The organism is Oceanobacillus sp. CFH 90083 (assembly GCF_009389585.1).
In the GTDB taxonomy this organism is placed as follows: Bacteria; Bacillota; Bacilli; order Bacillales; family Amphibacillaceae; genus Oceanobacillus.
This window is the reverse complement of sequence record NZ_VIYG01000001.1, coordinates 173,014-230,684: the sequence shown is the minus strand read 5'-3', so window position 1 is coordinate 230,684 and position 57,671 is coordinate 173,014. Positions and strand designations below refer to the sequence as shown.

Here is a 57,671-nt window from a genome sequence, read left to right as displayed (position 1 = left end):
CAGTTCCCATCGCGGAAAGAATTTATAGACTATTATAGCTTGATTAAACAGCATAAGCAGTTTCGGGTTGCAGAAATGCAGAAGGCGATTGAACAGCATCGAGGCTGGAATGAAGCAAAAGTGATGTTTATGTCAGATGTGTTTGTAGATTTAGGTTTTGCAGTGAAAAAGGATGGCTGGCTTCGTTATGAAGCAGCAACGAACAAACAAGATTTATCCGAATCAATCGTTTATCAAACATGTATGAAACAAAAAGAAGCCGAGAATATACTTATCTATTCTAATTATCAAGATTTGAAAAAGTGGTTTGAATCTTGTATGGATACGTCCCTAAATGTGAAGGAGGAAGCAGTATATGGATTATAAAGAGTATATCGAGATTGTTGAGAACTGGCCAAAAGAAGGAGTTCGTTTTAAAGATATTACGCCATTGATGGCCAATGGACCAGCTTATAAATCAGCTGTGGATGAAATTGTAGCATATGCAAAAGAAAAAGAAATTGATGTTATTGTTGGCCCGGAGGCAAGAGGTTTTATTGTTGGCTGCCCTGTTTCCTATGCCTTGGGGATTGGTTTTGCCCCCGTCCGCAAAGAAGGAAAATTACCACGGGAAGTCATTAAAGTGGAGTATGGACTGGAGTATGGAAAGAATGTCTTAACCATTCATAAGGATGCTATTAAGCCTGGACAGCGTGTCCTTATTACAGATGATCTCCTGGCAACAGGCGGTACCATTGAAGCAACCATTCATTTAGTAGAACAGCTTGGAGGAATCGTTGCCGGCTGTGCTTTCCTGGTGGAATTAAGCTATCTGGATGGAAAGGATAAATTGGAAGGCTACGATGTGCTTACGATAATGACTTATTAATAAACATACAAAAAAGAGTCAAACGGAGCTAAATCCTGTGTTGACTCTTTTTTGTATAAATTAATTTATCCGTATATAATATGTTTTAGTTGGACAGACATATAAAAAAAGTCTTATAATAGTAATTATTATCGAATAATGTTTTTAAACCGGAGAAAATGAAGAGATTTTAATGGAAGAAATGGCTTCAAGCTTTTAGATACTTGTTGCTATTTTTATTTTAGTATAATTTATTGAATATTGAGGGTAAATAAAGGTGATTACATGGCAAAAGATGAAAATGTCAACATTACAGATATTGTAGAAAAAGCAAAAGAATATTTATCTGATCAAGATGTTGCTTTGATTGAACGCGCTTATGAATTTGCGAAAGAAGCTCATAAAGATCAATTTCGTAAATCTGGTGAACCATATATTATTCATCCAGTACAGGTTGCCGGAATACTTGCTGATTTGTTAATGGACGCAGAAACCATTTCAGCAGGCTTTCTTCATGATGTTATCGAGGATACAGATGTAACTTTTGAACAAATAGAAGAAGAATTTAATCATGAAATAGCTGCACTTGTTGATGGTGTAACAAAGCTTGGGAAAATTCGCTATGAAACAAAAGAAGCGCAGCAGGCTGAAAATCATCGGAAAATGTTTGTTGCAATGGCAAGAGATATCCGTGTTATTATGATTAAGCTTGCTGACAGATTGCATAATATGCGGACATTAAAGCATCTGCCGCCAGAAAAGCAAAGACGTATTTCCAATGAAACGCTGGAAATTTTTGCTCCGCTTGCCCATCGGCTGGGAATATCCACGATAAAGTGGGAGCTCGAGGATACGGCATTACGCTATCTTAATCCGCAGCAATATTATCGTATTGTTCAGTTAATGAAGCAAAAAAGAGAAGAAAGAGAATCTTATATCCAGGAAGTGATTACTGATCTTTCACAAGAATTTGAGGCTGTAAATATTAAAGCAGAGATGTCAGGCCGCCCGAAGCATCTATATAGCATTTATCAAAAGATGGTCAATCAGAAAAAACAGTTTAATGAAATATATGATCTTCTTGCTGTCCGGATTTTGGTTGATAATATTAAGGATTGCTATGCTGTCTTAGGGATTATTCATACAAATTGGAAGCCAATGCCGGGCAGGTTTAAGGATTATATTGCGATGCCGAAGCAAAACCTGTACCAATCGCTGCACACGACGGTGATCGGACCTAAAGGTGATCCGCTTGAGGTACAAATACGTACGAAGGAAATGCATGATATTGCAGAGTATGGGATTGCAGCGCATTGGGCATATAAAGAAGGAAAGCAGGCAAAAGGAAAAAGCTCCTTTGAAGAGAAATTATCATGGTTCCGGGAGATTTTGGAGTGGCAAAGTGAAACACATGATGCGGAAGAATTTATGGAGTCGCTGAAAATTGATCTTTTTTCAGATATGGTTTACGTTTTCACACCAAAAGGAGAGGTAATCGAATTGCCGTCAGGCTCGATACCAATCGATTTTGCCTACAAGATTCATACAGAAATCGGTAATAAAACGATTGGAGCGAAAATTAATGGCAAGATGGAGCCTCTGGACTATCAATTGCAAAACGGAGATATTGTGGATGTAATGACCTCAAAGCATTCGTATGGACCATCAAAGGATTGGCTGAAAATGGTTCAAACCTCGCAAGCGAAAAGTAAGATAAAGCAATTTTTCAAAAAACAGCAGCGTGATGAGAATATTGGTAAAGGGAAAGAAGCTGTAGAAAGAGAAATTCGTGCCTTTGATATCGATCCTAAAGAAGTATTAACGCAGGATAATTTACAGCGTGTATTTGACAAATTCAATTTTACAAATGAAGATGATATGTATGCGGCTGTTGGTTATCAAGGAATTACGGCAGCACTTATAGCTACTCGATTAACGGAAAAGATTCGTCATTCAAGAGAAGCTGATCAAGATTTGGAGACAAAGATAGAAGAGGTAAAAACAGATAAGGTAAGACCATCCTCAAAGAAAGATTCAGGCATTGAAGTGGCTGGTGTCAACAATTTGCTTGTCCGGATAGCAAAATGCTGTAATCCGGTACCCGGTGATGAAATCTTAGGCTATATTACAAAAGGCAGAGGCGTATCTGTTCACCGTGCGGATTGTCCCAATGTACAAACAGAGGAAGCAAAGCAGCGTTATATAGATGTGAAATGGAAAAATCAATATGCGGAAAGAAAACAATATCATGTTGACTTAGAAATTACAGGCTATGATCGCCGTGGTTTGCTCAATGAGGTATTGCAGGCTGTCAATGAAACAAAAACGAATATTACGCATGTTAATGGCAGGTCAGACCGCAATAAAATGGCTGTTATTCAATTAACCATTTTAATCCATAACACGAACCACCTGCGCAAAGTAGTGGATCGAATAAAGCAGATTCGGGAAGTGTACACTGTGACAAGAACAGTGCAGTAAGGAGCGTTTGTTTTATGAAGGTAGTATTGCAGCGGGTGAAGGAAGCTTCTGTCACGACCCGTGGAGAAAAAATTAGTAAAATAAAAAAAGGATTTCTTTTACTTGTTGGTGTTACCCATGAGGATACAGATGAGGATTTAAAGTATCTTGTCAATAAGATTGTCCATTTACGTATTTTTGAAGATGAGAATGACAAAATGAACCTTTCCATTAAGGATGTAGAAGGAAGCATTTTATCTGTATCCCAATTTACACTGTATGGAGATACAAAAAAAGGGAGGCGTCCAAGCTTTACCAAAGCAGCCAAGCCTGATAAAGCAGAAGCCTTATACGATGCCTTTAATGAAGCATTGCGTGTGGAGGGAATAGAGACAAAGACAGGGAAGTTTGGGGCGATGATGGATGTCCAGCTGGTAAATGATGGGCCTGTAACACTGATTATTGATAGTAAAGACAGATAGGGAAAAAGGTAAGAATAAGGTTAACATTTTGTGGAGATGCTATAAGAACTTCATTTTAAAGGAGAACTTAAGCGATGCATCGAGAGACAAAACAAAGAAATGCCAATAATTATTCTGAACTGTTGATGGTGGATTTTCATCATTTTCTGCAAATGGAAAAGACGTTAACCTATTTAGAAATAGCAACAGAGCTTGGAATTTCCATGCAGGAAGTAAAACAATTGAAAAAAAAGAGCAATCGTTCTTGACATTGTACGAAACTAACCTTATCATTATAATCATTCCACATCCACTGGATGTCTTCCACTGGATGTGGTGGACTTCTACGTTACTCAGCACGAGTGGACGGTCTTAGCAGAAGTTCCTTAAAATTAAATGAATGAAACCGTTGAAGGAAAAAGTAATATAGGCACAGGTAGGAAGAGAGTAGTTGTCATTGGCTGGGAGCAACTATCTATCCGGTTTATATGAAAGACATTCTGGAGGATTTATATCGAAATAGATGGAGTAGATATAAACGTGTTGCAGGCGTTAACTGGTAAAGGTGGGTATCTTTTTTGATATCAACTAGGGTGGCAACGCGGGAAAAATCCCGTCCCTTATTTTTTAATAAGGGACGGGATTTTTGTATTGTCAAAAAATGAAATCATCCGCATTAAAAACTACCTGCTACCATTTTCTGCTGGTCAGAAAGCAAAGTTCGCCAGTTATTTTGGATATGAGTGAAGGAGGCAATAAAATGGCTATGAAAGCGCCAAGAGGAACCGTAGATATTTTGCCGGAGGATACAGTAAAATGGCAATATGTTGAAAAACAAATAAAAAACATTTGTGATGCATATCGTTATCACGAAATACGCACACCAATCTTTGAGCATACGGAAGTATTCCAGCGCGGGGTTGGAGATTCTACAGATATTGTGCAAAAGGAAATGTATACTTTCGAGGATCGAGGAGGCAGGAGTATTACGCTTCGTCCAGAAGGAACAGCTGGTGTTGCCCGTGCCTTTGTTGAAAATAAATTATACGGCAGCCCTAATTTACCGGAGAAGCTCTATTATTTCGGCTCGATGTTTCGTTATGAACGTCCGCAAAAAGGCAGAATGCGCCAATTAAATCAATTCGGGGTTGAAGCGATGGGAAGTGAGGATCCTGCAATTGATGCAGAAGTCATTGATTTGGCAATGCAGATTTATCAAAGGTTAGGTTTGAAATCATTAAAGCTGGTAATTAACTCATTAGGCGATAAAGAAAGCCGCAGGGCACATCGTGATGCACTTGTAGCTCACTTTGATCCATATCGTGAGGAGCTCTGCTCAGATTGCCAATCACGGCTGGATAAAAATCCATTACGTGTGCTGGATTGTAAAAAAGATCGTGATCATCCAGCAATGAAGACTGCACCATCCATTTTGGATTATTTAAATGAAAAATCTCAAGCATATTTTGAACAGGTTCAAGCATATTTAGATGCTATGGGAATTTCATATACAGTGGATTCCAATTTAGTCCGCGGCTTAGACTACTATAATCACACAGCGTTTGAAATTATGAGTGAAGCTGAAGGCTTTGGTGCTATTACGACATTAGCCGGCGGCGGCAGATACGATGGATTAATTAATGAATTTGGCGGTCCGGATACACCGGGAATTGGTTTTGGAATGGGCTTAGAACGCTTGTTAATGGCTCTTCAGGTAGAAAATATTGCTATACCTGTTGATACAAAGCTGGACTGTTTTGTAGCAGGCTTTGGTTCTGAAAAAGTACGGACGGAGACGGTAAAGCTCGTTCATCAGTTGCGTACGAACGGGATTCAGGCAGATACGGATTACCAGCATCGCAAAATGAAAGGACAGCTTAAAGCGGCAGACCGGTTAAAAGCAAGATTTGTTATTTTTATAGGTGATGATGAGCTGGAAAAGCAAGTGGTAGCCGTTAAAAATATGGAAACCGGAAATCAAACAGAGATTTCAATTGATTATATTGTTTCTGGAATGAAAGAGTTGTTATTGGAGGAGAGTTAAAAAATGACAGAACGTGTTTTATCAGGACACTTAACCGAAAATGAAATAGAACAGGAAGTCAGACTAAAAGGCTGGGTTCAAAAGCGCCGGGATCTTGGCGGGCTGATTTTCATTGATTTACGGGACAAATCAGGAATTATGCAAATTGTTTTTAATCCGGATTTTTCTCAGGAAGCGCTGGAAATAGCGGAAAGTATCCGCTCTGAATATGTGATTGATGTAGTCGGCAAGCTTGTTTTACGTGATGAAGCAACCGTAAATCCTTCCATTCCGACTGGCAAATTGGAAGTACTGGCACATGAAATTACAGTGTTAAATAAAGCGAAAAATCCTCCATTTATGATTCAGGATGATATCAATATCGCAGAGGATATCCGCTTAAAGTACCGTTATTTAGATTTACGCCGGCCAGGCTTGCAGGAAACGTTTAAATTACGGCATCAAACCACACAGGCAATTCGCAACTATTTAAATAAAAATGAATTCTTAGAAATGGAAACACCAATTTTAACCAAAAGTACACCGGAAGGAGCTCGTGATTACCTTGTACCGAGCCGTGTTCATCCGGGTGAATTTTATGCTTTACCACAATCTCCGCAGTTATTTAAACAGCTAATTATGATGAGCGGATTCGAACGTTATTACCAAATCGCACGCTGCTTCCGTGATGAAGACCTACGTGCGGATCGTCAGCCGGAATTTACCCAGGTGGATATCGAAACATCCTTTTTAACAAGCGATGAGATTATGACCATGACAGAAGAAATGATGAAAGAGGTTGTTAAAGAGGTGAAAGGTGTCGATATTCACTTACCTTTACAACGGATGCCTTATGATGAAGCCATGAACCGTTTTGGCTCTGATAAACCAGATACACGCTTTGGATTAGAATTAATTCATGTATCAGATATCGTGGCTGCTTCTGGATTCAAAGTATTTAAGCAAGCAGTAGAAAATGGCGGAAAAGTAGCTTTATTAAATGTAGAAGGTGCTGCCGGCAATTATTCCAGAAAGGATATTGATAAGTTAACAGAGTTTGTAAATGTATATGGTGCAAAAGGCTTGGCCTGGTTAAAAGTAGAGGAAGACGAAGTGAAAGGTCCGATCAGTAAATTTTTATCCGATGAGGAAAAAGCAGCTATCATGGATAAGGCAAATGCAAGCAGTGGAGACTTGCTATTATTTGTAGCTGACAAATCATCTGTCGTCTACGATAGTTTAGGAGCGTTGCGCTTGAAGCTTGGGAAAGACTTAGGGTTGATTGATGAAGAAGCGTTTCATTTCTTATGGGTAACAGACTGGCCGCTATTTGAATATGATGAGGAATTAGGCCGTTATTTTGCAGCTCACCATCCGTTTACATCACCGGTGGAAGCCGATAAAGATAAACTGTTAACCGATCCGGTAAATGTCCGTGCGAATGCATATGATTTAGTTTTAAATGGCTATGAGCTTGGCGGCGGATCGATCCGTATTCACCAGACAGAACTGCAAAATCAAATGTTCAAAGCGCTCGGATTTACAGAAGAAGAAGCAAGAGAGCAATTTGGTTTCTTATTGGACGCATTAGAATATGGAGCACCGCCTCATGGTGGGGTTGCATTAGGGTTAGATCGCATTATTATGCTGCTGGCAGGGCGCTCTAACCTGCGTGATACAATTCTTTTCCCTAAAACAGCATCTGCTTCTGATTTAATGACAGCAGCTCCTGGTGAAGTGAGTGGAGACCAGCTGCAGGAATTGTCGATTGCATTAGCGGAAAGAAATAATAAAGAATAAGGTTGTAGAATATGCACGATATCTCTGCATATCGTGCATATCATTTCTGCAATAAATACAGAAAAATGTGAAATAAAAACAAACAGAACTTTAAGATTCTTGTATTTATTTGTTTTTTCATATAAAATAAAAAAACCTTTTCAATAAGGAATCGGTTGAAAATATAAAGGAGATGAATGATGAGAGCCATGGAAAATAATTTACAGCATAGTCATCGAACAGCAAAAGAATACGTACAAGGTGTTTACGAAGAACTAAAGCAGAGAAATAGCCATGAGACAGAATTTTTGCAAGCAGTTGAAGAAATTGTCGAATCTTTAGAAGTTGTTTTTGCAAAGCATCCAATTTACATGGAGTTAGGGATCTTAGAAAGAATCTTAGAACCAGAACGCTTAATTACTTTTCGTGTTCCTTGGATAGATGATGAAGGACGTGTTCAGGTGAACCGCGGTTACCGTGTTCAATTTAACAGCGCTATTGGACCATATAAAGGCGGCCTTCGTTTTCATCCAACAGTAAATGCAAGTATTATTAAATTTTTAGGCTTTGAACAAATCTTTAAAAACTCTTTAACCGGTCAACCTATTGGTGGAGGAAAAGGCGGATCTGATTTTGATCCAAAAGGAAAGTCAGACTTAGAAATTATGAGATTTTGTCAAAGCTTTATGTCAGAATTATCTAGATATATTGGGCCGGATACAGATGTGCCTGCGGGAGATATCGGGGTAGGCGGAAGAGAAATCGGTTATTTATACGGTCAGTATAAAAAGATAAAAGGTGCTGTAGAACCAGGTGTCTTAACGGGTAAAGGTCTAGGTTTCGGAGGCAGCTTAGCACGTAAAGAGGCAACAGGTTACGGCACGGTTTACTTTGTACAGGAAATGCTTAAAGATAATGGCCGGGATTTTTCCGGTAAAACAGTTGTTGTATCTGGATCAGGGAATGTATCTATTTATGCTATGGAAAAAGCAGCCGAATTTGGTGCAAAAGTAGTTGCGTGCAGTGATTCCAACGGATATGTATATGATGAGAATGGTATTGATGTTGAATTAGTGAAGCAAATCAAAGAAGTAGATAGAGAGCGTATAAATGTATACTTAGAAACACATCCGAATGCAGAATATGTTGCAGGCGGATCGGTTTGGGAGATTCCATGTGAGATTGCTTTACCTTGTGCAACACAAAATGAAATTGACGAAGAAACAGCAAAAACGTTAATTAAAAATGGTGTGATCGCAGTAGGAGAAGGGGCAAACATGCCATCATCCTTAGAGGCGATTAACCAATTTTTGGATAATCATGTTTTATTTGCACCAGCAAAAGCAGCAAATGCAGGCGGCGTAGCTGTGTCTGCGTTAGAAATGGCTCAAAACAGCAGCCGTGTTGCCTGGAGTTTTGAAGAAGTGGATGAAAAGCTCCAAGACATCATGCGTGATATTTACCAAAATAGTATTCAAGCTGCAAACGAGTATGGGAAAGAAGGAAATCTCGTTGCCGGTTCAAATATTGCAGGTTTCTTAAAGGTTGCCGATGCTATGGTAGAGCAAGGGATTATCTAAGAAGCCGGCTGAAATTGATTTTTCTATAATATATTATTTGTACTTTGAACAAATTTATGCTAAGATAATAAAAATAAATCATAACAATCCTGATGTGTTCGTTAACAATTGGTATTTTGACCGAACACCTGTAAGTTAGGGAATCCGATTTGTCTTTAAAGTGCGTGCATGCCTAAGAGGGGAAGCATAAAACCTTTAAAGCAGGACACCCACCTGCCAAAAGCGGGATCAAAACTTTATTGTTGGACGGCACTATCGGGATTACGTAAAAAACTGCACAATTTTGTGCAGTTTTTTACGTATTGATGATGGATAGCTACCTGTGCTGTGTCAAGGAAAGTATCTAAATCAATTTAATTTGATCCTTGTGCAAGCTGCTCAAGGTTTCCGTTTTTATCCATACGGAAGGAAGGTGCACTTATAAGGTTGGCATCCTCAAAAACTGTCATTTTACGGGCTCGGTCCATAATTTGGATAAATGTTTGATAATCTTCTTTCATGGCATGCAGCTGCTGTTCAGTATCTGTTAATTTCTTTTGTAATTCCTCCACCTTCGCCTGCAAAGAGGTATTCTCATTCTCTAATGCTTGCAGCGAAGACTTCGATTGATTAGAAGTATACAAGTCTTTTTTTAATGATTTTAAGTACTTAATGACTGTATCTAAATTGAATGGTGCAGCCGATTCAATATTTGTCTGTACTGCCAACTTGCGCTCAGGTTCTTCATGATCTGGAACATGCTCTGTATCAGCAACAGGAACTTTGGGAACAGCTTGAACGGTTTTGTTCAAAGCTCTCTTTCTTTCTTTTCTTTGTCTTTTCGCTAGGTCAATTGCATTTTCGTATTTATTACGAACTTCTGCATTCCATCTGAAACCGCAGGCTGCTGAGGTACGGTTTAAATGATCTCCTACTTCTTCAAATGCATTCAGCTGAGTGCTTCCTTCACGAATATGTCTCAGAACAGTTTCTGCCAATAACAGATCGTCTTCATGAGACCAAGCGTCTTGTCTTACTTTTACCATGCTATTCACTCCTCATAATTAAGAAAATATTAGAAAACTTTGCTGGCACCCAGTCTTTAGGTGACAATCAAAGTTTGAGCTTATGCAGTAAGAAAGCTTTATACTTTCTTAGCTGTCTAAGAAAAACTTGTAATCACAGGTCTTTGCGTTTTTCTTATATTTGTACGTTAACATGTCATACTTTCCTAACGTACTAGAAAGATTATAGTAATCTCTATTCTTTCCAGAGGAGTTTAAAAATATACACCACTTTAAATTATAGATTAAATTTCCTGAGGTCCTATTGTTCGTAACAGGAGTGTCCATAATCATTCCTGCTAAGTATAATGAAAGTAAAATTTTTTATGTATGGGGAACGATCATTGTATCACCTGATTCGTTCCATTTAAGATTTAGCGGGGAGCTGCCCGCTAAATTCTATCCTAATCTTTTTTGATGCGTTCATATACTTGTTTTAAGGCACTTTCAAATTTTCCTGTATCTTTTGGTGTGTAGTAGTTCTGTTTTTTTATCGTATCAGGTAAATACTGCTGTTTGACCCATGCTCCCGGATAATTATGAGGATATTTATAATCTATACCTCTGCCAAGCTTGCCTGCCCCTGAATAATGTGCATCTTTTAAGTGTGCAGGAATTTCGCCGCTTTTTCCTTTGCGAATATCTTCTAAGGCGGCATCTAAGGCTTTATATGCTGTGTTTGACTTTGGTGAAAGGGCTAATTCTACAACAATGTTAGCCAGCGGGATTCGCGCTTCTGGAAAACCAATCCGTTCGGCAGCTTGAACTGCTGCAACAGCACGCGGACCGGCTTGCGGACTTGCCAGACCAATATCTTCGTAAGCAATGACAATCAGTCTTCTGGCGATGCTGTCTAAATCCCCTGCTTCTATCAAACGCCCTAAGTAATGAAGTGCAGCATCAGCGTCACTTCCGCGAATCGATTTTTGGAAAGCGCTCAAAACATCATAATGCGCATCCCCATCTTTGTCGTGGGAGAAACTTTTTTTCTGCATACATTCTTCCGCAATTGCAAGCGTTATTTCAATTTGCTGATGAGAATTTGGTGGAGTAGAGCTGACTGCAAGCTCTAAGCCATTTAGTGCGGAGCGCAGGTCTCCATTCGCTGAAATAGCCAGATGCTCTAAAGCATCATCACTAATATGAATATTTTTATCTCCATAACCATTTGTCGCATCTTGAATAGCACGCTGCAATGCTGTTTTAACATTTGCAAGTGTTAAGCCGCGCAGCTCAAACAAATGGCAGCGGCTTCTTATTGCCGGATTAATGGAATGATAAGGATTGCTTGTTGTACAACCAATTAAAGTCAGTAAATTATTTTCTAAATGCGGCAGTAAAAAATCCTGTTTTGCTTTGTCCAGACGGTGCACCTCATCTAAAATCAGAACTGTCTGCCCCTGCATCTTTGCCTGTTCAACAACAATTTCCATATCCTTCTTTTTATCAGTCACAGCATTCAGCGTTTTGGACGGGAGCCCTATTGTTTCTGCAAGAGCAAATGCCATCGATGTTTTCCCGGTACCAGGCGGGCCGAATAAGATCATCGAAGAAAGCTGGTTCGCCTTAACCATACGATCAATTATTTTTCCTTGACCTACCAAGTGTTCTTGACCTATAATATCATCTATGTTTTTTGGTCGCATACGATATGCGAGTGGTTGTTTATACATGAAATAACTTCCTTCATCTGCTTAGTATTCTATTAGCTTAAAGCGAATATAGGAGAAATGCAAGAGGTGAGCAGTCATGCTATAATATAAATAATCAAATTTGTATAGATGGAATTAAATAAGTTAACTTTATTTAATACATGATATATAGAAAGCAGAATAAAAAGATAAATGATAGTAAAATTGAGGTGTATTGGATGAAAATTTCAACTAAAGGAAGATACGGACTGACAATCATGATAGACTTGGCAAAAAATGAAGGGAGCGGCCCGATTTCTCTTAAGGTTATTGCAAAGGATAACGATTTGTCGGAGCACTATCTAGAGCAGCTTGCTTCACCGTTAAGAAATGCCGGGCTAATTAAAAGTATACGAGGTGCTTATGGAGGCTACCAGCTTGCTAAAAAACCAAATGAAATTACTGCCGGAGACGTTATTCGCGTGCTGGAAGGGCCTTTGACGATTGTGGAAGGAATGGAAAATGAAAAACCGGCACAGGCTTCTTTATGGCTGCAAATCAGAGACGCAGTGAAAAATGTATTAGAAAAAACAACACTGGAAGATTTAGCAAATTATGATGACAGTGATGAAGGACCTAAAGAAGCGTATATGTTTTATATTTAGTCGTACTAGAAAGGATTTTGAATCATGGAAGCAATATATTTAGATCACGCCGCTACGTCTCCAATGGCGAAGGGAGTTGCTGAAGCGATGATTCCAGTATATGAAGGGATCATCGGCAATGCATCAAGTGTTCATTCCTTTGGACGGAAGGCAAGACAGCAACTCGATGCGTCACGGCAAGCATTGGCTGCATCCATTGGTGCAAATGAAAAGGAGCTTATTTTTACAAGCGGCGGTACAGAAGCGGATAATATGGCACTTGTGGGCGTAGCGGAAGCGAATAAAAATAAAGGAAACCATATTATTACATCTGTTCAAGAACATCATGCTGCATTGCACACCGCAGAAAAATTAGAAAAACAAGGCTTCCGTGTAACATACTTGCCTGTCAATAAAAAAGGGCTGATTTCTATGCAAGATGTGGAAGCTGCCTTAACGGATGATACCATTTTAGTTTCTATTATGTATGTAAACAACGAGACTGGTGCTATTCAGCCGGTTAGTGAAATAGGAGAGCTATTAAAAAATCATCAGGCATATTTCCATACAGATGCTGTACAGGCTTATGGCCTGATTGATATTGATGTAAAGGAGCAAAGCATTGACTTATTAACAGCTTCCGCACATAAAATCGGCGGTCCTAAAGGGATTGGATTTTTATATGCGAGTGAAGATGTCCATATGAATCCGATTCAATTTGGCGGAGAGCAGGAGAGAAAACGCCGGCCTGGAACAGAAAATGTTCCGGCAGCAGTCGGTTTTGAATTCGCAGCTGGCATAGCAATGGAAACAAAAGCTTCAAGAAATCAACAGTATCGACACTATAAACAAATCTTAACAAATACATTTATGGAGGCAGGCATTGCTTTTCACATTAATGGAGATCTTGAAAAGACAGTGTCTACTATTATCAATATCAGTTTTCCGGGAGCGAATGTAGAAGCATTGCTTGCGAATTTTGATTTAAGCGGTGTTGCTGCTTCCAGCGGAAGTGCTTGTACTGCCGGGAGTGTGGAGCCTTCACATGTTTTATCCGCTATGTTTGGCTCAGACAGCCCTGTTACAACAAATTCAATTCGATTCAGCTTTGGGCTGGCAAATACAGAAGCAAATGTGAAAGAAGCAGCAGATCGAATTGCCAGGATTGTCAAACGATTAACAAGTTAAAGGAGGGGCGGCAATGGAAGATAATAAAAATATACGTGTTGTAGTTGGAATGAGCGGCGGTGTCGACTCTTCGGTTGCAGCACTATTATTAAAAGAACAAGGCTATGATGTTGTCGGCATATTTATGAAGAACTGGGATGATACAGATGAGTTCGGTGTTTGTACAGCGACAGAGGATTTTGATGATGTCGTCCGGGTATGTAACCAATTAGATATTCCATATTACTCCGTAAACTTTGAAAAACAATATTGGGATAAGGTGTTTACCTATTTTCTGGATGAATATAAAGCTGGACGAACGCCAAATCCAGACGTTATGTGTAATAAAGAAATTAAATTCAAAGCATTTCTTGACCATGCGCTTTCTTTAGGCGCGGATTATTTGGCAACAGGGCATTACGCGCAAGTGGCAAGAGATGAAGACGGGAAAATTCAAATGCTGCGCGGGGCTGATGATAATAAGGATCAAACGTATTTCTTAAATCAGCTCAGCTCAGATGTATTAGAAAAAGTTATGTTTCCGTTAGGTCACCTGCCAAAGCCGGAAGTACGCAAGATTGCAGCGGATTATGGTCTGGCTACAGCAGCGAAAAAAGATTCCACGGGGATCTGTTTTATTGGAGAACGGAATTTTAAAAGCTTCTTAAGTGAATATTTACCGGCACAGCCAGGGAAAATGATGACATTAGACGGGATCGAAAAAGGGACGCATGACGGATTAATGTATTATACGATTGGACAGCGCCAGGGACTCGGTATCGGTGGCTCCGGAGATCCTTGGTTTGTGGTAGGGAAAAATTTAAAAGACAATTATTTATATGTCGCACAAGGCTACCATAATGAATTTCTATATTCTGATGCACTTGTAGCAACGGACATCAATTGGGTGCAGCCGGATCAAATAGAAGAAACGTTTACTTGTACAGCGAAGTTCCGCTATCGTCAAAAAGATTCAGAAGTAACTGTTACAGTAAAAAATAACAGGGCGTATGTTGTATTTAAGGAAAGCCAGCGGGCAATTACACCAGGACAGGCTGTTGTGTTTTATCAAGGTGATGTATGTCTTGGCGGCGGAACAATTGATGAAATTATCAAAGACAATAAAGCATTGCAATATGTAGGCTAACAGGGGAAGTTCAAAAAGTCCCCCAAAGATAAGTGGTGAATTTTTTAATGGACGTGATAGTCTCCGATGGGAATGCGATTACCTGTCCCACAGGAGACTATCACGATTACTTGCTCCACTGAAACCTTTGGTGTCTTTTTTGAACATGTATTTAGGGGGCTTAATGAATGGATAAAAATCAGCAGGCAATTACACTGCTAAATGAAAAAAAGTATCAAGAAGCAGCACAGCTGTTTAATGAAGTCATTGAAGAATCCCCCAATAATCCATTGGGCTATATTAATTTTGGCAATCTGTTGATGCAGCTGAATGAAGCAGAAAGAGCAGAACGCTTCTTTCTGCGCGCCATTGAATTGGATGAAAATGCTGCAACAGCATATTATGGTTTGGGGAATCTCTATTTTGATCAGGAAGACTTTGAGAAGGCCGGGCAAAACTTTTTAAAGGCAATGGAGCACGGGCTTGAAGAAGCAGATGCTTATTTTATGCTTGGTATGTGCTTCCGTAATCAAGAGCAGTGGAAGCTATCACTGCCATATTTACTGCGGGCAACAGAACTGGATTCAGAGGATGAAAGCTTTCTATTTCAATATGGTTTATCCCTGGCACAGGGTGAATTTCTCGATGAAGCACAAAAAATATTTGAAAAAGTGCTTAGATTGAATGAGAAGCATAGTGACGCTTATTATAATCTGGGTGTGATCGCATTATTCCATGAAAATACGGAAGAAGCTTTATATCACTTTGAAAAAGCACTGGAATTACAGTCAGATCATATGTTGGCTGCTAACGGAAAGAAAATTGCGTTACAGTATATGGAGCAATCTGAGGACAAATAAGGAGTAATCAGCATGGAAAACCAGGTAGAAACGAAGGAAGCACTGCCTTTTGTGACAGGAAGCGTCATCAATACTATTTTTCGCAATGAGGCAGAGCATTTCTCTATCGTCCGAATAAAAATTACAAAGACAAACCTTGCGTATGATGATAAAGAAATCATTGTAAAGGGGTATTTTGATCAGCTGCAGGATCAGACTGCCTATCGTTTTTATGGGGCGATGGAGAAGCATCCCCGTTATGGCTCACAATTAAAAGTACAATCCTATGAGACCATTTTGCCGACGACGAAGGATGGGCTTGTCCAATATTTGTCCAGTGATTTGTTCTATGGTGTTGGTAAAAAAAGTGCCTCAAAAATTGTCGAGAAGCTTGGTGAGAATGCTGTTTCTAAAATTATTGATAATCAATCTGTATTAGAAGGCATTTCCGGAGTATCCAAGGAAACCGGGAAAAGACTGGCGGAGCGCCTCAGAGAAAATCAAGGGTTTGAACGGGTTGCTGTACAATTGTCAGAATATGGAATTGGATTGAAGATGGCTCAGGTAGTTTACCAGACCTATCGTGATGAGGCGCTGGAGATTCTGGAAAAGGACCCTTATCAATATGTGTTTGATATTGAGGGCTTTGGTTTTAAAATGGCAGATCAGATAGCCTCCAGCCAGGGTATTTCACATACGCATAAAAGCCGTATTGGTGCCGGGGTTATCTATATTTTACAGCAAAGTATTCAAGCAGGGCATGTTTATCTGCCGTTTGAAAAATGTGCGCAAGAGGTCATTCAGTTACTCCGTCTTCCTCATTCAGATCATGAGTCTGTCTCCAATGTTATGTTGCAATTAAATACAGAGAAAAAAATCATTATGATCGATGAACGCGTGTATTTACCTTCTTTATATTACGCAGAGGATAACTTTACTGCCAGCTTGAAAAAAATTTTAACGAAACCGATAGAAGATGAAGTGCCTTTATCAGAGCTTTTGAAAATAACTGGTGATATTGAGGAGAAAGAGTCATTAAGCTATGGAAAAGAACAATTTGATGCCATTGTTCAAGCAATCCATTCTAAAATTATGATTTTAACAGGTGGTCCGGGAACCGGGAAAACAACAGTTATAACTGGTATCATTCAAGCTTTTGCAAAAATTCATGAGCTCTCTTTAAATCTATCGGATTATAAAAACAAGGATAGCTTTCCATTTATTTTAACAGCTCCGACAGGACGGGCAGCAAAGCGGATGTCGGAATCAACCGGTTTGCCTGCTGTTACGATTCACCGGCTGCTTGGCTGGAATGGGATGGGTAATTTTGAAAAAGATGAACATGAGCCACTATCCGGAAAGCTGCTTATTGTAGATGAATTTTCAATGGTAGATACCTGGCTGGCAAATAATTTATTTAAAGCCATTCCGGATACCATACAGGTTATTCTGGTTGGAGATGAAGATCAGCTTCCATCGGTAGGACCGGGCCAGGTTTTAACAGATTTAATGAAAAGTGAAGTGCTGCCCGTTATTTCTTTAACAGATGTATATCGTCAAAAAGAGGGCTCTAAGATTATTCAGCTTGCTCATCAAATTAAACATGCTGATTGTAATACGAGTTCTTTAGAGAACGCGCGGGATTTTAGTTTTATTTCCTGTTATGACTACCAGATGGTCGACGTATTGACATCGATTATTGATAAAGCACAGAAAAAAGGAATTGATTCGTCTTCTATTCAGGTTCTATCCCCGATGTATCGTTCACAGGCCGGGATTCATGCAATTAATGAGGCGTTGCAGCAGCTAATTAACCCTCCGGAAGAGAAAAAACGGGAGATTGCCTTTCAAGATATTGTTTATCGAGTTGGCGATCGTGTCATTCAGTTAGTCAATCAGCCTGAGGATGGCATATATAATGGAGATATCGGTGAGATTGCCGCCATTTTCAAAGCAGAAGAAAATGTTGAGAATGAGGAGCAGATTGTCATTGCTTTTGAAGATAAGGAAGTAGTCTTTACCCGAAAAGACTATCATAACTTCACACATGCCTTCTGTATTTCTATCCATAAATCACAGGGGAGTGAATTTCCGATTGTCATTCTTCCTGTCGTATATTCGCATCATCGCATGCTGCGAAAAAATCTCTTATATACGGCGATTACGAGAGGAAAGGAATCCTTGATTATTTGCGGTGAAAAAGAAGCATTTATCAAAGGAGTGCAAACCGAAGATACAAACCGAAGATACACGTCATTGCAGGAAATGCTGCAGATCCAGCTAGCAAGTCAAAAAGCTGAGAAAAAGGAATATGAAACAGTGGAGGATATTCCTGAAGAAGAACTATCGCCGTATGATTTTATGGATTAAGTGTATAAAAAATGTTATTTAAGGCAATACTTGGACTGATATAAGCAGAAAAAGGATGAAGAAGTATGCTAGTATGTCCAAATTGCCAGGGAAAACAACTTGGAAAACTAAGTCCAACAAGCTATTACTGCTGGGTGTGTTCCATTGAATTAACGATATCCGGAAAGGAATTACACATCCATCAGATCGAAGCGGACGGAACCCTTAGTTCATTAGATGATTTATTTTCAAAAGAAGAGAGAAGATTATTATAAAACGAAATTTTCTTCTCCGGCAGAAGGTTATCTGTGATAAACTTCTGGTCTATTGGTTACACTACCAAGGACTGGGAGTGATTTTATGTGGAAAAAAATAAAAACTAAACAAGTTATTTCTTTGCTGGTAATTGCCATTCTTTCCTTTATTCTATTATATTTTTTAGCTATCACAAAACCGTATTATGCAGCATTTTTTTCTTTTATTTTTAAGCTGATGCTTCCATTTCTGGTTGCAGGCATACTGGCTTTTTTACTCCATCCGCTGATTGAGTGGCTGTATCGGTATCGGATTCACCGCGGAGCAGCAGTGCTGGTTATTTACCTGCTCTTTTTTGGAGGAGCAGGCTATGCGATTTATCGTGCATATCCATTAATTGTCGAGCAAGTAAAGGAAATGAGCCGGAACTTTCCGGAATTTATTGCACTGTATCAGAATTGGCTCAATAAGATATACACGTCTACCTCTTTTTTACCGGAGACCGTCCATGACCGGATAGATATGTTTATTTATTCCTTAGAGGATACGATGAATAACTTTTCTGGAAAAATTATCGGTGGTGTTAATGGTATGATGGATACGGTTATCCTCTTGACCATTATCCCGGTTCTTGTATTTTATTTCTTGAAGGATTATCCGTTTATTAAATCATTCCTTTTTCGCTTTATTCCGCATGAATACCGGGATGAGACAGGAAGTATCTGCAGGGAAATCAGCAAAGGGCTTGGCGGTTATATCCGTGGACAAATTATCATCAGTGCCGCAGTAGGGATTATTTCCACACTATGCTGGATGTGGTTAGGCTTACCATACGCTTTATTGCTTGGAATTATTCTGGCAATTGTTAATATCATTCCTTACTTTGGTCCAATAATCGGTGCCATCCCGGTTGTAACGGTAGCTTATATGGTGCAGCCGGAAAAAGCATTATTCGTTATTGTGATTATTTTTGTTATGCAATTGATTGAAAGCAACCTGTTATCACCTTATATTATGGGGAAAACAGTAAAAATTCATCCAATTGGTATTATCTTTGCCTTGTTATTAGGTGGTCAGCTGGCTGGCGTCATAGGTATGATTATTTCTGTTCCGGTTTTTACAATGCTGAAAGTACTGATTCAGCAATATCAAACTTCCAGAGCCAGTTAAATTAAAAATCGGTGTTTATGAAAGTGTAACTGGGAGTAAGTTACAAAGACTGAGAATGTTAAAAGAACAAAAATTGACATACAGCGGAAAAATCAATATAATAACGCTAGAATCAAATAAATCGCAATGAATGATAACTATTTTCGTTATCTATCATACAAATCTCGATGAAGGTGCTAAGTACATGACATGCTGTTTCAAGAGAGGAATTCCCTTGGCTGGAAGGAATTCTAATGATGCTGCTATGGAAAGCTACACTGGAGTACGGCTAATTCCCGTCGGTATCATACCGTTATAATGCTGAAAGTGATGAACTTTTTTTGTTCATAATAAGGGTGGTACCGCGAAATCTCGTCCCTGCAAATAATGCAGAGAGGAGATTTTTTGTTTTTGGATTGTCTAGCACCGGGCGCCAGCTTTGGAGCTAACACGAGCCGCCCTACGACAAAGAAGACTTAGTGATTGCGGGATTACGGGTGTTGCGGCACCGATGTCGCGTTCTTAGCCTGTAAGGGTGCGACTTGCGCTTTTCTAAAAAAGGAGGAAAATATAATGAAATTTTTAAGTTCTGCAGAAATCCGGCAAATGTTTATTGATTTTTTTAAAGAAAAAGGGCATCAGGTAGAGCCCAGTGCTTCTTTAGTGCCGCATGATGACCCTACGCTGCTATGGATAAACAGCGGTGTGGCAACCCTGAAGAAATATTTTGACGGCCGGGTTATTCCTGATAATCCAAGAATTGTCAACGCACAAAAAGCAATACGTACAAATGATATTGAAAATGTCGGTTTTACAGCACGTCATCACACATTTTTTGAGATGCTGGGAAACTTCTCTATCGGCGATTATTTTAAAGAAGAAGCAATTGAATGGGCGTGGGAGTTTCTGACCAGTGAAAAATGGATTGGCTTTGATCCGGAGAAGCTATCTGTAACTGTTCACCCGGAAGATGATGAAGCTTATGAGCTCTGGATGACAAAAATAGGTCTGCCAAAAGAACGTATTATCCGGTTAGAAGAAAATTTCTGGGATATCGGGGAAGGACCAAGTGGCCCCAATACAGAGATTTTTTATGATAGGGGAGAAAGCTATGGCAATGATCCGAATGATCCAGAGCTTTATCCGGGTGGTGAAAACAGCAGATATTTAGAGGTCTGGAACCTGGTATTTTCTCAATTTAACCATAACCCGGATGACACCTATACGCCTCTTCCGAAGAAAAACATTGATACAGGGATGGGGCTGGAGCGGTTGACTTCTATCATCCAGGAGGTTCCAACCAACTTTGAAACAGATTTATTCATGCCAATTATCCAGGCAACAGAATTGATTGCAGATAGAAAATATGGAGAAGATGAAACTGCTGACACAGCATTCAAAGTAATTGCCGACCACATCCGTACGGTCAGCTTTGCAATTGGTGACGGGGCGATGCCGTCCAATGAAGGCAGAGGCTATGTTTTACGCCGACTGCTGCGCCGTGCCATTCGTTTTGCGAAAGATATTAATATCCATGAAGCTTTCATGTATCGTCTTGTTCCGGTAGTAGCTGAAATTATGAAGGATTTCTATCCGGAGGTTGTGAAAGAAACAGACTATATTCAAAAAATTATTAAGGTAGAGGAAGAACGTTTCCACGAAACATTAAATGAGGGACTTGAGATTCTAACCAGGCTGATAGAAACGGAAAAAGAAAAAGGCAGCAGTGTATTTCCTGGTGAAGAGGTATTTCGTCTGTATGATACCTATGGCTTCCCGAAAGAATTAACAGAAGAATATGTTGAGAAGCTTGGGTTTACAGTGAATCAGGAAGGCTTTGAAAGAGAAATGAAACTGCAGCGTGAAAGAGCAAGAAACGCACGCCAAAAAGTAGATTCCATGCAAGTTCAGGATACCGTATTTTCTGCAATTGAAGTAGAAAGTGAATTTGTCGGATATTCAATATTAGAAAAAGAAACGGCTATTCAGGCAATTATTCAGGATAAAGAGATAGTCGAAGCAGTAGAAGCAGGACAGGAAGCATTTATCCTCCTGAAAGAAACACCATTTTATGCCGAAAGTGGCGGACAGGTTGCTGATACTGGTTCTATAAAAACAGACAATGCCTATGCTGTGGTTACAGATGTACAAAAATCGCCAAATGGTCAGCATATACATCGGGTCGAAGTAAAAGAAGGTCTATTTCAGGTTTCTGAGGAAGTAAAAGCTGTTGTCGACCGGGCGTTCCGGACAGATGTTATCAAAAATCATACAGCAACCCATTTACTGCATCAGGCGCTGAAAGATGTACTCGGCTCACATGTTAATCAGGCAGGCTCTTTAAATCAGCCCAATCGCCTCCGGTTTGACTTTTCTCATTTCAGCAGTGTAACAGATGAAGAGCTGGAAGAAATTGAAAAAGCTGTGAACCAAAAAATATGGGAGTCATTGCCGGTTTTCATCGAAACAAAAGGGATTGACGAAGCAAAAGCAATGGGCGCGATGGCATTGTTCGGTGAAAAATACGGTGATATTGTCCGTGTTGTTCAAATCGGCGATTACAGTATTGAATTATGCGGCGGATGCCACGTCGGCAATACTGCAGAAATCGGCTTGTTTAAAATCGTATCAGAAAGTGGAATCGGCGCAGGAACAAGAAGAATTGAAGCTGTAACAAGCAAAGAAGCTTACGATTATTTAAATAACAAGATTGAGTTACTGAAGCAGTCCGGCGTATTATTAAAAGCAAAAGATGAACAAATTCCTCAAAAAGTGTCCTCATTACAATTAGAATTAAAAGAGACACAAAAGCATGTAGAATCCTTACAAGCTAAATTATCTAATCTAGAAGCATCTTCTATCTTAGATGAAATAAAAGAGGTAAATAATGTGAAATTACTGGCAAAGCAGGTTGATGTAAAAGATATGAATCAGCTGCGCTCGATGGTTGACGAATTAAAACAAAAAATAGAATCAGGTGTAATTCTGCTCGCGGCTGTCAATAATAATAAAGTACAACTTGTCGCAGGTGTAACAAAAGACTTGATGAAACAAAATCTCCATGCCGGTAATTTAGTGAAACAGGCTGCTACAATTTGTGGTGGTGGCGGTGGCGGTCGTCCAGACATGGCCCAAGCTGGGGGAAAAGACCCGTCTAAAGTTACAGAAGCATTACAAAGTGCTTTAACTTATGTAACAGACGTAACAAATGCTTAATCCTTGGTTGTATGTTTTCTCGTTAATAAGTATAATGATAGAGATAAACATGTTAAAATAGAAGAAGGTTAACGAAGGACGAGGTGTCATTATGAGTTCAATTGATAAAACGATGAAATTCAACTTTTCCGAAGAACCATTTGACCAGGATATTAAAAAGATTTTAATGACTGTTCATGAATCATTACAGGAGAAAGGATATAATCCGATTAATCAAATTGTCGGGTACTTGCTGTCAGGAGATCCCGCTTACATTCCTAGGTATAATGATGCGCGTAACATGATACGTCAGGTGGAACGGGATGAAGTTATTGAAGAGCTTGTAAAGTTTTATCTAGAACAGAATAAGGAGAATTCATGAAAGCGATAGGTTTAGACGTAGGTTCAAAAACGATTGGTGTCGCGATAAGTGATGCTCTTGGGTGGACAGCTCAGGGACTGACCACTATTTATTGGAATGAACAAGAAATTGAATCTGCAGATAAAGAGCTCAAAAGCCTTATAGAAGAAAATGAGGTATCTTTGGTTGTTATCGGACTTCCGAAAAATATGAACGGCTCGATTGGCGAAAGAGGCGAGGCATCCGAACGCTATGCGGATTATATAAAGGAAAAGTATCAGTTGCCTGTTGTGTTATGGGACGAGCGTTTAACGACAATGGCAGCTGAGCGTGTATTATTAGAGGCGGATATGAGCCGTAAGAAAAGAAAAAAAGTAATTGATAAGATGGCAGCTACAATGATTTTGCAGGGTTATCTTGACTCCAAAGGAGGCGTTATTTAATGTCATTAGAAGAAAAAGAACGGATTATTATTCCGGATGAAAATGGAGATGAGCATCTTTTTGAAGTGCTTTTCACCTTTGATGTGGATGAAACAGAACAATCCTATATAGCTGTCGTACCAGCTGAACAAGCAGAAGATGAGGAAGTAGAAGTATATGCGTTCCGTTATGAGGAGCAGGAAAATGAAGACTTTACATTATACCCGATCGATTCTGACGAAGAGTGGAGTATGGTGGAGGAAATGTTAAACACATTAGCAGAAGAAGAGTAAAAATATTAGAAAACGTGGCTGTCACCTAAATGCCTGGTGACAACCCTGACTGGGACTGGACTGGGACTGCGATTACTCGCCCCATCGAAGCCCGTTGCGATTACTCGCCCACCGAAAACGCTGTGTTTATACTTTATGTCTTACCTTTTCTATACTTTCTTAAAGTATAAGAAAGCTGATGTTCACATTTTGTGGCGTCAGCTTTCTTTTACCATATACACGGTTTGTATCTTTATTAAAATCCTTTCAATACCTGCTAATAAGTATGATTTTCCCCAAAATTTCTGATCAGGGTTAAATAAAATAACAGGAATGTTGGATAAATTTATATGAATTTAGTATAATAAAGCGGATGAAAGGGGGATACATAGTGTCAAAAGATGACAATAAGCATAATGGATTCCAAGAAAATCTTATACAAAGAGGAAAAGATGCTTCTAAGGTTAGAAAAATTGTAGCAATTATTATTGTGTGTTTTACTCTTATCATAATAATCGGCGGAATTTCGGCTTATTTATATATTAAATCAGCACTGCAGCCTATTGATGAAGAAAGTTCAACACCGATAGAAGTAGAAATACCTATTGGTTCTTCCAGCTCAACAATAGCCGGGATTCTTGAAGAAAATGGAATTATCAAGGATGCTCGTGTTTTCCGTTTCTATACTAAGTTTAATAATGTGAATGAATTTCAAGCAGGGAACTACACATTTAATACAGCAATGAGCCTGGATGAAATTATTGATTCATTACAGAACGGAAGAATTATTGTTGATGCAGTGCATACAATAACGATTCCTGAAGGATTAACAGTTGATCAAATTGCTGAGATATACAGTGAACGGCTTGATTTCTCCAAGGAAGATTTCTTAGAGGTTGCTAATGATCCCGATTTTATTGAAGAATTAATGGAAGAGTATCCTTCCTTATTAACGGAGGACATCTTAGATGATGATATTCGTACTCCTCTAGAGGGATACATGTTTGCTTCTACATACGATTTTTATGAAGAACAGCCAGATATTGAATCGATAATAGATCGTATGGTAGAACAAACAAATACTATTTTTCAACAATATGAGGGTGAGATTGCCGAACAGGATTTAACGCCGCACGAAGCGATTACATTCGCATCGGTTGTGGAGAAGGAAACTGCCCATGAAGAGGAGCGGCCACAAATCGCCGGTGTGTTTTATAATCGCTTAAACGAGGATATGCCGCTGCAAACGGACCCAACAGTGCTGTATGCCAAAGGGGAACATCAAGCTGTTGTTACCTTTGAGGATTTAGAAGTGGAGTCACCGTACAACACATACGTAGTCAATGGATTACCAGTAGGTCCGATATCCAATTTTGCGGAAAACTCACTGATAGCCGTATTATCCCCAGAGGATTCAGATTATCTTTTTTTCCTGCATGATGAGGAAGGAAATATTCACTTTGCAGAAACCTTTGATGATCATATAGAAAATCGAGAAGAATATATCAATTGAAGTGTGCGTTCCAAAAGGATCTACTCTTAAACGGACGGATGGAGAATTTCTCCATTTTCCGTTTTCTTTTTTACATGTTCAGGGCAGCTTCAATGTGTAAAGAATTCACGTTGATGTGATAATAAGGTAAAACTTCATTCAGCAGGGAGCTAACAGTCTGTTCATTGCGATAAAAATTTTATGTTTGAAAATAAAAAGGAAATGATGAGATGGAGAAAGAAATAGGAAGCTATTTGGAAAGTCTGCTGCCTGCTTCATCAGGGTTTGCAGAAAAGCTTGAAAAATATGCAGAAGTTAATCATGTGCCAATCATACATCGAAGCAGTATGCATTTGCTTCATCTGATGCTAATGATGAAGCAGCCTGAAAACATTTTAGAGGTAGGTACGGCAATTGGCTACTCAGCATTACGTATGCTGGAGGGAGCGGAAAATGCGGACATTACTACGATTGAAAAAGATGACAAACGTTACCATGAAGCAATCACAAATATCGGGGAGCAGAAGCGTGATAAACAAATTAAAGTGCTCTTAGGTGATGCCGCTGAAGTGATGCAGGAATTAGCTGAAAAGAAGAAACAGTTTGATGTTATTTTTATTGATGCAGCAAAAGGGCAATATCAAACCTATTTTGACCTGGCAGATAAAATGTTAATGCCCGGCGGCATTTTAATAACGGATAATGTATTATTCCGGGGGCTGGTCTATTCTAATGAAGAAGTACCTAAAAAATATAGAACTTTGGTACGAAAATTAAAAGCGTACAATGAGATGCTAATGAATCATCCGGGGTATCATACGTCTATTATACCGATAGATGATGGTGTTTCCGTTAGCTATAAAAAGCAATCAATGTAAGGAGATAACAGCATGGAAAAAAATAAACCTATCGTAATCGGTGTTGCTGGAGGGAGCGGCAGCGGAAAAACGTCCGTAACAAGATCTATCTGCGAGCGTTTTAAAGAGAAAACGATTCTGGTTATAGAACAGGATGCCTATTACAAAGATCAGTCACACCTGCCTTTTGAGGAAAGATTAAAAACCAATTATGACCATCCATTAGCATTTGATAATGATTTATTAGTAGAGCATCTTCAGCAATTACTCGAATATAAATCTGTTGCAAAGCCTGTTTATGATTACAAGGTTCATAACCGCTCAAATGAAACGATTCATGTTGAACCAAAGGAAGTTATTATCGTGGAAGGAATTTTGATTTTAGAGGATGCAAATCTTGTCGACTTAATGGATATAAAGGTATTTGTCGACACAGATGCTGATTTAAGAATTATCCGTCGGCTGGTCAGAGATATCAAAGAACGAGGCAGAACATTAGAATCGGTGATTGACCAATATCTTCAAGTGGTTCGTCCGGCTCATCTGCAATTTATTGAACCATCAAAGCGTTATGCAGATTTAATTATCCCGGAAGGTGGAGAAAACCATGTTGCAGTGGATATTATGGCATCTAAAATAGAAAATATCTTAACAAAGAATTCAAATAAATAATTATTTCTCTTGATATTTTAGGTAATATCTGCCATAGTATTGGTTAGTATATTTTAAAGAATCAGCACATAAGCTATATAGCCAATTTTATTAATTAATTCATATATGGGAAATTTGCAGTTGTTTTTCAAAATAAGCATGAAATATAATAGGCTGCAATTTCCTGGATAGAAAAGAAATAAGAAGGAGTGTATGAAGATGGCTGCAGAAAAAAGCTTTTACATGACACAAGAGGGGAAAGACAAATTAGAGGAAGAACTACATTATTTAAAAACGGACCGTCGTCAAGAGGTCGTTGAAAGAATAAAAGTAGCTCGTGATTTCGGTGATCTATCCGAGAATTCTGAGTATGATGCTGCGAAAGACGAGCAGGCATTTGTTGAACAGCGTATTACGCAGGTAGAGAACATGATCCGTAATGCGGTGATTATTGAAAACGATAACCAAAATCCAAATGTAGTGGCACTGGGAAAATCAGTTAGTTTTGTTGAATTACCTGATGGTGATGAGGAAACATATACAATTGTCGGCAGTGCAGAAGCAGACCCATTTGAAGGCAAAATATCCAATGATTCCCCAATGGCAAAAAGTCTGTTAGGGCAGGAAATTGGAAGAGAAGTTACCGTAGCAACACCGGCTGGTGATATTGAAGTCCGCATTATCAATGTGGAATAAAAACTGGGAAGCGTTTGCGTATTTAGGTTTTATTTATATTTTTTGCAGATGGATAGTGAAATCTTTAACTGATGAACTTTTGCAGGATATGCTGACTGCCGAGCCTGCTACACAAAATGGCTGTTTTTAGAGCAGGTCATTTTCCTAATCTGTTTGATGTTTGATGGAGTTTTAAATATCCTCTGATAATGTAAGAAATAAAAAACTTGCAGTTCATTTAGCTGTAAGTTTTTTATTTCTTACCAAAAACGTTAAAAACCAGTCAATCTGTTCGAATAGTATTACATAGCTAAATGAAGTTACGCAGGGTATTACTCCATATCTTCATTTCTTCATCCTTTAAGTTTAAAGAAGAAACAAACAGTATTTTTATGCTAAAATAGAATAGACAATAATTGCTAGACTCAGTATGATAGTAGAAAACCAATAGTGTAGTGAGGGGGAGTCTCTGGTGAATCAGACAAGATCAAACAAATTTGAAAAGAGAAGAAAAAATACAAATGCAATTACCATCCTATCCATTGCTGCTGGTGTTGTTTTAGTTATCTTTCTTGCAATATGGGTATTTGGCGGTGGAGATGATACAGCTGAGGACAATACGGAATCGGATGCATCAGAAAATACGTCAGAGGAACAAAATGATGAGGAGGGAGCAGAAGAAGATAATGGCTTTCTCATAACTGATCCAAACGCAAACGATGAAGAAGGAAATGAAAATGGATCCGAAAATGAGGAGGCCAATAGAAAAGAAGATAATGAAGATGAGGACGAGGAAGCTGACGAAGATGCATCCAATGAGGATGAAGAAGAAAATGAAGAAGATAACCCGTATGAAGAGAGAGAACCTGCTGAACCGTCAGATAGCAATGTTTCAGAAGCTTATACCGGCGATTGGGATCCGATAGGCACAGAGCAGGATGGTCCTCATAACACAGATTTTAGTGATGGATCTCAGGATCGTATTGAAATTAAGCGAGCAACATCTATGGTCACTGGTTTAAGTGAAGATGATATGATAGAGCATTGGGTTGGAAATAATGGACCTGATAGAGTAATTGCTACTGTTTCCGATTCGAGCAACTCAGAAGTATACCGTGTGTTTTTGGATTGGGTAGACGGTGAAGGCTGGCAGCCGACGCAAGTTGAAGAATTGATTGCAAATGATGCAAGACAATAATGGAGGATTATCATGACCATAGGAATTATTGGAGCAATGGATGAAGAAATTGAATTACTAAAACAAAAAATGATAGATGTTCAAGAAATTGAAGTAGCAAATAGTTATTTCTATCAAGGCTGGCTGGAAGGAAAAAAAATTGTGCTTTTACTGTCAGGTATCGGAAAAGTAAATGCAGCTATGTCCGCAACTATTTTACATGAACAATTTAAACCTGATACAATTATTAACACAGGTTCTGCCGGAGGATTTGCTGAAAACTTAGAAGTGGGAGATGTCGTCATTTCCACAGAGGTACTCCATCATGATGTAGATGCAACGGCATTTGATTATGTGTATGGACAAGTTCCCGGAATGCCAGCATCCTATCCTGCTTCTCCAGATCTGGTAAAGCTGGCAGCCGAAGTGGTTTTAGAGTCAGGTATACAAGCAGAAACCGGTATGATTGCAACAGGTGATTCTTTTATGCAAAGAGCTGATCAAATAGCTGTTGTCCGTGAACGGTTTCCTGAGATGCTTGCTCTAGAGATGGAAGCTGCTGCAATTGCACAAGTTTGCTATCAGTATAAAACACCTTTTGTGATTATTCGTGCACTGTCAGATATTGCAGGAAAAGAATCATCGGTTTCATTTGATGCCTTTTTAGAAAAAGCAGCAAAAAATGCAGCGAATGTTATTATAAAGATGCTTCGTAAATTATGAGCTTTATAAAAAGATTTTAAACAGGTTTCTATTTGTCTTTTAATAGAAACCTGTTTAATTATTTTTAAAGTCTGCGTTATGCAGATTAAAAGTTATTGAAGGAGAGATAGTGTTGTCTATTTCAGATTATTACAAAAACATGCGTGCAAAAATAGGATCTAGCTTAATTTTTATGCCAAGTGTTGCGGCGATTATTAGAAATGACCAAAACGAAATACTTTTTCAATATCTTGAAAAAGAGAATCAATGGAGTTTGCCTGCAGGTGCAATTGAACCTGGTGAAGCACCTGCAAAAGCAGTTGTTCGAGAAGTCTTTGAAGAAACGGGTTTACTCGTAAGGCCACTCGATTTAATAGGAGTATTGGGAGGTACTAACTTTCGTTTTACGTATCCCAATCAGGATCAAGTAGAATATAATATTTTTGTATTTAATTGCAAAACTATTTCTGGAAAATTAACAGCGATTGATGGAGAGTCCTCAGAATTAAAATATTTCAGTTCATATAGTAAACCTAAACTTGCATTACCTTATCCTGAAATAATTTTTCAGAATCCAAATAAAGGAAATGTATATTTTCAATGGAATGATGATTGGCTTGGATGAAACGATTAATTTTATATATAACGATGGATGGTAAATTTCCAATTGATTAGAAAACTTGGTTGTCACCAGATTTTTGGGTGACAACCCTAGTTGCACTTGTACTTTATTCCTTGAATTTTCTATATTTTTTTACTCTCCAACCTCAAAATAATCCTGAATAAAATTATAAAAAACCTGTTCAGACGGTGCCAGGTTACGGTTTTTAGGGATAATAATGCCGACTGCCCGCCTCAATGGCGGATTATCGATAGCTACCTTAGCACTATATGCAGTATTCAGATCATTAAAAGCACTTTCAGGAAGCAGCGTAATTCCCATTCCGGCTGCAACAAGCCCCTTGATTGCATCTAAATCCTCCCCTTGAGAATAAATATTTGGTGTAAAACCTGAACGGATACAAGCATCAATAACAAGCTGGTGAAGCACATAACCTTCTGGAAATAGTACGAAACTCTCATTTTCTAAATCTGTAATGGAAATTTCTTCTTTCACTGCTAAAGTATGAAAACTGGGGATAAGCGCATAGAAGTTTTCCATAAACAAAACTTTCCCAATAATGTCCGGCTGGTTATCGGGAACAGGCCCGAGAAATGCTAAATCAATTTCTCTGTTCCTCACCGCTTCAATTAAAAAGTTATAGGAGCCTTGCCTTAATTGAAAACGGATATTGGGATAGCTTTTCTTAAAAGCTGATAAAACTGTTGGCAGAAGATTACTGGCCAGACTTGTTGGAAAACCGATTTTTATCGAGCCGCGTTCCGGATCCAAATATTCATCCACTTGTTTTTTCGCATAATCCACCCCTTTTAAAGCCGACTTTATATGTGTTAAAAATATTCTCCCAATCGCCGTTAAATGTACATTCCTCCCAACCCTTTCAAAGAGCTGGACTCCTAATTCACTTTCTAAATTTGAGATTTGCCGACTGATTGCAGACTGGGCAACATGCAGTTCAAGCGCCGCTTCTGATACATGCTCTTTTTCAGCAACAGCAACAAAATATCTTAATTGACGCAGTTCCATTATTCCACCTCATATCAAAATTAGATTAGTATTATGTTTATTATATATTGTTTAGATAGATAAAAAAACATAAAATGTATCTTACCCACAATTATTGTACACGGAATGGAGGAACAAGTAATGATTTTTCAAGATTTGCCAAAAGCGCAAGGTCTATATCATCCGGATTTTGAGCATGATGCTTGTGGAATTGGCTTATATGCACATATAAAAGGGAAACAGACGCACAAAATCGTTGAGGAAGGGTTGGGCATGCTTTGCAAGCTGGAGCATCGAGGCGGACAGGGAAGTGATCCAATGACTGGGGACGGCTCGGGTTTAATGGTTCAGATACCGGATCAATATTTCAGAAGGGTATGCCGGGATTTCGAGCTTCCGCCTGCTGGTAAATATGCTGTTGGCATGGTTTTTCTTTCTCAAGATGAACAGGAGCAGTTGGAAGTGATAGAAAAAGTAAATAGTTTCATTGCCCAGGAAGGACAGCAGCTGATCGGCTGGAGAAATGTACCTGTTAATTCATCCTGTATTGGAAAAGGAGCCATTGAAACATTACCGGAAATAAAACAAGTATTTATACAAGCAAAAGGGTCTGCTGATGATCTGGATTTTGAGAGAAAATTATATATTATCCGCAAGCAAGCAGAACACTGGGCAGAAGAAAAAGAGATTCGATTTTATGTTCCAAGCCTTTCCAGCAAAACCATTGTATATAAAGGATTGCTGACTCCTGAACAAGTGAATGGATTTTATTTGGAATTACAAGAGGAAGATTTTGTTTCTGCTTTTTCACTTGTCCACTCCCGGTTCAGTACAAATACTTTTCCATCATGGGAACGGGCGCATCCGAATCGTTACTTAATCCATAATGGAGAAATTAACACATTACGCGGAAATGTAAACTGGATGCGAGCGAGAGAAAAACAGTTTATATCCGAAGCATTTGGTGATGATTTAGAAAAGCTGCTGCCAATTATCCGCAGTGACGGCAGTGATTCGGCAACACTGGATAATGCACTCGAATTTTTAACACTGGCAGGAAGAGAGCCTGCACATGCGGCAATGATGCTGATTCCTGAGCCTTGGGATAAAAATGCTCATATGAATCAGGAAAGGCGTGCTTTTTATCAATATCACAGTCTGATGATGGAGCCTTGGGACGGCCCGACATCCATCACCTTTACAAACGGGAAGCAGATCGGAGCTATTTTAGATAGAAATGGTTTGCGTCCGGCCAGGTACTATGTCACAAAAGATGATTACATTATTTATTCCTCCGAGGTTGGTGTCATTGATGTAGAAGAAAATAATGTTCTGTTAAAGGAACGATTGAGTCCGGGGAAAATGCTGTTAGTAGATATTGAAGAAGGCCGGATAATTTCTGATGAGGAAATAAAATCTGCCATTTCCAAAGCACACCCTTATCAAAACTGGGTGCAGGAGCAAACAGCTTCCCTGGATTCCGAGGTTGATGAAAGCTGGGAAACAGATCCGCAATTGTTCCATAAGCAAAAAGCATTCGGTTATACAATGGAGGATATTGAGAAGTATTTAATTCCATTAGTGGAGGATGGCAAGGACCCGATCGGCGCAATGGGAAATGATGCACCGTTAGCCGTTTTATCTGAGCGGCCGCAAAGTTTATTTAATTATTTTAAACAGCTTTTCGCCCAGGTGACGAATCCGCCCATTGATGCCTATCGGGAGCAATTAGTAACCTCTATGCTGACATGGCTTGGAAGTGAGGGAGATATCCTTCATCCAGAAAAAGAAAAGAAAAAACGTGTCCGCTTAAATTCACCAATTTTATCCGGTGTGCAAATGAGAAAGCTGGAAAATAACGATATTGCCGGGCTGGATGCAGAGATCATAGAAACTTTGTTTACCGATGATATGGAAGCTGCATTGAATCAGGTATTTGAACAGGCGGAAACAGCGATTCATCATGGAAAAAATATATTGGTGCTGCGGGATACGGAAATGAATCAAGAGCAAAAAGCGATACCGGCACTACTTGTGGCTAGTGGGCTGCATCAATTTTTAGTCCGTAAGGGTATACGCACAAAAACAAGCATGATTATCCAGTCAGGTGAAGCTCGTGAGGTGCATCATTTTGCGGCACTGCTTGGTTATGGCGTGGATGCAATTTATCCGTATCTGGTTTATCAAACGTATCAGCAAGCATTTGAAAATGGAAAATTAGCACTGAATCCAAAAGAAGCGCAGACAGCATATATTGCAGCTGTGACGGAAGGTATCATCAAAGTAATGTCTAAAATCGGTATTTCGACTGTGCAGAGCTATCGCGGTGCACAAATTTTTGAAGCTGTCGGCATCAGCAAACAGGTCATTGAAGCTTATTTTACCGGAACTGCCTCTCAAATTGATGGAATTGGTTTGGATATTATTCAACAGGAAACGGAAAAAAGGCATCAGGAAGGATATCAGAAAGCGATACGTGAACTGCTTGATTCAGGAAGTGATTTTCAATGGCGAAAAACCGGCGAACATCACGCATTTAACCCATCAACCATTTATAAGCTGCAATGGTCCTGCCGCCGGGGAGATTACCAGCTGTTCAAGCAATTTTCGAAAGAAGCTAATGAAGAACGGATCGGCTTTTTACGAAATCTGTTTGACTTTAAGAAGTCAAAAGCTATTTCCATTGATGAAGTAGAATCAGTCGACGACATTGTCAAACGTTTTAAAACAGGAGCGATGTCATTCGGTTCGATTAGTAAAGAAGCCCACGAAACGCTGGCTATTGCGATGAATCGCCTCGGCGGTAAAAGTAACAGCGGGGAAGGCGGGGAGGATGCATCCCGTTTTACACCTGATGCTAATGGGGATTTACGCTCCAGTGCAATTAAGCAGGTTGCATCCGGCCGCTTTGGTGTGACAAGCAATTATTTAGTAAATGCTAAAGAACTGCAAATAAAAGTAGCACAGGGAGCAAAACCGGGAGAAGGCGGACAGTTGCCGGCTGAAAAGGTTTACCCGTGGGTTGCGGATGTCCGCGGATCTACTCCTGGGGTGGATTTAATTTCACCGCCTCCGCATCATGATATTTATTCGATTGAGGATCTGGCGCAATTAATTCATGACTTGAAAAATGCGAACCGTAAAGCAAGAGTGAGTGTCAAGCTTGTAGCTAAATCAGGTGTCGGCACAATTGCTGCCGGGGTCGCTAAAGGAAATGCAGACGTTATCTCTGTTGTTGGCTATGACGGCGGAACAGGCGCATCCCCAAAAACGAGCATTAAGCATACCGGCCTTCCCTGGGAATTAGGTTTGGCAGAAGCTCACCAGACATTAATGCTGAACGGACTAAGAGACCGCGTTATTTTAGAAACAGACGGCAAGCTGCTGACAGGTAAAGATGTGATAACAGCCGCCTTGCTTGGAGCAGAAGAATACGGGTTTGCTACTGCACCGCTTGTTGTTGTCGGCTGCGTTATGATGCGTGTTTGTCATAAGGATACCTGCCCGGTTGGTGTTGCCACGCAAAATCCGGAGCTTCGTAAAAAGTTTGCCGGAGATCCAGATCATGTTGTGAATTATATGCGGTTTGTTGCGGAAGAGGTTCGTGAAATTATGGCAGAGCTCGGCTTCCGGACGATGGATGAGATGATAGGTCGGACAGAGTTTCTGGAAAGGTCTGAACGTGCTGACGCTCATTGGAAAGCAAAATATCTTGATTTATCAACGCTTGTTTATCAGCCTGAAGGAACAAAAAGAAATACGACACAGCAGGATCATAAGTTAGATCAATCCTTAGATATAAGAGAAATCCTTCCTGCTGTTCAAGGTTCACTAGAAACAGGAGAAGCGATGGAAGCGAGCTTCTCGATTAAAAATACAGACCGGGTTACCGGTACAATAGTCGGCAGTGAAGTGACTGCTAAATATGGGAAAGAAGGATTACCTGAAGATACAATTAATCTACATTTCACAGGATCAGCAGGCCAAAGCTTCGGCGCTTTTATCCCATCGGGCATGACGATGACTGTGACAGGAGATGCGAATGACTATGTTGGAAAAGGTCTTTCAGGCGGTAAAATTATTGTGCGTGCATCTGAAGAATCAACCATTGATGCAAGTCATAATGTCATCGCAGGGAATGTATCCTTCTATGGCGCAACAAGTGGAGAGGCTTATATACAAGGCTATGCCGGCGAGCGTTTTGCAGTTAGAAACAGCGGCGCTAAAATTGTTGTAGAAGGTGTCGGTGATCATGGCTGTGAGTATATGACAGGCGGTCAGGTTGTTATCCTTGGTAATGTCGGCAAAAACTTCGCTGCTGGAATGTCCGGCGGCATAGCTTATGTCAGGCCGGATGACATTCCTTTATTCCGCTCCTTAACAAATACGGCGCTGATTCAGTTTGAAGAAATAGCAGATCTGGAAGAACAAGAGGAAGTAAAAGATTTAATTATTAATCATCTGGATTACACGCACAGTGAAAAAGCAGCATGTATCTTGAATAATTGGAAAGATGAAGTGAAGAAATTTGTCAAAGTGATTCCGACAGATTATAAATTAATGCTTCAGCAGATCGAATGGTTCAAAAAGCAGGGCTTAAGTACAGAAGAAGCACGTTATGAAGCGTTTATGGCAAAGAAAAATCATACCATGACAGTAAACGTAAATGAAGAATCTATGTTGAAAGAAGAGAAAGGAGCCAGAGTAAATGGGTAAAGCAACAGGATTTATGGAAATAAAAAGAAAAACAGTGAGTGAGCGTAAACCGCTGGAGAGAATGAAAGACTGGAAAGAGTACGCTGGCTCTTTCTCTGACGCTTCAGCAAAGGAACAAGGTGCACGCTGTATGGATTGCAGTATTCCGTTTTGTCATATTGGCATGGAAATAGAGGGGGCAACATCAGGCTGCCCTGTCTATAACCTGATCCCGGAGTGGAATGATCTTGTATATAAAGGCAGATGGAAGGAAGCTTTGGATAGATTGCTGAAAACCAATAATTTCCCGGAATTCACCGGAAGAGTATGCCCGGCACCATGCGAAGGTTCGTGTACGGTAGCAATACATGATCCGGCAGTAACTATTAAAAATATTGAACAGAAAATCATTGATAAGGGATTTGAGAAAGGCTGGATGGAACCAAGAATTCCCGATAGGCTTACAGGCAAGAAAATAGCTGTTATTGGTTCTGGTCCGGCTGGATTAGCAGCAGCTGATCAGCTTAATCAGGCGGGGCATAAGGTCACTATTTATGAACGTGCGGATCGTGCCGGCGGACTGTTAACCTATGGTATTCCAAATATGAAGCTTGATAAAGGTGTTGTTGAACGCCGTATCCAGCTGCTTCGTCAAGAGGGGATCGAATTTATTTTAAATACAGAGGTAGGCAAAGATATTTCGGCAGAAGAAATAAAAACAAGCTTTGATGCAGTCATCCTATGTACAGGTGCTCAGAAGCATCGTGATCTGCCGTTAGAAGGAAGAGAAGGAAAAGGAGTCCGCTTCGCAATGGATTACTTGACCCGTTCAACTGAAAAATTGCTTGATAATCAAATTCATTTAGAAGATGAGCTGAATGCGGAAGGAAAAGATGTTATTGTTATTGGCGGCGGAGATACGGGCGCTGATTGTATTGCAACGGCAATACGTCAAGGAGCGAAAAGCATTGTCCAACTCGGCAAACATCCGCAGCTGCCAATGAAGCGGGCTGATACCAATCAATGGCCGGCTTATCCACAAGTATTCAGCTTAGAATATGCCCATAAGGAAGCGAAAGAAAAATTCGGAAAGGATATCCGCGAGTATTCTATTCAAACCAAGAAATTTGTAACAGATGAAAAGGGAAATCTAAAAGAATTGCATACGATTCAAATGGAGAAAAAGCAGGATGAGAATGGCGTCTTTTATTTTGAGGAAATACCTGGTACAGAGAAAATTTGGCCGGCCCAGCTTGTTTTAATTGCCATTGGGTTTGAAGGCGCTGAAGAGCCTGTTCTGCACGCTTTTGGAGTAAAAACGATGAGAAATCGTGTGCTTGCAGCCTACGGGAAATTTTTAACAACCGAAGATAATGTGTTTGCAGCCGGGGATGCCCGCAGAGGTCAAAGTTTAATTGTCTGGGCAATTAATGAGGGAAGAGAAGTTGCTTATCAGGTAGATGAATATTTAATGGGATCTACTTCCTTGCCGACCGTTGCAAATATGTGAAGTATAAAGATAAATATGGAAAGCGAGTTAATTTTCTGGAAACAGAATGTTAACTCGCTTCTCTATGAGGATGCGTATTTATTTAACAAAATGGAGAAAAAGCAATTTCTTTTAAAAAATAATTACATAACCTATCACAAATCCATGGGCATCTGTCACCCCTTTTCAGCTGTCTGCGTATATTGTTAATGAATAAGGGGTGATGGAGAATTGGCACAGGCAGAAGGGTATAAAAACGGTCGTATTAATATCATCTTACATGAGAATACGTCGCAACCCAGCAAGGAGCTCCGTATAAAAAAACAAAGACATTCGCCGCTTGAAATGATCGATAAAGAATTTGCAGCTTTTGTCGGCTTAGATGACTTGAAAACTTCTATTAAGGAGATTTATGCAAGCATTCTTATCAATGAAAAGCGTAAGGAGCAAGGATTAAAAAGCACAAAACAGGTTCTTCATATGTTATTTAAAGGGAATCCGGGGACTGGAAAGACAACTGTAGCCCGGAAGCTGGCTAAGCTTTATTATCAGCTGAATATCCTTTCCAAAGGGCATTTTATGGAGGTAGAACGCGCAGATTTAGTCGGTGAATATATCGGGCAGACAGCGCAAAAAACAAGAGCTCTTATCCAAAAGGCGATGGGCGGCGTTTTATTTATTGATGAGGCTTATTCCCTGTCACGAGGAGGAGAAAAGGATTTTGGCAAAGAAGCAATTGATATACTTGTAAAACATATGGAGGACGGACGGGAAGATATCGTGCTGATCCTTGCCGGATATCCCCGGGAAATGGAACGCTTCCTTTCTATGAATCCTGGACTTGAATCACGCTTTCCCTTTATTTTAGATTTTGATGATTACTCTGTTAATGAATTATTAAATATAGGGAACCGTATGCTGGGGGAAAGGCAATATCAATTATCAAAACCGGCAGAATGGAAGCTTCGTAATCATTTAGCAAGAAAATTGCGGGAAGAACCTTTTAATTTTTCGAATGCAAGATATGTGCGAAATGTCATTGAAAAGGCAATCCGTATGCAAGCGATCCGATTGCTTACCTCGGATCAAATCGCTTCAAAAGATTTAATTGTTTTAACAGAGGAGGATTTGTTGCTAGAATAGAAATAATGGGTATGATAGATGGTGAGAACTATTTTTAGAAAGAGGTAAGCTATGACAGTAGAAAATGTATTCGTAATTGCAGTTAATCTATCCGGGAAATCAGAGCGTCACTTTCAGTCTTCTTTAGATGAACTTGTTTCTCTGTGTAAAACTGCTGGGGGGCAGGTGCAGGGGGTTATCACGCAAAATCGTGAACGTATCCATCCGGCGACCTATATCGGCGAAGGAAAGCTTCAAGAACTGGCCCGGATAGTTGAAGCAGAGAAAATTGATTTAGTGGTAGCTAATAATGAGTTATCTGCTGGTCAAATTCGTAATTTAGCAGATGCTTTGGGTGTTCGTGTCCTGGATCGGAGTCAATTAATATTGGATATTTTTGCAATGCGTGCACAGACAAAGGAAGGGAAGCTCCAAGTGGAATTGGCGCAATTGGAGTATTTGCTTCCTCGTTTGCATGGACAGGGAGCAAACTTGTCCAGACTGGGCGGCGGGATTGGGACGAGAGGTCCAGGGGAAACAAAATTAGAAACGGATCGCAGGCATATTGAAAGAAGAATCTATGATATTAAACGCCGCTTGCAATTAGTTGTAAAGCAGCGTGATCAATACCGGAAGCGTAGGCGATCCAATGATGTTTTCCAAATAGCAATTGTCGGTTATACGAATGCAGGAAAATCAACCATATTTAACAGACTGACAAACAGCCAATCGCTCGAAGAAGATCAGTTGTTTGCGACGCTGGATCCGCTCACACGCCGCCTGCAATTCCCGAGCGGCTTAAAAAGCTTAATGACAGATACAGTTGGCTTTATTCAAGATTTGCCGACAGCACTTATTGCTGCATTTAAATCTACTTTGGAGGAAGTGGCAGAAGCAGATTTTCTCCTGCATGTGGTGGATATTTCAGATCCTGATTTATTGCAGCAGCAAGAAACAGTCCGTAAGCTTTTAAAAGAATTAGATGCCGGAAATCTTCCTGTCTTAACGGTTTATAATAAAAAGGACCAGCTGGAAGCAGATTTCTTTTTAGCGAATCAATTCCCTAACATTCAAATCAGTGCATTAGAGGAAGCGGATTTACGATCATTATTAATAAAAATAGAAGAAGTGTTAAAAGATGAATGGGATTTCTTTGACATTGTTTTAGATTCGGGTGAAGGAGATGTGTTATATCAGCTCCAGTCAAATGTATTAGTAATAAAAAAAGAACTGATAGAAGAAACCAATCAATTTCACGTTCAAGGCTATGTCCGAAAAAATCATCCATTTCACCGTTATGTAGAGGAGAAGTAAAAAATGCAAGCAGAGTCACTTATTATACAAGCAGAAAAAGATTGCGCAGAAGGTCATCAGTATATTCAAGGAATTGTAGAGGAGAACCAGAGACGTGTCCTTAACGCATTTAGAGAGCATCGGATCAGCGATGCACATTTGCAGGGAACAACAGGCTATGGGTATGATGATTTAGGCAGAGAAGGGCTGGAAGCAGTATATGCCGAGGTGTTTGGTGGAGAGGATGCAGTGGTACGTCCGCAGATTGTATCAGGCACACATGCTATTACCACCGCTCTTTTTGGTATACTGCGCCCGCAGGATGAGCTGGTCTATATTACGGGTCATCCATATGATACCTTGGAAGAGGTAATCGGAAAGCCCGGCAAAGAAGAAGGAGCACTTGCCGATTTTCAAATCGGTTATCGGGAGGTTGCTTTAACAGAAGCGGGTAAGGTTGACTTTGAAGAGATAAAAAGAAGCTGGACAAAACAAACAAAGGTAATTGCTATCCAGCGATCAAAAGGTTATGGAACAAGACCTTCCTTCACGATAAATGAAATAAAAGAGATGGTTGCATTTGTAAAGGAGATAGATCCGTTCGTCATTGTATTTGTCGATAATTGTTATGGGGAATTTACGGAGACACAAGAACCTTTACATATTGGCGCAGACCTGATTGCCGGCTCCCTTATTAAAAACCCTGGCGGCGGACTGGTACGAGCTGGAGGATATATTGCTGGCCGTAAAGATTTAATCCATTTATGCGCTAACCGCCTGACAGCTCCAGGGCTTGGTAAAGAGACCGGAGCTTCTCTTGGCATGCTTCAGGAAATGTATCAAGGGTTCTTTATGGCTCCGCATACAGTAGGAGAAGCTTTAAAAGGAGCGCTTTTTACTGCGAGATATTTAGAGCTGGCGGGTTTTCAGACAACTCCTTCCTATTTAGAAAAAAGAACGGATTTAATCCAAACAGTTACCTTTAAAAAAGCGGAAGAGATGATAGCTTTTTGTCAGTCCATTCAAAAAAGCTCTCCCATTAATTCCTATGTAACACCTTATCCAAGTGGAATGCCTGGTTATGAGGATCAGGTTATTATGGCAGCGGGAACATTTATTCAAGGCGCAAGCATCGAATTATCAGCTGACGGACCAATTCGCGCCCCGTATACCGCTTATGTTCAAGGCGGCTTAACCTATACGCATGTTAAAATTGCTGTGGTAGAGGCTGTAAAAACATTACAAAACCAAGGGTTTATTTCTTAGGAAGCAGGGAAGCATGGATAGGTGAATTTTTAATGTTAACAAATCTAACATTTGATTGACATTAAAGCTGACATCCATTATACTAAATATATCATAACAAGAAGGGGGTCATCTTTTGAATGATAAAGACCGTCGTTCAATGCCCTTATTCTCTATAGGTATCGTAATGAAATTAACCGAACTTACTGCGAGGCAAATTCGTTATTACGAAGCAAATGATTTAATTACTCCGGAACGGACAAAAGGAAATCAACGTCTTTTCTCATTTAATGATGTGGACAAATTGCTTCAGATTAAGGATCTTTTAGACAAGGGATTAAATATGGCGGGGATTAAGCTGCTGCTGGATGAAGAAAAAAAAGAAATGGCGGCAGAGACACCAAAGAAAGAGAAAAAAACGCCAGCTAATCTATCTGACAAAGAGCTTAGAGCCATTCTTAAAAACGAATTAAATGAAGCCGGCAGATATGGTAAAGCAAGTATGAGACAAGGGGAATTAGCTCGTTTCTTTGTGAAACGCTAGTACAGGTTAAAAAGAATGGCTTTTGCAATGCTGCCGTATTGCAAGCTTTCTTTTCATATTATCAAAGATTTTTAGGAGGAGAACAAATGGCTGAGAAGTTAACCAGAGAAGAAATTGAAAAACAGATTAAGAAGGAGAACGTACGATTTATCCGCCTGCAGTTTACGGATATGCTTGGAACAATTAAAAACGTAGAAATTCCTTTAAGCCAGTTAAACAAAGCATTAGATAATAAAATGGCTTTTGACGGATCGAGTATTGAAGGATTTGTACGTATTGAAGAATCAGATATGTTATTATATCCTGATTTAGATACATTCATCGTATTTCCCTGGACTTCGGAAAAAGGAAAGGTAGCACGCTTTATCTGTGATATTTACAATCCAGACGGTACTCCATTCGAAGGTTGTCCACGTTATAATTTAAAACGCAACCTGAAAAAAATGGAGGAGTTAGGTTTTGATGCTTTCAATATTGGTGCAGAGCCAGAGTTCTTCCTCTTCAAACTGGATGAGAAAGGAGAGCCCACTTTAGAATTAAATGACCATGGCGGCTATTTTGATTTAGCTCCTACAGACTTAGGCGAAAACTGCCGGCGTGATATCGTGCTGGAACTTGAAGAAATGGGATTTGAGATTGAAGCTTCCCACCACGAAGTTGCTCCGGGACAGCATGAAATTGATTTCAAGTATTCAGATGCAGTAAAACATGCAGATGATATTCAAACATTCAAACTAGTGGTTAAAACAATTGCGAGAAAGCATAATTTACACGCAACTTTCATGCCAAAGCCTTTATTCGGCGTAAATGGTTCTGGAATGCATGTCAACATGTCCTTGTTCAATGGAAATGAAAATAAATTTTTTGATCCGAAAGCGGACTTGCAATTAAGTAAAACGGCGTACCAGTTTATTGCGGGAATCATTGATCATGCAACGAATTTTACGGCAATAACCAATCCAACTGTTAACTCCTATAAACGTCTGGTGCCAGGATATGAAGCTCCTTGTTATGTAGCATGGTCTGCATCTAACCGCAGCCCTTTAGTTCGTATTCCCAGCTCACGTGGACTGAGTACACGTGTGGAAGTACGCAGTGTTGATCCAGCAGCAAACCCATATATGGCATTATCTGTTTTGCTGGCTTCCGGATTAGATGGAATTAAGAGAGAATTAGAAGTTCCAGAATCTGTTGACCGCAATATTTATGTCATGAATAAAAAAGAACGTGAAGAAAACGGAGTGAAAGATTTACCATCTACATTGAAAGAAGCAATGAACTATCTGGAGCAGGATGAGATACTTGTTGAGTCTCTGGGAGAGCATTTATTTGAGCACTTCATTGAGGCAAAAGATATTGAATGGGATATGTTCCGCACCACCGTACATCCTTGGGAACGTGAGCAGTATTTAACAAACTATTAGGCTGAAAATGTTACTATAAGTTATAAATGACGGATATCAAATGGAGCTAGGTTTTTAGCACCCATATGATATCCGTCATTTTTCAGCTCGCGTAGGCTTGTTTTATATCTGCCTTTATTTTCTATTATTTTATCATTAGAGGTTGTTTAAAAACCGCTCTAATGATAAGCGGCGAATTTTGCTTTTTTTCGTTGGGACTGGACCTGGACGTGGTTACTTGTTCCAACATAAACACCGGTTGGCACTTTTTTTAGTAGGCACTATTAGCTCAGAACAGAATTTTTGCTATGAGATAATAACTTTTATAATGGGCAAATTCAGCAAGTTGTATTACAGTCCTATTTTTTGATTGGGGATGCTGTTCACAATACCCAAACCAGTTTTCCAGAATAGCTTCTAAATGAATCCCAAAGGGCCGGCAATAATTGCTAACATGCAAGATATTGCAAACAACGAGATAGTTTTCTGGGTGGTCTTCATAAATAAAACACCTTTTCTGTTAGTAGTTAGGTGTTATACGTTTGACGGATAGAATTTGTTTCATTAAAAATCACCGGATGCCGAACAGTTGATATGGTCCTCGTATCGATGCCCGTCACTTGACGGATATACTTATTTGATGAAAGTAAAAAAACTAAGACTGTCACTTAAAAGCTTGGTGACAGCCTTAGTTTTTAATAATCCGGTGCTCAGCAATTATTGCTGTCCTCTTGCTGATACAGGAGGAAATGTTAAATTCGATTCATCCTCTGTGAAGAATTCTTTGTACAGGGATTGAATCGCTTTTTTCAAATCAACAGCATGAATCCCGAACATCATCGATACTTCGGAAGAGCCCTGGTTAATCATATCAATATTAACACCAGCTTTAGCAAAAGATGCCGTCGCTTTAGCAGCAACTCCTATGGTATTCTCTAATCCTTCTCCTACGACCATAACCATGGCTAAATCACGATGAACACTGACAGTATCTACATTCAATTCATTACGAATCCGGTCAATAACCACTTTTTCCTTCTCCGGTGTAAATTGATGGTCTCTGAAAATAACAGACATGTCATCAATTCCAGAAGGGGTATGTTCAAATGAGATACCTTCATCCTCGAATATATTTAAAAGCTTCCTTCCAAAACCAACTTCCCGGTTCATTAAAAATTTACTTACATATAAACTGCAGAACCCGACGTCACTCGCGATACCGACAACGCATTGATCGGTTGCATCCCTTTCTGCGACAACCATCGTTCCAGGTGCATCCGGATTATTTGTGTTTTTAATACAAACAGGAATCTGTTCTTTGAATGCCGGAATAAGTGCTTCATCGTGAAAAACAGAAAAGCCTGCATAAGAAAGTTCCCGCATTTCTTTATAAGTTAATACCGTAATATCTTTTGGATTTTTGACGAAATTCGGGTTTACCGCAAAAACAGAATCAACATCTGTGAAATTTTCATATAAGCTTGCTTTTGTGCCGGCTGCCAGAATAGCCCCTGTAATATCCGACCCGCCTCGTGAAAATGTTACTAAATCATCATCAGCGGAATAACCAAAGAATCCAGGAACTACGGATACACCCTCACGCTCCCGAAGTTTATAGATAATAGGAAGGCTCTCAGGAAGTAATTGAGCATTTCCCGGCTCGTTACTTACAAAAATACCTGCTTCTTTTGGATTAACATAGCTTGCATTTAAGCCTAAATGCTTTAAATAAGCACTTACTATTTTAGCGGAACTATCTTCGCCAACTGATTTTAAAGCATCGAGCTGCGCCAAAGGTGATATATCAAACTGAATATATTTTTCAATCGTTTGCTGAATATCATCTAAAATATGATGGTCAAGCTCTAAATCATCAATAATTTCTTGAAATCTAGCCATGATTTTTTGTAAATATCCTTCATAATCCTGATCCCGCTGTTTCGCATAGCAAAGCTCAATTAATAAATCGGTCATTTTGACATCATCCGAGAAACGCTTACCCGGTGCAGATACAACAATCACCTTTCGGGAGGAATCAGACTGAATGATATTTGCTACCTTTTTTATTTGTGTTGCGTTTGCTACGGAGCTTCCTCCAAATTTTGCTACTTTCATTTACATGATACCCCATTTCAAAATTCCCACAATAAACTAGTTATTAGTTACGAAGATTTTAGTGCGTGGTATTTTTTATTTTTACTAATATAACATATTTTCTGTTAAATTAAAGGGGGGAAATGAAAAAAAGAGAGGAAAATAGCGAAGATACCGTTTTCATTTTCTGGGATACATACAAAATGTATCATTTTTGTTTTTAATGAAAAAACCTGAATTCGTATTTTCTATTTGAATAAGGATAATTAGTCTACAGCCCCTGCTGGTTCAACCCAAAATTTATCAGGAAAAACCGCCGTCTAAATCAAGTTTCATTTTCAGTAAAACAAAAAAATCCTGCTTCTATAATAAAAACAGGATTTTTTAGCTTGCCGATTTCTTTTCCTGATGGCGTTTTTTTCTGTCTCTATAGACGATAAAACCGCCAAGAAACAGCAAGCCTCCGAGAAACATCAGTAAACCAGCAACAAATTGAATGCTTCCGTAAATAAAAATAGGATAGAACGTATCAAATAGTGTATCGCGCATTAACTTAATGCCAAAAGCTGCGATTACTCCCGGAATAAACAGGATGATTAAAGCGAGATTTCTCTGCATAAAATTCGTACTCCTTTACATTTGCTTTCAATGCCACCTAATAAATTTATCTATATTTGTCGCAGATTGTATTCTTTAAATGCAACATAAGTATACCAAACTAAGTCGAAAAATAGAAATAGAATTCATTTGCTAAATTATGCATGGTATCGTATGATGAAACTGTGCAAATAAATTCAAGGTGGATGAAAAGTATGAAGCAAATTCTGATAGTTGGCGCTGGTAAAGGCGGTACAGCATTATTTCGTCTGTTTCAAGAAACAAAACGCATGAAAATTTGTGCAATTGTTGACAAGGATCAGGATGCTCCTGCGATGAAGCTGGCGAAAGAAATGAATATTCATACAAGTACAGAGTGGAAAGATTGGGTTCACCATGATATTGATATTGTCGTCAATGTAACAGGCGAAGAAGCCTTATTTGAAAAAATGCTTGCGTTATTTCCAAGAAAAACAATTATTATTCCCGGTTCTGTTGCAAATATCATTTATGAATTAATTCATGAGAAGACCGTTTTAACAGATGAAGTAAAGGTGCAGGCAAGCCGACTGGAATTAATTTTAAATCATATGAATGATGGTATGATTGTTGTTAACAAAAATGAACAGGTGCAGCTTTTCAATCGGCGTGCAGAACAAATTCTTGGCAAAAAAGAAAGAGATTACAAAGGAAAGCATATAAGAGAATTGCTGAAGACAAGCCGCCTGCCGCATGTTTTAAGAAGTCAGAGAAAAGAATTAAATCAAAAGACGATTTTAGACAACGGGAAAAAAGTAATTGCATCACGGATACCAATTATTAATAAATCGGGGGATCTGGTCGGTGCTTTCGCTGTCTTTAAGGATATTACGGAGGTAGTCCAACTAGCTGAGGAAAATACCGATTTAAATGAAATTAAAACGATGCTGGAAGCCATCATCAAATCTTCTGACGAGGCTATCAGCGTTGTCGATGAGCATGGAAAGGGTCTGATTATTAATCCTGCATATACAAGAATAACAGGCTTAACAGAAGAGGAAGTAATTGGAAAGCCGGCAACAGTCGATATCTCTGAAGGGGATAGTGTGCATATGAAGGTTTTAAAAACCCGACGTGCTGTTCGTGGAGTACATATGAAGGTTGGACCTGCAAGGAAAGATGTTATTGTGAATGTTGCGCCAATTATTGTTCAAGGAAAAATGAAAGGCAGTGTCGGAGTACTTCATGATGTCAGTGAATTACAATATGTGACAAAAGAGTTAAAAAGAGCCAGGCAGATAATCCGTAATTTAGAAGCGAGATATACATTTGATGATATTATCGGTCATTCCCCAGAAATGAAGCTTGCTTTAGAGCAGGCAAAAGTAGGTGCAAAAACACCGGCAGTGGTTCTGCTGAGGGGAGAAAAGGGGACCGGAAAAGAGTTATTCGCGCATGCTATACACCATGAAAGTGATCGGAAATTTAATAAATTTATCCGTGTTAATTGCGCCGCATTGTCAGAGCCTGTGCTAGAAAAAGAGCTGTTTGGTTCGATAGAAGAGGATGTAGGGCAGTTAACCAAAAAAGAAGGATTGTTTGAACAGGCAAACAATGGAAGTATCTTTCTTGATGAAATTGGTGAATTATCCTTATCTATTCAAGAGAAGCTACTTGATATGCTGAAGGAGAACCAAATCACTCCTGTTGGAGCATCAGCTCCTGTTCCTGTTGATGTCCGAGTGATTGCCGGGACGAATATTAATTTAGAGAAGGCTGTGATGAATAAGAAATTTCGTGAAGACCTCTATTATCAAATAAATAAGCTTCCAATATCTATTCCATCGTTAACAGAGCGGGAAGAGGATATTCCAGTGTTAATAGAACATATTATTTATCAGCTTAATGAAGAATATGGAAAGAATGTTCAAGGCATATCTGATGAAGCTTTGGAAAAACTGATGGCATATCATTGGCCGGGAAATGTCAGAGAAATGGCTAATGTAATCAGCCACGCCATGATATTTATTGGCAATATGGAGGAACAAATTGAGGTATCTCACTTACCAGAATTGCAGTCAAAGAAAATGACAGCAAACGAAGATATCGTGCAGGCGGGCGAGCCGCTAAAATTGCAGGAAGCACTGGATCGTTATGAAAAAAGATATTTGCAGGAAGTATATCTGCAATGTAATAAAAATAAAACGAAGACAGCAAAAGCTTTACAAATTTCCGTCCGCAATCTGTATTATAAGCTTGAAAAATACCAGATTGAATAACCTGCAATATTTTGCATGGTAAGCTATATGGAAGCAGCAGCTAGTGATTATTGCATTATTTGTAGCATATTCAAAAACCTTATGATGCATTTATCAATGAGATAGATAAAAAAGCTTAAGGATGATTTAGATTTATTATTGGAGGGGTTATCATGGAAATTTTTAATTACTTAGAACAATACGATTATGAACAGGTGCTTTTCTGTCAGGATAAACAATCAGGACTAAAGGCGATTATTGCAATTCACGACACAACATTAGGACCGGCATTGGGCGGGACGAGAATGTGGACATACCATTCAGAAGCAGAAGCTGTTGAGGATGCGCTGCGTTTAGCGCGCGGAATGACATATAAAAATGCTGCTGCCGGGTTAGATCTGGGCGGTGGAAAAACAGTTATTATTGGAGACCCGAACAAGGATAAAAACCCGGAAATGTTCCGTGCATTTGGTCGTTATATCCAAAGCTTAAATGGCAGATATATAACTGCTGAAGATGTTGGAACTACGGAGTCAGATATGGATCAAATTGCGCTTGAAACGGATTATGTGACAGGAGTGTCCTCTTATAGCGGAGTATCCGGAAACCCGTCACCTGTTACAGCTCTGGGAGTTTATCAGGGAATGAAGGCAACAGCAAAAGAAGCTTTTGGGTCAGAATCTTTACAAGGAAAAGTTATTGCTGTTCAAGGCGTGGGAAGTGTTGCCTACAGCCTATGTGAATTCCTGCATGAAGAAGGCGCCAAACTTATTGTTACTGATATAAATAAAGATGCCGTAAAGCGTGCACAGCATCATTTTCATGCAGAAGCTGTTGACCCGGATGATATTTATGATGTGGAGTGCGATATCTATGCCCCTTGCGCACTGGGAGCAACCATAAATGATAATACGATTCCCAGACTAAAAGCGAAAGTTGTTGCAGGATCTGCCAATAATCAGTTACAGAGTCAAAAACACGGCGATATGCTGCATCAGAAAGGAATCTTATATGCACCAGACTATGTCATTAATGCCGGTGGGGTAATCAATGTTGCTGATGAACTAATTGGTTACAATCGTGATCGGGCACTGCATAATGTGCAGCGTATTTACAAAAACCTGGAGCAGGTCTTTGCCATTTCCAATCGCGATCAGGTACCAACATATATTGCCGCTGACCGCCTTGCAGAAGAAAGAATTCAAGCAAAGCTGCATTCTCGCAGTCAGTTTATTACAAATGAGCGAAATATTCTAGATCGTAGGTAATAGAACAGCTGCAGGCATTTCCTTTTAATGCGATAAAGTGGAGGTCTTTTATCCCTCGCTTATGTCTGTTGCACTGTGGTAAAAGGACAGGAAAGCGAAATAATGGAGGTTATTTTGTGAATCAGATTGGTCGTGTTTTAGTTATCTACCCCGACTTGTATCTCACCACAATCGGTGTCTTTGAAGGGAATCATCTCTTATATCAGCAGAAAATCGCTCACGATGAAGAGGTATTGCATCGTTTTGCACAGCTGATCGATCAGGTTGCTTATAGAAAACAGGCTATTTTTGAACAGCTGGATTTGGATGGCATGAATACATCCCGCTTCATAAGTGTATGCGGACGGGGCGGACTACTACGGCCGATTAGCGGTGGAACGTATCAAGTCAATGAAGCTATGCTATATGATTTAAAGACAAATGCCTACGGGGAGCATATATCGAATTTGGGAGCTGTTTTAGCTTATGAAATTGCCGAGAATTTAAACATACAAGCATACATTGTAGATCCGCCCGTAGTAGATGAAATGCAGAAAATTGCAAAATATACCGGCATTCCGGAAATAGAGAGAGCAAGTATCTTTCATTCACTGAATCATCGGCATGCCGGCAGAATTGCAGCTAAACAAATGGGTTTGGTATATAGCTCGTTAAAGCTTATTTCCATTCATATTGCAAGAGGAATTACCATTGCCTCCCATCAGCAGGGCAAAATTATCGACGTAACGAATGGTGTTGATGGGGAAGGGCCTTTTACGATTGACCGGTCTGGCAGTGTTCCATTAAAAGGCTTCCTGACGTATTTATCTGAGCAGTACCGTGATGATGAAGATTTTCTATGGAGCCATATTCAACAGGCTGGAGGGGTAAAAGCATATTTGCATACAGAGGATCCATCTATTATCCGTTCCAGGCTGATGAAAGAAGACCAGTATACAAAAGAAGTGATAGAGGCTCAGGCCTATCAGATTGCCAAAGAAATCGGGGCGATGAGCACGGTATTAAATGGGGAAGTAGACGGGATTATTTTTACCGGGAAAATTAATGAAAATGATTTTGTGATTGATACCATCATTCCAAGGATAAATTGGATTGCTGATGTGTTGGTGTTTCCGGGTAAAAATGATTTAGAAGCGATGAATGAAGGGGTTTTAGAAGCTTTAAAACATCCTCAGGAAGTAAAGATATATGTTGCAGAGGAGGCTAATTAAATGGCAACAGAGTATGATTTAGTCATTTTAGGAGGCGGAACAGGCGGCTATGTTGCCGCCATCCGTGCCAGTCAGTTAAATATGAAAGTAGCAATAGTAGAGAAATCTGAATTAGGAGGCACCTGCTTGCATAGAGGGTGTATCCCATCCAAAGCATTACTTCGCAGTGCAGAAGTTTACCAGCAAACCAAAAAGGCCGATGCATTCGGTGTTGAGGTAAATGAACCAGCCTTGAATTTTACAAAGGTGCAGCACAGGAAAAATGCAATTATTGAGCAGTTGCATAAAGGTGTTCAGGGATTAATGACAAAAGGAAAGATTGATGTCTATCAAGGCTTTGGCCGTATCCTTGGACCAAGTATCTTTTCACCTATGCCCGGCACGATTTCTGTAGAATATGAAAACGGAAATGAAAATGACATGCTGCTTCCTAAAAATGTCTTAATTGCCACCGGATCACGTCCCAATACATTACCCGGTTTAGATTTTGATGGGGAATATATAATAAGCTCTAATGAAGCATTGGAAATGGAAGAATTACCCTCTTCCATCGTTATTGTCGGTGGCGGTGTTATCGGCATCGAATGGGCATCCATGCTCAATGATTTTGGAGTCGATGTCACTGTATTAGAATTTCAACAGCAAATTTTGCCGGCAGAAGATAAAGATGTTGCGAAAGAGATGGAAAAGCAGCTCAAAAAACGAGGCATAAAAATTATAACAGGAGCCAATGTAAAGGCAGATACATTAGAAAAAAATAGCCGTGTATCAATCGAAGCAGCCATTGGTGAAAGAACAGAACGTTTTGAAGCGGATAAACTGCTTGTATCCGTTGGAAGAAAAGCAAATATCGAAAATATCGGGATTGAGAATACAGATATCCAAATTTCGAATCATACGATTGAAACAAATGAATTCTACCAGACAAAGGAATCACATATATACGCTGTTGGAGATGTTATCGGCGGGATGCAGCTTGCTCATGTGGCTTCTCATGAAGGAATGGTTGCAGTTAGTCATATGGCCGATGAATATATAGAGAAAATAGATTATCAGGCAATACCAAGCTGTATATACGCGAATCCAGAAGCTGCAAGTGTTGGTTTCACAGAGCAGCAGGCAAAAGAACAAGGCTATGAGACTGTTACTGGCAAGTTTCCTTTTAAAGCAGTTGGTAAGGCGCTGGTTTATGGAGAGACGGAAGGTTTTGTCAAAATCATTACCGATAAAAAGACACAGGATTTATTAGGGATTCATATGATTGGTCCACATGTGACAGATATGATATCAGAAGCAGGATTAGCAAAAATATTGGATGCAACGGCATGGGAGATCGGTCAGACAATTCATCCGCACCCATCTTTGTCAGAAGTTATCGGTGAAGCAGCGCTGGCAGTCGATGGAATACAAATTCATGGATAAAGTATATGAAATGGCTGAAGGAGGGAAATATAATGGCACAAACATCTTGGGAAAATGTAACTGATGAAATGGCTTTAGAAATGTTTGAAATGATGCTGTTAGCAAGAAAGATTGATGAAAGAATGTGGCTGTTAAACCGTTCAGGAAAAATACCATTTGTCGTTTCCTGTCAAGGTCAGGAAGCAGCGCAGGTCGGAGCTGCTTTTGCATTAGACCGTGCTGCTGATTATGTAGCTCCATACTATCGGGATATAGGAGTTGTTTTAGGCTTCGGTATGACAGCAAAAGAATTAATGCTGTCTGCATTTGCCAAAGCAGAAGATCCAAATTCAGGCGGACGTCAAATGCCAGGACATTTTGGACAGAAGAAAAATCGGATATTAACCGGTTCTTCTCCAGTAACAACCCAGGTTCCGCATGCTGTTGGCGTTGCATTGGCAACAAAAATGGATAAAAAAGATATTGCGACCTTTGTGACATTAGGAGAAGGTTCTTCCAATCAGGGGGATTTTCATGAAGGATTAAACTTTGCAGGTGTTCACAATCTTCCAGTCATTACAATGGTAGAAAATAATAAGTATGCGATTTCCGTACCATATGACCGTCAAGTTGCCAGCAAAACGATATCAGAAAGAGCATCTTCGTATGGCATGCCAGGAATTACAGTAGATGGAAATGACCCTATTGCTGTTTATCAAGCTGTGAAAGAAGCTAGAGAAAGAGCGGTAAATGGCGAAGGACCAACGCTGATTGAAGCAGTAACCTACCGCTTCACTGCACATTCCAGTGATGATGATGACCGTGTTTATCGAAAGCAGGAAGAAGTAACGGAAGCGAAAAAGAAAGATGCGATTGTTACCTTTGCTGAAACGCTGAAAGACAAGAATATAATGGATGAAGCACAAGAAAAAGAAATTTATGATAAGGTAAATAAACTTGTTAATGAAGCAACAGAATACGCAGAAAAAGCCCCATATGCGGCTCCAGAGGATACGTTGAAGTATGTTTATGAGGAATTGGATGAAGGAGGGGAATAATCATGCCTGTGATGTCTTATATACAAGCGATAACAACAGCACTGAAGGAAGAAATGCAAAAAGATGACAATGTCTTTATTCTTGGTGAAGATGTAGGAAAAAAAGGCGGCGTGTTTAAAGCAACAGATGGACTATACGATACATTTGGTGAAGAACGTGTATTAGATACACCTTTGGCAGAGTCGGCGATTGCCGGCGTAGCGATTGGTGCTGCTATGTATGGGAAACGTCCAATTGCCGAGATGCAGTTCGCGGATTTTATTATGCCGGCAGTGAATCAAATTGTTTCCGAAGCAGCTAAAATACGCTACCGCTCTAATAATGATTGGAATTGCCCGATCACTATCCGCGCTCCATACGGCGGCGGAATACATGGTGCTTTATACCATTCCCAGTCGGTAGAAGCGTTATTTGCCAATCAGCCGGGATTAAAAATTGTGATGCCGTCTAATCCGTATGATGCAAAAGGGCTATTGAAGGCGTCCATCCGTGATAATGATCCCGTCTTATTCTTTGAACATAAACGTGCTTATCGTCTGTTAAAGGGAGAGGTTCCGGAAGAGGATTATGTTCTGCCGATCGGTAAAGCAGATGTAAAAAGAGAAGGGGACGATATTACGGTTATTACTTATGGACTGGGTGTACACTTTGCATTACAGGCTGCGGAAAGATTAGCAGCAGACGGGATAGAAGCCCATATTCTTGATTTGCGTACAGTCTATCCGTTGGATCAGGAAGCAATTATCGAAGCAGCAAGTAAAACAGGAAAGGTTTTACTTGTTACGGAGGATAATAAAGAAGGAAGCGTAATGAGTGAAGTAGCTGCGATAATTTCCGAAAATTGCCTGTTTGATTTAGATGCACCGATTGAGCGTCTTGCAGGTCCTGATGTTCCAGCAATGCCTTACGCTCCCACAATGGAGAAATACTTTATGCTTAATCCGGATAAAGTGGAAAAAGCAATGCGTGACCTTGCAGAATATTAATTTGGAGGTAGAAATATGAGTATGGAAAAAATAACAATGCCTCAGCTGGGTGAGAGTGTAACAGAGGGAACAATTAGTACTTGGCTTGTTTCTGCCGGAGACCAGGTCAATAAGTATGACCCTATTGCTGAAGTTATGACGGATAAAGTAAATGCAGAAATCCCTTCTTCCTATACAGGCAAAATAACAGAGCTTGTCGTAGCGGAAGGAGAAACCGTAGAGGTTGGGACGTTAATCTGTTATATAGAAACAGATCAAAGCGCTGCTGAGGATCAAGCAGTAACGTCAGAAGCAGAGACAAGAGCAGAAAATGCCATGAACGAAAAAGCGGAAAATACAGACCGCTCTATGAAAAAACGATATTCTCCGGCGGTTCTGCGTTTATCTCAAGAGCATCAGATTGATTTAGACATAATAGAAGGCACAGGCAGAGGCGGAAGAATTACCAGAAAAGATGTTGAGAAATACATTGAAAAGGCCGGTTCGGCTCCAGCACAGGCAAAATCTTCTCAAGAGAACAAACCGGAAAAAGCTGCTGTAAAAGAAGCACCTTCTCTACCAAAGGAAAGCATACAAAGTGCAGCCGGAGATATCGAAATTCCTGTTAAAGGAGTCCGGAAAGTCATTGCGGATAATATGGTTCGGTCAAAGCAGGAAATTCCGCATGCCTGGATGCAGATAGAGGTAGATGTCACAGACTTAGTAACATATCGTAACAGCATCAAAGAGTCATTTAAAAATCAAGAAGGTTTTTCGTTAACTCCTTTTGCATTCTTTGTAAAAGCTGTTGCTCAAGGCTTAAAAGAATTTCCGGAGCTTAACAGCATGTGGGCAGGAGATAAAATTATTCAGAAAAAAGATATTCATTTATCCATTGCAGTAGCCAAGGACAAGGAATTATTTGTTCCGGTGATTAAACATGCTGATGAAAAAACAATTAAAGGCATCGCCCGCGATATTACAACACTTGCTGCAAAAGCACGTCAGGGTAAGCTATCCCAGGATGACATGCAGGGCGGTACGTTTACTGTGAATAATACAGGCTCCTTTGGTTCTGTTTCTTCAATGGGTGTTATTAATCATCCGCAGGCAGCGATTTTACAAGTAGAATCGATTGTCAAACGGCCTGTTATTATCAATGATATGTTTGCGGCCCGTGATATGGTGAATTTATCTCTTTCCTTAGATCACCGTATTTTAGACGGTCTTGTATGCGGGAAATTTTTAGCCCGGGTGAAAGAAATTCTGGAAGGTATGAATGAATCGTCTGTAGCCCTTTATTAGGCTGGTGCTAATAGATTGAATTTTTTATGACTAGCTGATAAGCTATAAATATATTTTAAGTAAAAAGGGTGAAGCACAATGGATTTCGATTTATTTATGCAGGATGTCGTTAAAGTTGCCAGAACAGATATAACAGAATCAGGTTACGAAGAAGCTCGGACAGCTGAAGAAGTGGATACAGCATTAGCACGAAAAGGTACAACACTTGTAATGGTTAATTCAACCTGTGGGTGTGCCGGCGGAGTAGCCCGTCCGGCAGCAGGAAATGCGATTCATTATGATAAACGTCCGGATCATTTATTAACTGTATTTGCCGGGCAGGACCAGGAAGCTACCGAGCAGGCAAGAACGTATTTTAAAGGATACGCACCATCTTCTCCCAGCTTCGCATTGCTTAAGGATGGCGAAATTCTTGCCATGGTAGAACGCAATGAAATTGAAGGACACAGTGCCATGGAAGTATCCGCGAAGCTTCAAAGCCTGTTTGATCAATATTGTGAAGAGGTATAGGTAATAATACAAGGCTGTCATCTGGCAGCCTTCTTTGTATATGTGAAAATCTATCAGGAGGTTCATAAAGGGTGAAAATTGGATATCGCACCTTAAAGACGGCCATTGGAACGCCAATTGCGATCTACTTAGCACAATGGGTTGGACTTTCAAATTTTATTTCAGCGGGGATATTAACGATTCTTTGCATACAGCCATCGAGAAAGTCTTCCTTTTTAAGTGCATGGCAGCGGTTTATTGCGTGTACAGCAGCTGTTGCTTTTTCATGTATCATTTTTGAATTTATTGGCTATCACGCTTTTTCTATATTTTTATTACTTCTTTTATTTATTCCTGCAACTGTAGCATTAAAAGCAACTCCAGGGATTGCATCCAGTTCCGTTGTTATGCTGAATCTATATGGTTCCGGGAGTATAACGCTTTCTTTGATTGGGGAGCAGTTTGTGCTAATTATCATTGGGATTGGTATAGGGCTTTTGCTGAATGTATATATGCCGAGTTTAGATAATAAATTAAAAAAGCTGCAATCGCAATTAGAAGAGAATTTCAGCCGTATTTTATATGAATACTCTTTGTATATTCGGGATGAAAATGATAAGTGGCAAGGAAGAGAAATTACAGCTGCAGAGGACATACTTATGGAAGCGAAAAAATTAGTTATTCGGGATAAAGATAATCATTTATTACGGAATGAACATACCTATTATAATTATTTTAAAATGAGGGAAAGGCAATTTGAACTGTTAAAGAAAATGCTTCCGCACGTAACACATCTGCCAAAGACAGATCATATCGCACTTGAGATTGCGGATTTCTTTGAACGTTTGTCGCAAGCCGTTCATCCAGGGAATACAGCGATTACTTTTTTAGATCAATTAACAGAATTAAAAAGGGAATTTCATGCGCAGGATTTGCCGGAAACACGAGAAGCGTTTGAAACACGGGCATACTTATTTCAATTATTACATGAAATAGAAGCGTACTTAATTATTAAAAATAAATTTAAGAAAAGTGATATAACTTCTTGGAAGAAAGAGAAGATAAAAAGAAAAAAAGACAGATAAACTTTCCTGTTACATACGGGTGTAATCATTTCAAAAAGCAGTACGGAAAATAATGAATCATTTCTGCACTGCCTTTATATTTGTCCAGGAAATTATAAAATTGTTTGTGTGTGCATATCTATTTATAGAATAACAGCCACGTCCAGCTCCCAGCTTTTGCGATTACTCGTCCCTGGACGTGTGAGTACAGGCAGTAGTAATATGATTTCGCGTTCTTAGCCTGTAAGGGCGCTTTTTGCACGCTTTCAGTTCTTTTAGACAAACGCTGCTAGTCCAGCTGTAATTGCTGATATAATCATAAGAGCGACCATGAAATATATAATGATTTTCGTACGGCGTGCACGTTTAGAACGCTTCTTTTGCACAGATTGTTTTGCTGCCATGAAATATCCCCCTTCGTTAACCGGTATCATCTATCGTTATTCTAACGTGAAATCATTCATCAGACAAGTTAATCGTATTGTTTTTTTCAAAATTGTTCTTCTAAATTTGATGTACTTATGCATGAGAACCGGGAATCCAATTCATTCTACTGTAAAAAAAAGAAAAAATATAGTAGCCTATTCAGTAGGAGGTTACGCAAATGAGTGTGAATGAGGAAAGAGTAGTTAATGAATTTTTAGAGCTTGTGCAGGTAGATTCTGAAACAGGGTTTGAAAGTGAGATAGCATCTGTTTTAACCAAAAAATTTCAAGCTTTAGGTGTTCAGGTAGAAGAAGATAATACAAAAGAGCAAACTGGTCATGGAGCAGGAAATTTAATCTGTACACTTCCGGCAACCAAAGAAGGCGCAGATCCAATTTATTTTACTTCCCATATGGATACCGTTGTTCCAGGGAAGGGAATACGCCCAATTATTAAAGATGGTGTGATTTCTTCAGAGGGAGATACGATTCTTGGCTCCGATGATAAAGCAGGTATAGCCGCTATGTTTGAGCTGATTAGAGTACTTCAGGAAAACAATATTCCCCATGGCCAGATTCAATTTATTATTACAGTAGGTGAAGAATCTGGTCTGGTGGGTGCAAAAGCATTAGATGCTTCTAAATTAAATGCTCGCTATGGATATGCGTTAGACAGTAATGGAAACGTTGGGGATATTGTTGTGGCAGCGCCGACACAGGCGAAAATTCACGCAACAATTACCGGTAAAACAGCGCATGCTGGTGTGGAGCCTGAGAATGGTATTTCTGCTATTACGATTGCATCAAAAGCAATTTCTAAAATGCCATTAGGACGTATCGATAAGGAAACAACAGCGAATATCGGACGCTTTGAAGGCGGCAAGCAAACCAATATTGTTGTAGATCATGTTGAAATTTTAGCAGAGGCACGTTCCTTATCAGCTGAAAAGATGGAAAAGCAGGTAGAAAGCATGAAGACAGC

General features: G+C 39.6%; 49 protein-coding genes, 1 other RNA gene and 2 other annotated features (2 of these 52 only partly in view). Of the genes, 44 read left to right on the top strand and 6 right to left on the bottom strand.

Annotated elements, in window-relative coordinates; all coding sequences use genetic code 11:
- The 9 genes from recJ to ssrS form a co-directional block, all read left to right on the top strand.
- Positions 1 to 366, top strand: partial view of a single-stranded-DNA-specific exonuclease RecJ gene (recJ, locus tag FLK20_RS01175; protein WP_152654731.1) — the final stretch only. It extends 1,944 nt beyond the left edge of the window; only the last 366 of its 2,310 coding nucleotides appear in the window; the start codon falls outside the window, past its left edge; the stop codon is at positions 364 to 366.
- Positions 356 to 868 carry an adenine phosphoribosyltransferase gene (locus FLK20_RS01170; protein WP_152654730.1) on the top strand — a complete coding sequence of 171 codons (513 nt, stop codon included), beginning with the start codon at positions 356 to 358 and terminating at the stop codon, positions 866 to 868. The genes recJ and FLK20_RS01170 overlap by 11 nt, the downstream gene beginning before the upstream one ends.
- A 264-nt stretch (positions 869 to 1,132) precedes the next feature.
- Positions 1,133 to 3,328, top strand: coding sequence for a RelA/SpoT family protein (locus tag FLK20_RS01165; RefSeq protein WP_152654729.1), 2,196 nt, complete (start codon positions 1,133 to 1,135; stop codon positions 3,326 to 3,328).
- Between the two features lie 14 nt (positions 3,329 to 3,342).
- Positions 3,343 to 3,789, top strand: coding sequence for a D-aminoacyl-tRNA deacylase (gene dtd / locus FLK20_RS01160; protein ID WP_152654728.1), 447 nt, complete (start codon positions 3,343 to 3,345; stop codon positions 3,787 to 3,789).
- 74 nt (positions 3,790 to 3,863) lie between these two features.
- Positions 3,864 to 4,037 carry a hypothetical protein gene (locus FLK20_RS21505; protein WP_194165486.1) on the top strand — a complete coding sequence of 58 codons (174 nt, stop codon included), beginning with the start codon at positions 3,864 to 3,866 and terminating at the stop codon, positions 4,035 to 4,037.
- A 131-nt stretch (positions 4,038 to 4,168) separates the two neighbouring features.
- Positions 4,169 to 4,392: a binding site (T-box leader), on the top strand.
- 136 nt (positions 4,393 to 4,528) lie between these two features.
- Complete coding sequence (gene hisS, locus FLK20_RS01155; protein WP_152654727.1) at positions 4,529 to 5,812, top strand: histidine--tRNA ligase; 1,284 nt, start codon at positions 4,529 to 4,531, stop codon at positions 5,810 to 5,812.
- Positions 5,813 to 5,815: 3 nt separating this feature from the next.
- Positions 5,816 to 7,591 (top strand): aspartate--tRNA ligase, encoded by a 1,776-nt coding sequence (gene aspS / locus FLK20_RS01150; RefSeq protein ID WP_152654726.1) that lies wholly within the window; start codon positions 5,816 to 5,818, stop codon positions 7,589 to 7,591.
- Between the two features lie 188 nt (positions 7,592 to 7,779).
- Positions 7,780 to 9,150, top strand: a complete 1,371-nt coding sequence (gene gdhA, locus FLK20_RS01145) for an NADP-specific glutamate dehydrogenase (RefSeq protein WP_370453150.1) — start codon at positions 7,780 to 7,782, stop codon at positions 9,148 to 9,150.
- A gap of 83 nt (positions 9,151 to 9,233) precedes the next feature.
- Positions 9,234 to 9,416: non-coding RNA, 6S RNA (gene ssrS, locus FLK20_RS01140), on the top strand.
- Positions 9,417 to 9,503: 87 nt separating this feature from the next.
- Here the strand turns inward: ssrS and FLK20_RS01135 are convergent.
- Together FLK20_RS01135 and FLK20_RS01130 are read right to left on the bottom strand one after the other, a co-directional pair.
- Positions 9,504 to 10,175 carry an RsfA family transcriptional regulator gene (locus FLK20_RS01135; RefSeq protein WP_152654724.1) on the bottom strand — a complete coding sequence of 224 codons (672 nt, stop codon included), beginning with the start codon at positions 10,173 to 10,175 and terminating at the stop codon, positions 9,504 to 9,506.
- A 422-nt stretch (positions 10,176 to 10,597) separates the two neighbouring features.
- Positions 10,598 to 11,866, bottom strand: coding sequence for a replication-associated recombination protein A (locus tag FLK20_RS01130; protein WP_152654723.1), 1,269 nt, complete (start codon positions 11,864 to 11,866; stop codon positions 10,598 to 10,600).
- 197 nt (positions 11,867 to 12,063) lie between these two features.
- Between FLK20_RS01130 and cymR the strand changes: the two genes are divergently transcribed.
- From cymR to FLK20_RS01040, 18 genes are all read left to right on the top strand, one after another.
- Positions 12,064 to 12,489, top strand: coding sequence for a cysteine metabolism transcriptional regulator CymR (gene cymR, locus FLK20_RS01125; RefSeq protein WP_152654722.1), 426 nt, complete (start codon positions 12,064 to 12,066; stop codon positions 12,487 to 12,489).
- 24 nt (positions 12,490 to 12,513) lie between these two features.
- The gene (locus FLK20_RS01120) at positions 12,514 to 13,656 is read left to right on the top strand and encodes a cysteine desulfurase family protein (protein ID WP_152654721.1); all 1,143 of its coding nucleotides are present in this window, start codon (positions 12,514 to 12,516) and stop codon (positions 13,654 to 13,656) included.
- Positions 13,657 to 13,669: 13 nt separating this feature from the next.
- On the top strand, positions 13,670 to 14,782 hold the full coding sequence (gene mnmA / locus FLK20_RS01115; protein ID WP_152654720.1) for a tRNA 2-thiouridine(34) synthase MnmA: 1,113 nt from the start codon (positions 13,670 to 13,672) through the stop codon (positions 14,780 to 14,782).
- Between the two features lie 167 nt (positions 14,783 to 14,949).
- On the top strand, positions 14,950 to 15,621 hold the full coding sequence (locus tag FLK20_RS01110) for a tetratricopeptide repeat protein (protein WP_152654719.1): 672 nt from the start codon (positions 14,950 to 14,952) through the stop codon (positions 15,619 to 15,621).
- A 12-nt stretch (positions 15,622 to 15,633) separates the two neighbouring features.
- Complete coding sequence (gene recD2 / locus FLK20_RS01105; RefSeq protein ID WP_152654718.1) at positions 15,634 to 17,970, top strand: SF1B family DNA helicase RecD2; 2,337 nt, start codon at positions 15,634 to 15,636, stop codon at positions 17,968 to 17,970.
- Between the two features lie 65 nt (positions 17,971 to 18,035).
- Complete coding sequence (locus FLK20_RS01100; protein WP_152654717.1) at positions 18,036 to 18,224, top strand: hypothetical protein; 189 nt, start codon at positions 18,036 to 18,038, stop codon at positions 18,222 to 18,224.
- Between the two features lie 85 nt (positions 18,225 to 18,309).
- A complete protein-coding gene (locus tag FLK20_RS01095) occupies positions 18,310 to 19,374 on the top strand; it encodes an AI-2E family transporter (protein ID WP_152654716.1) in 1,065 nt (354 codons plus the stop codon).
- 158 nt (positions 19,375 to 19,532) lie between these two features.
- Positions 19,533 to 19,736, top strand: a binding site (T-box leader).
- Between the two features lie 190 nt (positions 19,737 to 19,926).
- Positions 19,927 to 22,569, top strand: coding sequence for an alanine--tRNA ligase (gene alaS / locus FLK20_RS01090; RefSeq protein ID WP_152654715.1), 2,643 nt, complete (start codon positions 19,927 to 19,929; stop codon positions 22,567 to 22,569).
- A gap of 91 nt (positions 22,570 to 22,660) precedes the next feature.
- Positions 22,661 to 22,930, top strand: a complete 270-nt coding sequence (locus tag FLK20_RS01085) for an IreB family regulatory phosphoprotein (RefSeq protein WP_152654714.1) — start codon at positions 22,661 to 22,663, stop codon at positions 22,928 to 22,930.
- The gene (ruvX, locus tag FLK20_RS01080) at positions 22,927 to 23,352 is read left to right on the top strand and encodes a Holliday junction resolvase RuvX (RefSeq protein WP_152654713.1); all 426 of its coding nucleotides are present in this window, start codon (positions 22,927 to 22,929) and stop codon (positions 23,350 to 23,352) included. The genes FLK20_RS01085 and ruvX overlap by 4 nt, the downstream gene beginning before the upstream one ends.
- A complete protein-coding gene (locus FLK20_RS01075) occupies positions 23,352 to 23,624 on the top strand; it encodes a DUF1292 domain-containing protein (RefSeq protein WP_152654712.1) in 273 nt (90 codons plus the stop codon). The genes ruvX and FLK20_RS01075 overlap by 1 nt, the downstream gene beginning before the upstream one ends.
- Before the next feature lie 370 nt (positions 23,625 to 23,994).
- On the top strand, positions 23,995 to 25,116 hold the full coding sequence (gene mltG, locus FLK20_RS01070) for an endolytic transglycosylase MltG (RefSeq protein WP_227994809.1): 1,122 nt from the start codon (positions 23,995 to 23,997) through the stop codon (positions 25,114 to 25,116).
- A 209-nt stretch (positions 25,117 to 25,325) separates the two neighbouring features.
- A complete protein-coding gene (locus tag FLK20_RS01065; RefSeq protein ID WP_152654710.1) occupies positions 25,326 to 25,973 on the top strand; it encodes an O-methyltransferase in 648 nt (215 codons plus the stop codon).
- A 12-nt stretch (positions 25,974 to 25,985) separates the two neighbouring features.
- A complete protein-coding gene (udk, locus tag FLK20_RS01060) occupies positions 25,986 to 26,624 on the top strand; it encodes a uridine kinase (RefSeq protein ID WP_152654709.1) in 639 nt (212 codons plus the stop codon).
- Between the two features lie 198 nt (positions 26,625 to 26,822).
- A complete protein-coding gene (greA, locus tag FLK20_RS01055) occupies positions 26,823 to 27,299 on the top strand; it encodes a transcription elongation factor GreA (protein ID WP_152654708.1) in 477 nt (158 codons plus the stop codon).
- Positions 27,300 to 27,750: 451 nt separating this feature from the next.
- Positions 27,751 to 28,476 (top strand): YrrS family protein, encoded by a 726-nt coding sequence (locus FLK20_RS01050; protein WP_227994808.1) that lies wholly within the window; start codon positions 27,751 to 27,753, stop codon positions 28,474 to 28,476.
- A 12-nt stretch (positions 28,477 to 28,488) separates the two neighbouring features.
- Positions 28,489 to 29,178 (top strand): 5'-methylthioadenosine/S-adenosylhomocysteine nucleosidase, encoded by a 690-nt coding sequence (mtnN, locus tag FLK20_RS01045; RefSeq protein ID WP_152654706.1) that lies wholly within the window; start codon positions 28,489 to 28,491, stop codon positions 29,176 to 29,178.
- Between the two features lie 112 nt (positions 29,179 to 29,290).
- Positions 29,291 to 29,782 (top strand): NUDIX hydrolase, encoded by a 492-nt coding sequence (locus FLK20_RS01040; protein ID WP_152654705.1) that lies wholly within the window; start codon positions 29,291 to 29,293, stop codon positions 29,780 to 29,782.
- A gap of 129 nt (positions 29,783 to 29,911) precedes the next feature.
- Here FLK20_RS01040 and gltC read toward each other — a convergent pair whose 3' ends face one another.
- Entirely contained in the window at positions 29,912 to 30,805 is an 894-nt protein-coding gene (gltC, locus tag FLK20_RS01035) for a glutamate biosynthesis transcriptional regulator GltC (protein ID WP_152654704.1), read from the bottom strand.
- A gap of 120 nt (positions 30,806 to 30,925) precedes the next feature.
- Between gltC and gltB the strand changes: the two genes are divergently transcribed.
- The 7 genes from gltB (at position 30,926) to glnA (ending at position 42,596) form a co-directional block, all read left to right on the top strand.
- On the top strand, positions 30,926 to 35,500 hold the full coding sequence (gene gltB, locus FLK20_RS01030) for a glutamate synthase large subunit (RefSeq protein WP_152654703.1): 4,575 nt from the start codon (positions 30,926 to 30,928) through the stop codon (positions 35,498 to 35,500).
- A complete protein-coding gene (locus FLK20_RS01025) occupies positions 35,493 to 36,989 on the top strand; it encodes a glutamate synthase subunit beta (RefSeq protein ID WP_152654702.1) in 1,497 nt (498 codons plus the stop codon). Before gltB ends, FLK20_RS01025 begins: the two co-directional genes overlap by 8 nt.
- A 210-nt stretch (positions 36,990 to 37,199) precedes the next feature.
- Complete coding sequence (gene spoVK, locus FLK20_RS01020; RefSeq protein ID WP_152654701.1) at positions 37,200 to 38,111, top strand: stage V sporulation protein K; 912 nt, start codon at positions 37,200 to 37,202, stop codon at positions 38,109 to 38,111.
- Between the two features lie 51 nt (positions 38,112 to 38,162).
- Positions 38,163 to 39,404: a GTPase HflX gene (gene hflX / locus FLK20_RS01015; RefSeq protein WP_152654700.1), complete on the top strand. Its 1,242-nt coding sequence runs from the start codon at positions 38,163 to 38,165 to the stop codon at positions 39,402 to 39,404.
- 3 nt (positions 39,405 to 39,407) lie between these two features.
- Positions 39,408 to 40,649, top strand: a complete 1,242-nt coding sequence (locus FLK20_RS01010; RefSeq protein ID WP_152654699.1) for a methionine gamma-lyase family protein — start codon at positions 39,408 to 39,410, stop codon at positions 40,647 to 40,649.
- A gap of 115 nt (positions 40,650 to 40,764) precedes the next feature.
- Positions 40,765 to 41,172: a MerR family transcriptional regulator gene (locus FLK20_RS01005; RefSeq protein ID WP_152654698.1), complete on the top strand. Its 408-nt coding sequence runs from the start codon at positions 40,765 to 40,767 to the stop codon at positions 41,170 to 41,172.
- 86 nt (positions 41,173 to 41,258) lie between these two features.
- Positions 41,259 to 42,596: a type I glutamate--ammonia ligase gene (gene glnA / locus FLK20_RS01000; RefSeq protein WP_152654697.1), complete on the top strand. Its 1,338-nt coding sequence runs from the start codon at positions 41,259 to 41,261 to the stop codon at positions 42,594 to 42,596.
- 696 nt (positions 42,597 to 43,292) lie between these two features.
- On the opposite strand, the gene FLK20_RS00995 is transcribed toward glnA, so the two are convergent.
- Positions 43,293 to 44,690 carry an aspartate kinase gene (locus tag FLK20_RS00995; RefSeq protein ID WP_152654696.1) on the bottom strand — a complete coding sequence of 466 codons (1,398 nt, stop codon included), beginning with the start codon at positions 44,688 to 44,690 and terminating at the stop codon, positions 43,293 to 43,295.
- A 363-nt stretch (positions 44,691 to 45,053) separates the two neighbouring features.
- Positions 45,054 to 45,287 (bottom strand): DUF2627 family protein, encoded by a 234-nt coding sequence (locus tag FLK20_RS00990; RefSeq protein WP_152654695.1) that lies wholly within the window; start codon positions 45,285 to 45,287, stop codon positions 45,054 to 45,056.
- 194 nt (positions 45,288 to 45,481) lie between these two features.
- On the opposite strand from FLK20_RS00990, the gene FLK20_RS00985 reads away from it, so the two are divergent.
- The 9 genes from FLK20_RS00985 to FLK20_RS00945 all read left to right on the top strand — a co-directional run bounded on the left by FLK20_RS00985 (position 45,482) and on the right by FLK20_RS00945 (position 56,285).
- Positions 45,482 to 47,524 carry a sigma 54-interacting transcriptional regulator gene (locus FLK20_RS00985; RefSeq protein WP_152654694.1) on the top strand — a complete coding sequence of 681 codons (2,043 nt, stop codon included), beginning with the start codon at positions 45,482 to 45,484 and terminating at the stop codon, positions 47,522 to 47,524.
- A 152-nt stretch (positions 47,525 to 47,676) separates the two neighbouring features.
- Positions 47,677 to 48,771 (top strand): Leu/Phe/Val dehydrogenase, encoded by a 1,095-nt coding sequence (locus FLK20_RS00980; RefSeq protein WP_152654693.1) that lies wholly within the window; start codon positions 47,677 to 47,679, stop codon positions 48,769 to 48,771.
- Between the two features lie 116 nt (positions 48,772 to 48,887).
- Entirely contained in the window at positions 48,888 to 49,982 is a 1,095-nt protein-coding gene (gene buk, locus FLK20_RS00975) for a butyrate kinase (RefSeq protein ID WP_152654692.1), read from the top strand.
- Positions 49,983 to 51,404: a dihydrolipoyl dehydrogenase gene (gene lpdA / locus FLK20_RS00970; RefSeq protein ID WP_152654691.1), complete on the top strand. Its 1,422-nt coding sequence runs from the start codon at positions 49,983 to 49,985 to the stop codon at positions 51,402 to 51,404. It abuts the gene before it with no gap.
- A 32-nt stretch (positions 51,405 to 51,436) separates the two neighbouring features.
- Positions 51,437 to 52,441 carry a thiamine pyrophosphate-dependent dehydrogenase E1 component subunit alpha gene (locus tag FLK20_RS00965; RefSeq protein ID WP_152654690.1) on the top strand — a complete coding sequence of 335 codons (1,005 nt, stop codon included), beginning with the start codon at positions 51,437 to 51,439 and terminating at the stop codon, positions 52,439 to 52,441.
- Positions 52,442 to 52,443: 2 nt separating this feature from the next.
- Positions 52,444 to 53,427 carry an alpha-ketoacid dehydrogenase subunit beta gene (locus tag FLK20_RS00960; protein ID WP_152654689.1) on the top strand — a complete coding sequence of 328 codons (984 nt, stop codon included), beginning with the start codon at positions 52,444 to 52,446 and terminating at the stop codon, positions 53,425 to 53,427.
- Between the two features lie 15 nt (positions 53,428 to 53,442).
- Complete coding sequence (locus FLK20_RS00955) at positions 53,443 to 54,711, top strand: dihydrolipoamide acetyltransferase family protein (RefSeq protein ID WP_152654688.1); 1,269 nt, start codon at positions 53,443 to 53,445, stop codon at positions 54,709 to 54,711.
- A 78-nt stretch (positions 54,712 to 54,789) separates the two neighbouring features.
- The gene (locus FLK20_RS00950) at positions 54,790 to 55,221 is read left to right on the top strand and encodes a BrxA/BrxB family bacilliredoxin (RefSeq protein WP_152654687.1); all 432 of its coding nucleotides are present in this window, start codon (positions 54,790 to 54,792) and stop codon (positions 55,219 to 55,221) included.
- A gap of 71 nt (positions 55,222 to 55,292) precedes the next feature.
- The gene (locus FLK20_RS00945; protein WP_152654686.1) at positions 55,293 to 56,285 is read left to right on the top strand and encodes an aromatic acid exporter family protein; all 993 of its coding nucleotides are present in this window, start codon (positions 55,293 to 55,295) and stop codon (positions 56,283 to 56,285) included.
- Positions 56,286 to 56,539: 254 nt separating this feature from the next.
- On the opposite strand, the gene FLK20_RS00940 is transcribed toward FLK20_RS00945, so the two are convergent.
- Positions 56,540 to 56,668 carry a DUF4044 domain-containing protein gene (locus FLK20_RS00940; RefSeq protein WP_152654685.1) on the bottom strand — a complete coding sequence of 43 codons (129 nt, stop codon included), beginning with the start codon at positions 56,666 to 56,668 and terminating at the stop codon, positions 56,540 to 56,542.
- A 200-nt stretch (positions 56,669 to 56,868) separates the two neighbouring features.
- Between FLK20_RS00940 and FLK20_RS00935 the strand changes: the two genes are divergently transcribed.
- Positions 56,869 to 57,671: the 5' portion of a M20/M25/M40 family metallo-hydrolase gene (locus tag FLK20_RS00935; RefSeq protein WP_152654684.1), read on the top strand. It continues 325 nt past the right edge of the window; 803 of the gene's 1,128 nt are visible here — the first part of the coding sequence; the start codon lies at positions 56,869 to 56,871; its stop codon lies beyond the right edge, outside the window.

Bases quoted from the DNA above. Each gene is read 5' to 3' on its own strand.
- glnA (WP_152654697.1), top strand. From the start codon at position 41,259: ATGGCTGAGAAGTTAACCAGAGAAGAAATTGAAAAACAGATTAAGAAG.
- FLK20_RS01010 (WP_152654699.1), top strand. From the start codon at position 39,408: ATGCAAGCAGAGTCACTTATTATACAAGCAGAAAAAGATTGCGCAGAA.
- mtnN (WP_152654706.1), top strand. From the start codon at position 28,489: ATGACCATAGGAATTATTGGAGCAATGGATGAAGAAATTGAATTACTA.
- mnmA (WP_152654720.1), top strand. From the start codon at position 13,670: ATGGAAGATAATAAAAATATACGTGTTGTAGTTGGAATGAGCGGCGGT.
- FLK20_RS00950 (WP_152654687.1), top strand. From the start codon at position 54,790: ATGGATTTCGATTTATTTATGCAGGATGTCGTTAAAGTTGCCAGAACA.
- FLK20_RS00985 (WP_152654694.1), top strand. From the start codon at position 45,482: ATGAAGCAAATTCTGATAGTTGGCGCTGGTAAAGGCGGTACAGCATTA.
- FLK20_RS01135 (WP_152654724.1), bottom strand. From the start codon at position 10,175: ATGGTAAAAGTAAGACAAGACGCTTGGTCTCATGAAGACGATCTGTTA.
- gdhA (WP_370453150.1), top strand. From the start codon at position 7,780: ATGGAAAATAATTTACAGCATAGTCATCGAACAGCAAAAGAATACGTA.
- FLK20_RS01100 (WP_152654717.1), top strand. From the start codon at position 18,036: ATGCTAGTATGTCCAAATTGCCAGGGAAAACAACTTGGAAAACTAAGT.
- hflX (WP_152654700.1), top strand. From the start codon at position 38,163: ATGACAGTAGAAAATGTATTCGTAATTGCAGTTAATCTATCCGGGAAA.
- FLK20_RS01075 (WP_152654712.1), top strand. From the start codon at position 23,352: ATGTCATTAGAAGAAAAAGAACGGATTATTATTCCGGATGAAAATGGA.
- FLK20_RS00980 (WP_152654693.1), top strand. From the start codon at position 47,677: ATGGAAATTTTTAATTACTTAGAACAATACGATTATGAACAGGTGCTT.
- udk (WP_152654709.1), top strand. From the start codon at position 25,986: ATGGAAAAAAATAAACCTATCGTAATCGGTGTTGCTGGAGGGAGCGGC.
- recD2 (WP_152654718.1), top strand. From the start codon at position 15,634: ATGGAAAACCAGGTAGAAACGAAGGAAGCACTGCCTTTTGTGACAGGA.
- FLK20_RS01130 (WP_152654723.1), bottom strand. From the start codon at position 11,866: ATGTATAAACAACCACTCGCATATCGTATGCGACCAAAAAACATAGAT.
- dtd (WP_152654728.1), top strand. From the start codon at position 3,343: ATGAAGGTAGTATTGCAGCGGGTGAAGGAAGCTTCTGTCACGACCCGT.
- hisS (WP_152654727.1), top strand. From the start codon at position 4,529: ATGGCTATGAAAGCGCCAAGAGGAACCGTAGATATTTTGCCGGAGGAT.
- gltB (WP_152654703.1), top strand. From the start codon at position 30,926: ATGATTTTTCAAGATTTGCCAAAAGCGCAAGGTCTATATCATCCGGAT.
- FLK20_RS00965 (WP_152654690.1), top strand. From the start codon at position 51,437: ATGGCACAAACATCTTGGGAAAATGTAACTGATGAAATGGCTTTAGAA.
- FLK20_RS01065 (WP_152654710.1), top strand. From the start codon at position 25,326: ATGGAGAAAGAAATAGGAAGCTATTTGGAAAGTCTGCTGCCTGCTTCA.
- FLK20_RS01165 (WP_152654729.1), top strand. From the start codon at position 1,133: ATGGCAAAAGATGAAAATGTCAACATTACAGATATTGTAGAAAAAGCA.
- gltC (WP_152654704.1), bottom strand. From the start codon at position 30,805: ATGGAACTGCGTCAATTAAGATATTTTGTTGCTGTTGCTGAAAAAGAG.
- FLK20_RS00960 (WP_152654689.1), top strand. From the start codon at position 52,444: ATGCCTGTGATGTCTTATATACAAGCGATAACAACAGCACTGAAGGAA.
- cymR (WP_152654722.1), top strand. From the start codon at position 12,064: ATGAAAATTTCAACTAAAGGAAGATACGGACTGACAATCATGATAGAC.
- FLK20_RS01025 (WP_152654702.1), top strand. From the start codon at position 35,493: ATGGGTAAAGCAACAGGATTTATGGAAATAAAAAGAAAAACAGTGAGT.
- alaS (WP_152654715.1), top strand. From the start codon at position 19,927: ATGAAATTTTTAAGTTCTGCAGAAATCCGGCAAATGTTTATTGATTTT.
- FLK20_RS01110 (WP_152654719.1), top strand. From the start codon at position 14,950: ATGGATAAAAATCAGCAGGCAATTACACTGCTAAATGAAAAAAAGTAT.
- greA (WP_152654708.1), top strand. From the start codon at position 26,823: ATGGCTGCAGAAAAAAGCTTTTACATGACACAAGAGGGGAAAGACAAA.
- aspS (WP_152654726.1), top strand. From the start codon at position 5,816: ATGACAGAACGTGTTTTATCAGGACACTTAACCGAAAATGAAATAGAA.
- FLK20_RS01170 (WP_152654730.1), top strand. From the start codon at position 356: ATGGATTATAAAGAGTATATCGAGATTGTTGAGAACTGGCCAAAAGAA.
- FLK20_RS00990 (WP_152654695.1), bottom strand. From the start codon at position 45,287: ATGCAGAGAAATCTCGCTTTAATCATCCTGTTTATTCCGGGAGTAATC.
- lpdA (WP_152654691.1), top strand. From the start codon at position 49,983: ATGGCAACAGAGTATGATTTAGTCATTTTAGGAGGCGGAACAGGCGGC.
- FLK20_RS01120 (WP_152654721.1), top strand. From the start codon at position 12,514: ATGGAAGCAATATATTTAGATCACGCCGCTACGTCTCCAATGGCGAAG.
- FLK20_RS01095 (WP_152654716.1), top strand. From the start codon at position 18,310: ATGTGGAAAAAAATAAAAACTAAACAAGTTATTTCTTTGCTGGTAATT.
- ruvX (WP_152654713.1), top strand. From the start codon at position 22,927: ATGAAAGCGATAGGTTTAGACGTAGGTTCAAAAACGATTGGTGTCGCG.
- FLK20_RS00940 (WP_152654685.1), bottom strand. From the start codon at position 56,668: ATGGCAGCAAAACAATCTGTGCAAAAGAAGCGTTCTAAACGTGCACGC.
- FLK20_RS01085 (WP_152654714.1), top strand. From the start codon at position 22,661: ATGAGTTCAATTGATAAAACGATGAAATTCAACTTTTCCGAAGAACCA.
- FLK20_RS00955 (WP_152654688.1), top strand. From the start codon at position 53,443: ATGAGTATGGAAAAAATAACAATGCCTCAGCTGGGTGAGAGTGTAACA.
- FLK20_RS21505 (WP_194165486.1), top strand. From the start codon at position 3,864: ATGCATCGAGAGACAAAACAAAGAAATGCCAATAATTATTCTGAACTG.
- FLK20_RS00995 (WP_152654696.1), bottom strand. From the start codon at position 44,690: ATGAAAGTAGCAAAATTTGGAGGAAGCTCCGTAGCAAACGCAACACAA.